A 57671-nucleotide genomic window follows, 5' to 3' on the forward strand; every position below is an offset into this window, starting at 1 on the left:
GAAACACAATAAAAGATACACCCGCAAGCCCCGATACAATACCTATGACACGAATAACTGTTAATACATTTCCTAAAAAAATGACAGCCAAAATGGCTGTTAACAGCGGGCCAAGTCCAAGAATCAATCCACCGTTTGTTACAGAAGTCTGTGTGAGACCAGTTGATAAAAAGTATTGGTGTGCGACGACATTAAATAACCCACCAAAAAACACATAAAGGAATTCCTTTTTTGTCAGCAATCGAACTTTCTTAATCGAAAAAAGAAAAAGGAATACTGTCATTCCTGAAACAAAAATACGGAGAGCAGTCATTGTCACAGGCATGAAGTTTTCGACTAACACTTTAGTCGCTGTGACATTGAATCCCCAAGCAACCATTACTAAAAACAAAATGAAATATACCTGTTGTTTTTTCAATCAAGTCCACTTCTTTCCTTTAATACCATCTGCTTACATCGCTTGTGTTTGTTTTTCTTTTACCAAACTTGTTCGGTTAAAATGGCGGTCCATTATTAATCCATAAATGGAAGCCAATACTTGCTGAAAGAGCATACCAATAACAACTGGAACTGCAACCTGTGGAGGAAAGTAGGAAACAGCGATAACAGCACCGGCGCTAATATTCCTCATCCCGCCTGTAAAAGTTAGAGCAATAATTGTTTCTTTATCACACTTACACCATTTCCCCATCAAGAAGGAAAATAAATAACCAGAAAAGGCAATACAAAAAACGGTAATAGTAATAATGAATAGTTTAAGATTCACATCTTGTAAATGTGGAGCAACGACTGCCCCATTTAACAAAACCACTAAACCCATGCCAATCTTGGAAAATGGAGCTAACCGCGGGCTCCATACTTCCTTTGCCTTCCCCTTTGTCCATTGATTTAGAAACATACCAAGAAGAGATGGCAGAACAATCATCCCAATTAAGCCTTTCATCATGCTGAATACATCCATTTCTATTTTTTCACCGACTAGGATAGATAAAGTAAATGGCACGATCAATGGAGAAAGAAAAGTATCAATTAATATGATTGCTAGAGTAAAAGGAATGTTCCCACGGTAAATCGATACCCATATAAAGCTTGATATCCCTGTAGGTATAGCCATTGCTAAAATAAAACCAGTAATCGTAAATAAATCCCCGCTAAAAACAATATGGCCAACACCCCAAGCCCACGCTGGCATCAATATATGTAAAATAAATAGAACTAAGAACAAAGAAAATGGATGATTCAATGTTTGTTTCAGTGAGGAAAAATTGGAACTAAGACTGCCCGTAAATGTCATAAAGGCAAAAATCCATGGAATTAAATAAGAATAGTCTTTTAAAATACCGGCTAATAATACACCTAGTATCACACTAGTTGGCGTGATTAACGGCATCATTTTTTCTAGTTGTTTGTTTATTTTTTGTAACAAGATCTATTCTCCTCATCCTATTATTAGAACAATTCGATCCTTCCTGTTCCTGGAAAAATTGTTTATTAGGAAACTACTGTAATACAGCTAATGCCTTCACATAATGCTCATACCACTTTTGCCATTTTGCTTTTCTCGAGCGGACTTCTTTTCCATCAAGCAGTCTCCCAATTACATCTAAACATACATGCCATCCAGCAAGATCTCTTGGAGTATGGTCGGTGAGTTTATTAATTTTTTCGATTAAGACTAATTTGCATCCTTCAGATTCTTCTGCCAATTCAAAACGGACGATGGCCTCACCCCATGTGTATTCTAAAACAGCTTCTTCTGTTAACTCAAGAATTTCCATCTTTTCAAACGTGCCATCACCCATATCAAACTTAATATATCCACCTTTACGGAGTTCATCTACCTTTAACTCTGAAAACCAGGTAGTCAATTTTTCATTTTCAGTCAGCATCGCCCAAACTTGATTAACTCCATAGTTGAGACGACGTTCAAATATGGCATGATAACCGCATTCGACACTTTCTATAACTGCCTGCATAATTAAATACCTCCCAACTATAATATAACAGCCCTACTTCATTCAAATAGTAGGGCTGACTTTTATATATTATACCATTACCTTGCAAATATCATTTGTAAATTCAACTGGATCCTGAATTGGCAGGCCTTCAATAAGGAGTGCTTGATTATAAAGAAGATTGGTATATAGGCTTAATTTTTCTTTATCCTGTACAAAAGCATCCTTCAACGACTTAAATACATCATGATTTAAATTAATTTCTAACACTTTATCTGCCTTGACATTTTGATTATCAGGCATCATATTTAACACTTTTTCCATTTCAATCGTTACTTCCCCATCTGCTGATAAGCAAACAGGATGCGATTTCAACCGTTTTGAAGCTCTTACTTCCTTGACTTTATCTGCCAAAATGTCTTTCATTGCTTCAAAGAGCTCCTTATTTTCCTCTTTCTGCTTATCATCATTTTTATCATTTTCATGCGCTTCAATGCCTAAATCACCGCTAGAAACAGATTTAAATTCCTTCTCTTTATACGTCATCAGCATTTTGATGGCAAACTCATCGATATCCTCAGTGAAATATAAGATTTCATATCCTTTATCAGCAACGATCTCCGTCTGTGGAAGCTTATCAATTCTATCAATAGAATCGCCTGAAGCATAGTAAATAAATTTTTGATCCTCAGGCATTCTAGAAACATATTCATCGAGCGTTACCATTTTCTTTTCTTTTGATGAATAAAACATGATTAAATCCTGCAGCATCTCTTTGTTACTGCCGAAATCACTGTATACGCCAAATTTCAATTGGCGGCCAAAGGATTTATAGAATTCATCATATTTTTCACGATCATTTTTCAAGAGACTTTGAAGCTCACTTTTGATTTTCTTGCTGATATTTTTAGCAATTAGCTTTAACTGGCGATCATGCTGAAGGATTTCCCTTGAGATATTGAGAGAAAGGTCCTCGGAATCAACCATCCCTTTGACAAAGCTGAAATAATCAGGGAGTAAATCTGCGCACTTGTTCATTATTAAAACGCCATTTGAATAGAGCTCTAATCCTTTTTCATATTCCTTAGAATAATAATCGAAAGGAATTTTCTCCGGGATAAATAGAATCGCATTATAGCGAATCGTTCCATCGACACTTACATGAATATGCTTTAATGGCTTATCAAATCCATAGCGTTTTTCCATGTAAAATTTCTCGTAATCCTCATCAGTCAGTTCATTTTTGTTTTTTCGCCATATTGGCACCATACTGTTGATCGTTTGTTCTTCCACATACTCTTCAAATTCATTCTCACTGCCTTCTTTTGGACGGCTGCTGCTCATATCCATCTTGATCGGGTAGCGAATGAAATCGGAGTATTTCTTGATGATAGATTTTAATGAATATTGTTCTAAATACTCATCATAATTGTCATCCTCCGTGTTTTCTTTAATTTTTAGAATAATTTCTGTTCCAACTGTATCTTTTTGAACAGGCTCGATTGAGTAGCCATCTGCTCCTTCTGATTCCCATTTGTAAGCCTCGTCGCTTCCTTGAGCCTTACTAATTACAGTTACAACATCTGCAACCATGAATGCTGCATAAAAGCCAACACCAAATTGACCAATAATATCGTGACCGTCTTTTATTTCATTCTCCGTCTTAAAAGCAAGAGAGCCGCTCTTCGCAATGACACCGAGATTGTTTTCCAGCTCCTCTTTTGTCATTCCTATACCAGTATCAATAATTTTCAATGTCCGTGATTCTTTATCAGGAACTACCTTTATGTAGTAGCTATCCTTTTCAAAGGTTAACTGGTCATCTGTTAATGCCTTATAATAAATTTTATCAATTGCATCACTTGCATTTGAAATCAGCTCACGTAAAAATACTTCTTTTTGAGAATAAATGGAGTTGATCATCATCTCTAATAATCTTTTAGATTCCGCTTGAAATTGCTTTTTTTCCATTAAAAGTGCTCCTTTCATGTCAATTCACGATTTTAGCACTCTGGTACTCAGAGTGCTAAAACCTATCATTTATTAAATACCATATCCTATTTTTCGAGTCAATATTTTCTTCCTTTACATGGGAGCTGTTTCTTATTCAACAAGGAAATGAGACTCTTCTTTATCTTCTTGATCGACTGTTAAGCTAAAATTATTATTTTGAGTCAAGCAGGACCCCGATAAAGCCCCTTCTTCAATAAATTCATTTCTATTAAATACGTATTCATTGCTTCTTCAATCGTCAAATCCCGAGCAAATTTATCGACAAAACTTCGGAATGTTACTGCCGCAATAATTTGCAAAACATAAAACAATTCATTCTCATCTGATATGTTTAATAAAGTCTTATCTATTAATGAACTAAATTTCTCAAAGCTTTCATTTTTCTCATTCGCACTAAAGCTCCTTGAAAAAGCTTTTTCGATTCGATGAGTCATATTTAAAAAGGTATTTTTTAAGAAATTAAAATTTTCTTCTTCAGAAATAATAATTCGAAAAAATTCAATCATTGTTTCGAATATATCTCCGTTATTTCTCGTTAATAAGTGGATAAAAATATATTTATGTTCTCTCGTTAATTCGTTTAATAAAAAGAAAAACGCGTCATCCTTGTCTTCGAAATATTGGTAAAAGCTGCCGCGCGGAATGCCAGCTTCTTTAATTATATTCGTAATCGAAGCATCGTATAAAGGCACCCTTGAGAATTCCTTCTTTGCTGCTTGGATTAACGTTTCCTTCTTATCTTCAGGTAAATTAAAAAACGTAATTTTTGGCATTTTTTGTTCGCTTCCTATCCTACAAATTATTCCATTAAATTAGCTCTTTTCATAATTGGTAATAAGAAGTCTGCAGGGAGACGAAATTTTTCATTATTGATTGATAATATATTCATGTCCTCTTCAAGACTCATAAGTTCCTTAATTTTATTCATCTCTTTATGGATACTCTCCATTTTTTTATCCAATTGAGTGGCAGTCATTGCAGCCTCAAGAAGATCATCTTTAATAGACTGAGGGACTTCTTTATTATACTTGTAATAAATTTTATGTTCTAAGCTTGCCCAGAAATCCATGGCAATTGTACGAATTTGAATTTCTACATTAATTTGATCCTCTCGATCGGACATGAAGATGGGAATTTGTAATATTAAATGTAAACTTTGATATCCATTAGGCTTAGGATTTGTTATATAATCCTTGCATTCAATAACCGTTATATCCTTTTGATTTTGGAGCATCCTGCTAATTTCATAAATATCAGATATAAAAGAACAGGTAATACGTATAGCTGCTATATCTCTAATATTTTCTCTAATCGATGGCAATGATAGTTCATACCCTTTTCTTTGAATCTTTTTTAAGATACTTTCAGGAGACTTAATCCTCGATTTCACATGTTCAATTGGATTATAGTCGTGAATATACTGGAATTCTTGTTTTAATATATCGATTTTCGTATTCATTTCATCTAATGCAAACTTGTATGACATCATGAAACGAATAAGTTCCGTCTTTAATGACTTTAATTGCTTTAAGTTACTAGATGCCTTATCTTCCATGTTTATCTCCTTTTCATTCAATTAACGACTTATAGCAGTAAGTGGTTTACCTATTGGTTTTTGAACAATTGCAGGTCTTTTACATAGTGAGACATTGACACCTTTTGATTTTAACTCACTGATAAGCTTTTTTAATTTTTCAATATCCATTGTTTAGTTCACTCCAATATGACATCTTGTCATCTTACTCTTTCATTCTAAATGACACCCTGTCATATGTCAACATTTTTTATGACACCTTGTCATCTTATGTCTTGCATTATTAATCCTTTATCTTATTTTGACACACCCTGTTGTTAGGGTAAACCTTACATATTACACTCTCTCGGGCAATGTCACAGCCTCTTGTTACCCCGTAGTCACACTTTCACTCTTCTCGGGCACATGTCGCTGCCTCTTGTTACCCCGTAGTCACTTTTTGCATCTCTTTCGGGCACATGTCATATTCTCTTTAACTGAGTCAAATATGTAAAAAAACCCTACTATACAAATAAATGCATAGTAAGGTTTCTAACTTAATCCTTCGTAAATTCAATCGTACTTCTAACCGTATCAATTGGTCGAACTAATTTTTCAATTTGCTCTCGTTTCGGTTCAAGAAATGGTGGCAATGACAGCTTCTCTCCTAATGTTTCATATGGTTCATCCCCCATAAATCCTGGACCATCAGTAGCAAATTCAAAAAGAATCTGTGGAGCTACTCTTGCATAAAGAGATGCGAAAAAGAAGCGATCAACAAAACCAGATGTTTGGAATCCGAAGTTCCCCATTCTTTTAATCCATTCGTCTAAAACAGTGCGGTCTTCCACACGGAATGCAGCATGATGCACGGTACCGAAGCCTTGTCTTGCTTGTGGGAGTATCGTATTGTATTCGACAATAACTTGTGCACCGTTGCCTCCTTCACCAACCTCAAACAAATGAACCGATCCATCTTGGTCAATTTCATTAAAGAGCAGCACCTTTTCCATCATTTCTTTGAAATAATCAAAGTTGGCTACTCGAATAAAGATGGGGCCTAAGCCTGTAATGGCATATTGGAGTGGAATCGGACCTTTTTGCCATGGAATCCCTGCGTCAACCCCTTTATTATTTTCATCGGATATGAGCTGATAGTGCTGGTCATCAAAATCAACAAAAGACAACGTCTGCTTGCCAAATTGTTCTTTTATTCCTGTATGCTTCACCTCTAGCCGTTCAAAGCGATTAACCCAGTAATCCAGTGCCGCATCACTTGGAACGCGGAAAGATGTTTTGTAAATTTCATTTGTTCCGTGAACACCCTTAGAGATCCCAGGGAAGTCAAAAAAAGTCATATCTGTACCAGCACTGCCTTTATCATCCGCAAAAAATAAATGATAGGTCTGTATATCATCTTGGTTAACAGTTTTCTTTACTAATCGCATTCCTAATACATAGGTAAAAAACTCATAATTTTTCTCTGCACTGCTTGTAATAGCTGTTACATGATGTATTCCCTTTAATCCATTCATTATCGATTCCTCCATATATAAAAAATGTACTTAATTTAGATATTTTGAATTCGAGATAAATATAACATGAAAAAACTTTTATGTAAAGTTACATTCTTATCATCCCCTATTCTTTCATTTCTAGCACATAAATAGATTTTCCTTTACAATCAATTTAGGTACTAAGAAAAAGTGTGGTGTATGCAATGTTTAAACTATTATTAATTGAAGACGATCGTACATTATTTAATGAAGTAAAAGAACGATTAACTGGGTGGTCATATGATGTATACGGTATTCATGATTTTAGTAAGGTGATTCAAGAATTTACATCTGTGGATCCGGATTTAGTGATTATTGATATTCAATTACCGAAATTCGATGGTTTTCATTGGTGCCGGATGATTCGGACACATTCAAACGTTCCTATTATATTTCTATCATCCCGTGATCATCCAACTGATATGGTCATGTCCATGCAGCTTGGGGCAGATGATTTTATTCAGAAGCCTTTTCATTTTGATGTGCTCGTTGCCAAGATACAGGCGATCCTCCGCCGTGTCTATAATTACAGTACGACAGCGAATAAATTAAAAACATGGTATGATGCGAAGATCGATTTTGAAAAAAATTCTGTAACAAATGACGCTGGGACAGTCGAATTGACAAAAAACGAATTTTTTATATTAAAAATGCTGATTGATAGGAAAAATCAAATTGTAAGCCGTGAGGAACTCATTACAAGCCTTTGGGATGATGAACGTTTTATTAGCGATAATACATTAACAGTTAATGTCAATCGCTTGCGAAAAAAGCTAGATGAAATTGGATTAGGCTGTTATATTGAAACGAAGGTCGGGCAAGGGTATATTGCGATAGAAGAGGACTATCAATATGATTAAAACCTATTTCAAAGAAAGGCAAAGCTGGATTCTCTTTTTTATAATAATCCAATTACTCGCACTCATCATTGGGTACATAGACTCGGAAGGCTCATTTCGATCCGTCCAGTATTATGTCTATTTATCAACAATTATTTTTGTTGTATTTATCTTTGTACGTTATCATAAGGAATCTCGCTTTTATAAAAGCTTAGAAGAACGAGATGATGATTTTGATATTTCAAGCATACCTGAGCCAGAAAGCCCTTTTGAATGGATCATTGAAAATAACATCACAAATCAAGTAAAGAGATTAAAAAATGAATCTGAACAAAATCTGTTGTTGCTTGAGCAAGAAAAGGATGACCTGCTGTCATGGATTCATGAGGTGAAAACACCGTTGACGGCAATGCATTTAATGATTGATCGTATGGAAGATAAAATGCTTAAATCTCAAATGACTTACGAATGGCTTCGGATTCATCTTTTACTGGATCAGCAGCTTCATCAGAAACGTATCCCCTTTATTAAAAATGATTTATTTATTGAACGTACAAATTTGGAGGACTTGATTTTCAAAGAAATCAAAACTTTACAATCGTGGTGTATGCAAAAAGGCATTGGATTTGACATTGATTTAGAAATAAAAGAAGTGATAAGCGATGCGAAATGGCTTAGTTTCATTATCCGTCAGCTGTTAACAAATGCAGTGAAATATAGTGGTTCATCTGATATTATCATCAAAAGCTATCTGCAGAATGAACAATCGATACTTGAAGTTAGAGACTTTGGTCGGGGAATCGACCAAAAGGACCTTTCTCGTATTTTTGATAAGGGATTTACTTCAACAACCAATCATCAAGATTCCTCCGCAACTGGTATGGGATTATATTTATCTAAAAAAGCAGCCGAATCACTGCATATACATATCGATGTCAAATCTAAGCTTGGTGCAGAAAGCACTTTCTCGCTATTTTTTCCGAAAAAAAATGATTTTGTAAACATAACAGGCATGTGACAAAATTGTCACATGCTATTATTTTTTGTTCGGACAATCGCAGGAAAAGCAAAAAGGAGAATTCTATAATAAAGATAGAATTTCACTATAAAAGGAGAAAAAAATGAATATACTTGATGCTAATAAGATTCATAAAAGCTATGGGAATAAATTTAACAAACAAGAGGTTTTAAAAGGGATAGATGTAAAAATCGACAAAGGAGAGTTTGTCAGTATTATGGGAGCATCCGGCTCAGGAAAAACTACCTTGCTGAATGTTCTTTCTTCTATTGATAAAGCAAGTTCAGGTTCAATAACCATCGAAGGAAAAGAAATGACCAGCATGAAGGAAAAACAGCTTGCTATATTTCGAAAGCACTATCTAGGATTTATCTTTCAAGATTATAATTTGCTTGATACGTTAACTGTAAAAGAAAATATCTTATTGCCGCTATCTATTCGAAAAATATCCAAAAAAGAAGCAGATAAAAAATTCAATGAGGTCGCTTCAGATTTAGGCATTCTAGAGTTAAAGGATAAGTATCCCAGTGAAATATCCGGTGGACAAAAGCAGCGTACTTCTGCCGCAAGAGCCTTTATCCATGAACCGAGCATTATTTTTGCTGATGAACCAACTGGTGCACTCGATTCTAAATCCGCGTCTGATTTATTAAACAAGCTAAGTGAATTGAATAGAAAGAGACAAGCAACCATTATTATGGTTACTCATGACCCAGTTGCAGCAAGCTATTGCAATCGTGTTATTTTTATCAAGGATGGGCAAATTTATACACAATTAAATAAAGGCGAAGAAACAAGGCAAACCTTCTTCAATGATATTATGAAAACGCAAGCAATACTTGGCGGGGTGCAAAATGAGCATTAATCACCTGATCATCCGCAATCTGAAGAAAAATCTAAAGAACTATTATCTCTATGTTTTCGCCCTAATTTTTAGTGTTGCCCTGTATTTCGCGTTTGTTACTTTACAATATGACCCAGCCATGGATGAAACAAAAAGTTCAATTAAGGGAGCTGCTGCCATCCGTGCTGCAACCGTATTGCTAATTGCGATTGTGTCAATTTTCCTTTTATATGCCAATAACATCTTTATTAAAAGACGCAGTAAAGAAGTCGGCTTATTTCAATTAATCGGGATGACAAAAGGAAAAATTTTCCGCATCCTTACTATAGAAAACCTTATTTTATATACTGGCTCATTAATTATCGGAATACTATTAGGTTTTTCTGTATCAAAATTTATTATCATGATTTTACTGAAAATCACAGGCATTGAAGGCATTGCATCCCTGCAATTTTCTCTAAAAGCGCTTGTCCAAACAATCATCGTATTTGTTGTGATCTATCTTCTCATCATGCTAATGAACTATCTTTTTATTAAAAGACAAACCATTCTCTCCTTGTTCAGAGTCACCTCAAAAACGGAAGGAAAGGTTAGAAAGCTATCCTTATTTGAAATGTTCATAGGCATCTTAGGGATTGCTTTAATTATCTTAGGTTACTATGTTTCTTCTAAGCTTTTTGGCGGAGATTTTACATCGATGGTCGAGCTGATGCTTGCCATGCTCTTTATTCTCGGATCTGTCATTATCGGGACATATCTGTTTTACAAAGGGTCTGTTAGTTTTATTTTCAATCTCATTCGAAAAAAGAAAGATGGCTATTTAAATATTAATGAAGTGCTATCCCTTTCAACTATTATGTTTAGAATGAGATCGAATGCTTTATTGCTTACTATCATTACAACAGTATCAGCACTTGCTATTGGTTTACTTTCATTAAGCTTTATATCCTATTACTCTGCTGAAAAAAGCGCTCAGAACAATGTTCCATCCCATTTTGCATTCACAAACGTGCAGGATTCGGAACAATTAAAAAAAGCTTTAGATGAAAATCATATCAAGTTCACGGAGAAAGCGATTGATGTCATCCAGATTGAAGCAAATATAAAGAATATAGCTGATTTTAATATGGAAGGGATGAATTTTAATCCTGATATCATGCAGATTCCCGTTGTAAGTGACAACGAAATTGAAGATTTAGATTTATCTTCAAATGAAACACTTTTTACTGGCTATAATGACTTGCTGAAAAAATTTATGACTTTAAAAGAATCTGGAGATATAACATTACTAGGGAAGTCTAAGAAAATCCCCCAAAAATTTATAGGCTTAAATAAAGAGTTTATTGTTCCCTATTATTTTACTGGCGGAGGCTTGCCTGTTGCTATTGTTGATGAATCTACTTTTGAACAATTGAAAACTGATACAAATCCTGAAATCCAAAAGGAATCCAATTTGTATATTGGCATAAATCTTACCAACGATGAAAACCTTAAAAAGGCAAATCACCTCTTCCAAGAAATGACTTTCATTGGTCAAGCTGAATCCCAATTAGATATGAGTACAAATCAAAAAATAACTATGGGACTCATCATGTTCATTGTTGGATTTTTAGGGTTAACATTCTTGATTACATCTGGCTGTATCCTTTATTTCAAGCAAATGGATGAAAGTGAAGATGAGAAACCAAATTATACAATCTTACGAAAGCTTGGATTTACCCGTGGAGATCTCTTAAAAGGAATTCAAGCAAAACAATTCTTTAATTTCGGCATTCCTCTTGTCATTGGATTAATGCACAGCTATTTTGCTGTTCAATCCGGGTGGTTTTTATTTGGCTCTGAAGTATGGGCACCAATGATCATTGTTATGGTTCTTTACACAGCTTTGTATTCCATATTTGGAGTCCTATCTGTTCTATATTCTAAAAAAGTAATCAAAGATGCTTTGTAATTAGATAAAAAGCGCTTGCTCCCTCTAACAATAGGGAGGCAAGCGCTTTTCAAGCTTAACTTATTTTTTCAATAAATCGCTTCATCCGTTTGACCGCTTCCTGCAGCTGCTCCATGGAGGTCGCATAGGAACAGCGAATATGTCCTTCCCCGCTAGCTCCAAAGACATTTCCTGGAACAACAGCCACACTCTCCTCTAGTAAAAGCCGTTCTGCAAACTCTTCAGAGCTTAGTCTTGTTGACTCAATTGATGGAAATGCATAAAATGCTCCGCCTGGTATATGGCACGTTAAACCCATATCATTGAAGGACTGGACAATATAATTGCGGCGTCTTCGGTAGCTTTTCACCATTTCATCTACATCTGAACGTCCATTTTGCAGTGCTTCAATTGCTGCAAATTGTGCCATTGTTGGTGCACACATAATGGCATATTGATGGATTTTTAGCATCGCCTGTGTGATCTCTTCAGGTGCACAAACAAATCCAAGTCGCCATCCTGTCATGGCAAAACCTTTTGAAAAACCAGAAATTAATATCGTTCTTTCTCTCATTCCATTTATTAATGCAAGACTTGTGTATTCCTCATCATAAACAAGCTCCGCATAGATTTCATCTGCAATGACAAGTAAGTCATATTTACCTGCTATCTCTGCAATATCCTCAAGTTCCTTTTTATTCAGCATCGATCCAGTTGGATTATTAGGCGAACAGAGCATAATGGCTTTCGTCTTCTCAGATATTACTTCTTCCAACTGTGAAGGCAATATTTTGAAGTCATTTTCCTTTAATGCCTGCACATGAACCGGAACACCGTCCGCCATTTCAACCATTGGTGAATATGAGACAAAGCATGGTTCAATAATAATAACTTCATCACCTGGATCTAGAATGGTCCGCATCGCGATATCAATCGCCTGACTGGCACCAACTGTAACAATTATTTCTGAACTAGGAGAATACGTCACATGGAAATACTTTTGCATATAACTAGCAATTTCATTCCTTAGCTCTAGCAAACCCGCATTTGCCGAGTAGGACGTATAGCCTTGTTCGATAGAGAGAATAGCTGCCTCTCTAACCGTCCAAGGGGTGACAAAATCAGGCTCACCTACTCCTAGTGAAACAACCCCTTTCATACCAGCAGCTAAATCAAAGAACCGGCGAATGCCCGAAGGTTTTAATGCTTGAGCTTTTTTAGATAAATAATTTCTCTTCATTATGGTGACACCACAATTCGTTTGTCATCATCATCTGATTCAAAAATGGTTCCATCATGCTTATATTTTTTCAATATAAAATGAGTAGTTGTTGAGATTACAGAATCAAGCGTTGATAGTTTCTGTGATACAAAATGGGCAACCTCATTCATGGTTTTCCCTTCAATTTCAACGGATAAATCATAGGCACCTGACATTAAATAAACAGACTTCACCTCTTTAAATCGGTAAATTCTTTCAGCAATTTCATCAAAGCCAACTCCACGTTTAGGTGTAACCTTAACATCAATCATTGCCGTTAAGCCTGAATGGTCTTCTACTTTCCCCCAATCGATCACTGACGTGTATTTTACTATTACCTTTTGTTCTTCCAGCTTTTTGATGATATCTTTTGTTTCCGGTAAGCTTAATTGGACCATTTTTGCTAGATCTTCCGTATGTATGCGCGCGTCTTTTTCTAGAATTTCAACAATTTCCAATTCTTTGTCTGTCAGCTTCATCGATGAACCTCCATATATCTAAAAAATACGTCTTATTATATCAAATACGAGTCGATTCGAATAGAAGCCTTTTCCATAGAATGACCGTTTCTTATTAATATTATTTTCATTTTTGAATGAGATATGATGAAAGCGGTTATTTATTGAGTGGCAAAGCAATATCAGCATTCGATGACTGTCATGTCTAATTTCCGCAATGCTTGTTTCCTCTGAATCAAAAATAGCGCTCATTCCCACCGAACAGGGGGACAAGCGCTTATAAGAATGATTTAATTTTCAAACAAACTTACATATTCACCATAGCCTTCTTCTTCGAGCTTTTCTTTTGGCACAAATCTAAGGGCAGCTGAGTTAATGCAATAACGATTATAAAAAGGACCTGGCCCATCATCAAATACATGGCCTAAGTGGGAGTCAGAAGTTTTTGAACGAACTTCAATACGGCGCATGCCATGTGACGTATCCAGCTTCTCTTCGATTTCTGAACTGCGCAGTGACTTAGTGAAGCTAGGCCATCCACAGCCAGCATCATATTTATCCTTTGAACTAAATAGTGGTTCTCCAGAGATGATATCTACATAAATTCCTTCTTCTGTATGATTCCAATATTCATTTCGAAAGGGAGGTTCTGTCGCATTATTTCTCGTCACTTCATATTGGATTTCAGTTAATTCTTTTCTTAGCCGATCATCGCTTTTCGTTTTTTTCCAGTTTTCACGAATGAAAGGTGCCCGTCCAGAACCTTCTTTGTAAAGATTATAGTGGAAAGCGTTCTTTTTATAATAATGCTGATGCTTTTCTTCCGCTCTGTAAAATGGGGAAGCAGGGAGAATTTCTGTAACAATCGGCTTCAAGAAACGTCCACTTGCCGCAAGCTCCTCTTTTGAAGCTCCAGCCATTTCTTTTTGTTCTTCATTATGGTAAAAAATCGCTGTTCGATAAGATAAACCACGATCATTAAACTGTCCGCCTGCATCTGTTGGATCAATTTGCTGCCAAAAAAGCTCCAGAAGCTTCTTATACGGAAAAATCGTTGGATCGAAGGTAATCTGAACTGCTTCATAATGCCCCGTTGTATCTGAACAAACTTCTTCATAGGTAGGATTTTCCGTATGCCCTCCTGTATAGCCAGAAATGACTTCCTTAATTCCTGGCTGCTCATCAAAGGGTGCAACCATACACCAAAAACAGCCGCCTGCAAAAGTTGCTTTTTCATATTGATTAGACACTTATATCCCGCTCCTTGATCAAAAAGTAATTTCTTAGTTAGTTATTTAAATGTATAATCTAAGATTACCACTATATTTAAAAGAAAAAAACTAAAGAAGCCGGTTTACTCCTCATAAATCATTTTTCGTGTCATCCCACCGTCTACAACAAGATTCACACCAGTTACAAAATCATTTTCTGCAGATGTTAAATAAAAGCAAGCTCTAGCAATATCCTCTGGCTTTCCAACACGCCCTGATGGATGCTGTTCATGATCAATTTTCCTTAAATCATTATAACTACCTGTTTCTATCCATCCTGGAGAAATTGCATTAACGGTGATTTTGTCATTCCCTAATGAAATAGCTAATGCATGTGTTAAAGCAATGATCCCCCCTTTTGAAGCCGCATAAGCCTCTGAATACGGTTCGGACATGAATGCACGAGTGGAAGCAAGATTTACGATCGATCCGCCATTTTTATTTTCTCTCATATACTTTGCCGCTTCTCTTGAACAAAGAAATACGCTGCGAAGATTTGTATTGAGGATCTCATCCCATTCATAAGCTGATAGTTCATACGGTGATTTCCATTTTGAAATGCCAGCATTATTTATCAGAATATCCACTTGTCCATACTTCTCCTTTGTTTTCATCATTAAACGTATGATTTCATCTTCTTTCCTAACATCCGTCTGAACAAAAAAGACGTTTCCATTATGGATTTTAATGTCTTCTACAATTTGCTTTCCCGCCCTCTCATCCACATCAGCAACCATTATTTTAGCCCCTTTTTTAGCGTAAGCGGCAGCCAGAACCTTTCCAATTCCATTTGCTGCTCCTGTAATGACAACCACTTTATCCTTGAAATCCATTTCAACTTCCCCTTTCCCACTAATATTCATTCATTATTGCATTTTTAGAAAAAAAAGAAAAAGCACCCATTTGATGAATGAGCACTTTCTTTTATTTCTATTACTCTATTAATTTAATATCTGAGATAGAAACCAATTCAACATTACAAAGATGGTTGACATCTTTAATTTCCACAAATCCCGATTCATATATATGAACAATAATATAAATATCTTCATTATATTTTACCTTATTGCCTAAGAACACAAAATCATCCCCACCTTTAAAAGGATGCCCCATAACTAGAACTTTTTTATTCCCCTAACTTTTTCGGCAGATAACTTTTTTGTTAAAAAAGTTAATATCCAAAGCAGCAGCTGCTTTGGATATTTTACTGAATAAATATTAATGTTCGAACGGTAAGCCTACCTCACCGGAAGCAGCGTTTGCTGTTGGAACGGATACACCAACCTGTGCAAACAAAATTCCTGCTAATAATAGAACTGCAACTACTTTTTTCATTTTTCATCACCCTATCCTTTTAATTTATAATTGTATTTTAAAAGATTTCATATTTTGTTGCGTTCTCGATTCTAAGCTGTTTAATGGGGTATGATATAATAATAGTTGGAAATAATAGTCTTTTCTAAAAAAATATAAAAATTTTTATATAATGGTGAGAAAATGATCGTTTTGAATGCTAAAGCATTAGGTGAAGAAATTAAAAGATTGAGAAAGACGAATAATCTTTCACAGGCACAGCTTGCAGAAGGGATTTGCACACAAGCAACCATTAGCGGCATTGAAGCTGGGAGAGGGTATCCAAGTGTAGATATATTATACATATTATCCATTCGATTAAAAGTAAGCTTAGACTATTTTTTTAAAATATTATTAAATGATGCGCAAGGCTACATTCAAGACACTGAACGAATGCTCGAAGATTTAATGAAAAAAAAGGACTACAAAGAGACATTTGAAATTACTACAAACGAATTAAAACAATCTACTAGAAATTTAGGCTACAAATTTGATCAACTAATTAAATGGGTAAACATCATATCTAGTTATTATTTAAAAAAAGTAGATTGGCAAAAGGCAGTATCCATGCTTGAAAATCTATTAGACAGCAGCCATCCCCTGTTTGGCCAAGATTTTATAGACTTCAAAATCCAAAATAGCCTAGCAATTATTTATGCAGAAAATAAGATGTTTCAAAAAAGCTTGCAGCAATATAATACCATACTATCCTATCATGATTTTCTAAAACAGCATCATCGTTTTCAAATAAAAATTCATTATAACTTGGCGAAGCTATATTATTTACAACAAGATTATATCCATTCCCTTAAACATACTGATTTGGGAATCACATTATCTAATCAAAATGAAGATATGTCAATGGTTGGTCAGCTTTATTTCCAACAAGGCATGTCCTTAGAAGAATTAAACGCTGATCCACAAAAAATTAGTGACGCATTTAAAACATCCCTATTTATATTTAAATTATTAGGTAGACAAGAATACGTCCGAATGGTTAATGAACAAAAAGGAGCATTTGTAAATGCAAATCAATAAGGGACAACGGTATTCATTGTCCCTCTCCTACAAAATAAATTAGCAATGTATGCTTATAATCCTTTAACATATGCAACTAAAATGGCCAATATGATCAGCCCTATGATAATAAAGGTACCTATGCCTGAACTATACACAACGTAAACAGATATGTTACGGAACGCACTCACAATTAGAAATATACAAAGGATTGCGCTTAAAATCATGATGATTCCTTTATTTTTATTTCTATACAAAGTGACCAGCTCCTTCCGAACGCAGAATAGCTAGTTTTTTCCGTATTAATACGCTTCAAAAATACTAACCGTTTTATAGAACAGTATGTAAATTATATCTTGTATTATTCTTAAAACGATAAATAAGTTCTGTTATTTCTTTATAAAAATTCTCCCCTTAATATGGAGTAAATGTACAAATCATCAAACTTTCCATTTGTATATTCATATTTTCTAAGCAGCCCTTCCTTCATAAACCCATTTTTCTCGGCAAGTTTTTGAGATGCATAATTTTCCGGTTCAATTAGAGCCTGTATCCTCATCAATTCCATTTCCTTAAATCCGTAAGATAAGATAGCTTGAAAAGCTTCAGAAACAATTCCGATTCCCCAAAACTCTCTCGCTAATTCAGCCCCTATTTCAGCACGCGCATGCTGTTTGGTGAAGTTAAGAAATCCACAGCTTCCTATTACCTTATCATTGCCTTTTAGAGTAATCCCCCAGCGAATACCAGTATTATCATCAAAAATCTTACGATACCAGTCAATCTCCTCCTCTGCATCTTTTAAAGATTTAAAAGGGGCTAACCCATAATACTTCATTACTTCTTCATCTGAAAGATAATGATAGATATCATTAGCATCCAAATAAGTGACCTCCCTTAAAACTAGGCGATCTGTATAAAGGATTGGAAACTCGTTCTTATTCTGATAGGACATGTCTTATAACTCCTTTCTAATTCTGGGATAAGGGAATTCATAATCCTACCTAATTATAAAATAATCATTTGTATAATTGGGATAATTTTATAATTTCTTAAAAAAGGACAAAAGAGATAAATAATTATCCCGTTTCCTTTTCTTTGATATAGGGAGACAGAATTCTAATCTTAGTTTGATTCCCAGGTACAAATTTAATCACTTTTCCTGCGTCGTATTAGTCTGGTGATATAGCACGACATAGAACAAGCATGATTTCACCCCCTTCAACTCGTTAAGATACTAGGTAACCAGTATATATCTTGCATCAAACAACAAAAAATCCTATTCTGCTGAATAGGATTTTTATGCTGGATAGTAAATAGTCATGCTTAATCTAGTAATTGTAACACCTGGGTTTTGATAAGAATGTGGCCTATCTGCCTTAAAGCGAATGGAATCGCCCTTTTTAATTGTATACTCCATATTTTTCACTTGAATCTTTAATTCCCCATCAAATACAGTAATAAATTCTTCCGCACCTTCCCCGTGAGAATCCGAACCTAGAAATCCTCCTGGCTCAATTTCTACTGTGTAAATCTCAAAACGCCTTTGATCATGAAATGGGAAAAAGGGGAACACTCGATACCTTCCATTATCTTCAGTCAATACTTGAACTTCCTTTTTGCGTATAACTTTTGTATCTGGCTGTGATTGATGGATAAGGGAAGTAAAGGATATCTTAAGTCCATTTGCGATTTTCCAAATCGTTGTAATTGTCGGACTTGACTCCCCTCTTTCTATTTGGCCAATCATCGTTTTACTTACCCCCGTTAATTCTGATACCTTTTCCAGACTTAGTTTTTTTCTCTCTCTATATGCTTTCAAATTTTTTGCGAGGATTAAATGAATGTCTTCCAAAATAATCACCTTTTTCTTATGTACAATATAGCGACTATTATATACAATAAAAAGCAAGTCGTTATATTGACTCATTTAGATCATTATAACATACATATATAAAGGAGGGTTTCAATATGCCAATATTATCTTTTTTGCTCTACGTTTTTATTGCCAGCTTTACCCCGGGTCCGAATAATATTATGGCGATGTTATTTGCTAACAAGTATGGATTAAAAAAGACCATTCGTTTTTGTATAGGTGTAAGTGCAGGTTTTTTTGTCATTATGTTAACTTCCAGTTATTTTAATCTCGTTCTGAAAAACATTATTCCTAAAATTGAATTTGCCATGATGATTATTGGCACACTCTATATGCTTTATCTTGCTTATAAAATACTTACCAGTAAAGCAAATGAGACGAATGATGAAGAAGACCGAAACAACCGCTTCTTAACAGGAATGCTATTACAATTTATCAATCCAAAAGGAATATTATACGGTCTTACCGTGGTATCTACCTTCATTCTTCCTTATTACACATCAAATTTAAGTCTGTTTCTTTTCTCCTTATTTCTTGGATTAGTTGGATTTTTAAGTACATTTACTTGGAGTCTATTTGGATCATTCTTTCAAAGATTCCTAGTAAAATATCGAACGCAATTCAATATTGTCATGGCCTTATTACTCGTGTATTGTGCATTTTCTATACTAGTTGTTTAACGGGACAAGGAACCTGTCCCCGTGTCCCGCATAAATTTTTATTTTTCTAGTATTTTGATTTGATAAATAGTGTGTTACAATCTTTAACAAGCTGACGTAGTACACTGATAAAACGAGAAAAGAAAATATAACCGTGTATTCATACAACTAGATTAGAGAGTGGGAGTAATTATGCAGGAAGAAAAACTAGCTAGAGGTCTTAAAAACAGGCATGTGCAGCTTATTGCCATTGGAGGAGCAATTGGTACTGGATTATTTCTAGGTGCAGGGAAATCAATTCATTTAGCTGGACCATCGATATTATTCGCATATATCATTACAGGGATGATCTGTTTTTTAATTATGCGTGCCTTAGGTGAACTGCTGTTAAGTAATCTGCAATATCATTCCTTTGTTGACTTTGTAAAAGACTATTTAGGCGATATGGCTGCATTTATTACAGGCTGGACATATTGGTTTTGCTGGATATCTATCGCAATGGCTGATTTAACTGCTGTTGGGCTTTATACTCAGTTTTGGTTCCCTGATGTTCCCCAGTGGATGCCAGGCTTAATCGCTCTTGTTATCTTGCTGTTTATGAATCTTGCAACCGTTAAGCTATTTGGCGAAATGGAATTCTGGTTTGCTTTAATAAAAATCATTGCTATTCTAGCTTTAATTGTTATTGGATTAATCATGATTGTAAAAGGCTTTTCTACTGATTCTGGTGCATCCAGCTTTACAAATTTATGGGGCCATGGCGGGATGTTCCCGAATGGAATAAATGGGTTTATTCTCTCCTTCCAGATGGTTGTCTTTGCGTTTGTTGGCATTGAGCTCGTGGGATTAACTGCTGGAGAAACAGAAAATCCAGAAAGAGTGATCCCTAAAGCCATCAATAATATCCCCATTCGGATTTTAATTTTTTATGTCGGCGCTTTAATTATTATTATGAGTATTTATCCATGGAATGCTATCAACCCGGCGGAAAGTCCATTCGTTCAAGTTTTCCTTGCCATCGGAATTGCGGCAGCAGCAGGTATTGTTAACTTTGTAGTGCTAACTTCCGCTGCATCTGCATGTAACAGTGCAATTTTTAGTACAAGCCGTATGCTATACTCGCTAGCGAAGGATAAAAATGCACCTATACCGCTTACAAAGCTTACTTATCGTAAAGTGCCTTCTAATGCGTTATTCTTTTCCACAATGGTTATTTTGATTGCTGTTATCTTAAACTATGTCATGCCTGAAGGCGTGTTTACATTGATTACAAGTATTTCTACTGTCTGTTTCCTATATATATGGGGAATAACAGTGATCTGTCATTTAAAATACCGCAAAGAGAGACCGGACTTGGCACAGGTAAGTAAGTTCAAATTACCGCTTTATCCTATCTCAAATTATTTAATCCTTGCTTTTCTCGCATTTGTTCTTGTAGTACTTGCGCTAGCAGAGGATACTCGTGTTGCCTTATTCGTCACTCCAGTTTGGTTTATCCTTCTTATTGCTATTTATCTCATCCGAATAACTAAGGTCGGATCCACAAATAGCATCAACAAATAATATCTTTTTAAAATAGAAAAAGGCAGATTCTCGTTAAAGCAATCTGCCTTTTCTATATAGACGTACTTGAATTTTATCAAATAATTAACTGCCTAAACACAATTTATAGTAAAAGAAATCATGTTTAGACAGTTAATTTGCACGATTTAATTTAAACCTCATTCCAAACCCTATTTATATTTAATGGAACATAAATTCTCTCCCCACTTATCTCTCTATGAATAATCGGATTTCTAAAATAATCTTCTAATGTGCGTTCCTCACTCTTAGTATGTCTGGCAGTTTTCACAGCACCTAATAATGTATCTAAGCTTTGATTAGAAATTTTCATATCCATTCACCTCATTTGTTTTTTTACCTTCATCCACAATCTAATTTACAGGCCAGCTAGGAAATAATAAGGAGGCTTTTTATTTCCTAGCATATTCTTCGATTATTTCTATCTTTGCATTATGCAGATCTAGTTGCCAAGACTACCACTTTACCTTGATCTAATTCTCTTTCATACTGCTCCGCATCTGATGAAGATACGCCGAGTGACTCTAATTTCGAACGGAGCTCGTCTCCCCTGGTTCGAAAAACATTTGCAATTGAATCAAAAAAACCTTGCTCTGCTACCCCGATATCGTTAATATTCAAAGCGCTTGTAAGATCATTCGAACGGTTATTGTCATGAGCTAATAAATATATTTCCTCCTTTGTAAATCCTTGATCGATTAATTGCTGAATTTGTTCCTTTGCCTCTACGCCATTTTCAACTATGATCACATTTGCCATTTGATTTTCCTCCTTAATTGTAAATCATATTTAGTGGCTGATTGATAATGCTTATCAGCAGATGGTTCTATTAGTTGTATATCCAGTTTAAGAGATTTCAAAACATTTATTTAAATGAATCTATTAAATAACATCAGATTATTAGATTTAAATGTCTTTTTACGCATGTCTATCAAAAATGTTTATCTTTTGAAAGGGCGGGTACACAATAGCTATAACTATTTAAAAGGAGTGGTAGTACATGGGATTTATTTGGGCATTAATTATCGGTGGAATTATTGGGTGGTTAGCAGGGCTCATTCTTGGACGTGATGTACCAGGTGGTGTAGTAGGCAATATTATTGCAGGCTTCATTGGCGCTTGGCTTGGATCATTCATTTTAGGAAATTGGGGACCTGTTATTGGTGGTTTCCATTTTATCCCAGCACTTATAGGTGCCATTGCTCTAGTTTTCATTGTTAGCATCATTTTAAGAAGCATGAGACGCTCCGCTTAAAAAACCTAAATAGGTTTTAGAACATTAAAATCACAGCGTATTAAATATACTTAATCACTCAAAAAAGAGCAGGTCCTACCTGCTCTTTTAATTATTTACTAAAGCATCTTTTAGTGTTTGTGTTCCTTCTTTATCTAAAGTTCCTAAAGCTTGCTTATCTCTGTCAATTATTGTCGCTGTTGTGGCTGCTTGATTAAACCATATATCATATTCAAATAATCTTTCTGGCATATTTTTATCATATGTAAAGAATAACGTAGCTTTCACATCTTCTTTTCGTATCATTTCTGCCTTTACGTTTTGTTCCCATTCAATTCTTGCAAATAAGTCTCTTAACGTTATCATCTTTTCTTTCTCTGCAATTATTTTTTCAGTAGCACTATTTTCACCTGAGAATATTTGAACGTCCACTCTAGTTAGTTGGTTCCATTCAAATTCCTTAGGTATTCCATTCGAACACCCCATAAGAGTTATAAGGAAGATAGTAACCATAGATAAATTGATAATAATATTTTTCATTCAAGAATCCTCATTTATTTTTATTCTTTATTAATTATATTCACCATTTATCAATTAAACCCTTTTTAATACAAGCAGTTTTTTCATGACTGCATCATTAACATCGATAAATAGATGGGACTATAACTGACAGTCAGAACGTTTAAGTGTCAACCACAAAGAAAGCCTCCCGAAAATCGAACGGGAGGCTACCTTTGTGCTATTAATGATGCGCTTATAAGGAAAATACTCGTATTTTTTACCATCATAAGCTAGTGTTCAATTAATTTAAGCTCTTTGCGTAACTTTTCAATTGCCTTTTTTTGAAGTCTTGAAACATGCATTTGCGATATTCCTAATCGCTTTCCTGTTTCTTTTTGGCTTTTATTCTCGATAAACGTGCAATGGATGATTTCTTTTTCCCTTTTAGATAATACATGAAGAGCACTTTCAAGCAATAGCTTTCGATCCACTTTTTCGAAGCCTGTCTCTTCCGAACCCACCACATCTAAGGTCGTAAGCATGTTGCCATCTCTCCCCGTTTCGATCGGCTGATCAACAGAAGCAGCTTGATAGCTTTTTCCCATTTCCATCGCTTCCAGCACCTCCTCTTCACTAATACCAAGATAATAGGCAATTTCGTTAATCTTTGGTGATCGTTGATTAAGATTTGTCAGCTCGTCCACAATGGCATTTATTTTCGGCCAGATTTCTTTAATGCGCCTTGGCACATGAACACTCCACGTTTTATCTCTTAAATAGCGTTTTATTTCGCCAATAACAGTTGGAAACAAAAATGATTCAAAGGAACTCCCCTTTTCTACGTCATATCTTCTAATTGCGGATAGTAGCCCTAACATCCCTACTTGTACCATATCTTCATGAAAATTTCTCCCTCTGGAATACTTTCTTGCGAGGCTTGTTACTAATGCAGTATAGTGTTCTACCAATATAGTTTGGGCAGATGTATTTCCATTTTGAGATTCTTTAATCAGTCTTTCAATCTCTTCTTTAGACCGTTTTTCCGATTGGGTTGATTGTGTCATAATTTTCACGCTCCCCATTTAGATACTTCATCATGAAGACCGTTACCCCTGAATGATTCATCACACGGACTTCATCCATGAGTGTTTCGATTAAGTACAATCCTAACCCTCCTTCAGCTAGCTGTTCCACAGGACTTGACTCAGTATATGGACCAATCTCTGCCCTTACTAGGTTAAAATTAAAGCTCCTTCCAGAATCGGCGACCATCATTTCTAGCTTGTCCTTATAGATCCCAAATCCAACAACCACTTCTCCACCATCATGCTTATCATACGCATGCTGAACGGTATTCGTACATGCTTCACTTACAGCAATCTTTAGATCTTCAACCTCTTCATATGTAAAACCCATGTTGCTTGCAATTCCTGACAACGTTAATCTAACGATGCCAATATGATCAGGCTTAGCCGGCAATTTCATTTCAATATAATCAATCACTTCCATCATCGACCCCCCTCTTCAGAATTCATACTAATATTCATAATGTTGATTAAACCTGTCATTTCAAAAAGTCGGTTTAATCGATTGGATAATTCAATTAGCTTTAACTGTCCATTATTCTTTTTTAATTGTTTGAATAACCCTACAAACACACCAAGACCAGTACTGTCTAGATAGGTCACATTCTTGAGATTAACAACCATTGTCATATTTTCCATTTCTGAAAATGGCCATAGTTCCTCTCTTAAGTTTGGAGCAGTATATGCATCGATTTCTCCCTCTACAGACACTAATACTTCCTTTCCTTTATGATGTTTATTGATGTTAATCTTCATATCATCACACCTTTGAAATATTTGTTTTTTTATACCCGTGCCTTTGAGAAATGAAACCATAAACGATAAAAATTCATAAACTACTTAGGTATTTAATCTCTTTGTTATATTAGTAATCTAGTATAATACCTTTGTTACTTAAAAAATGAGCCCTTCTTTTTCCCCTTTAATAGATCTCCAGTCCATCCCTTTACTCTCAAATAAGCATATAAAAGGAAAGTGGAGAAAACGATTAATATAATAGACAGAATATAGCCGTATTTCCACTCAAGCTCCGGCATCTGCTTAAAATTCATTCCCCATAATGCCCCAAAAGCCATTATTGGAGTAAAAATTGTCGTCATTACAGTTAATGTTTTCATAATTTCGTTCCCACGATGTGAAGAAATAACTTCCTCTAGTTTAATAATCGAATCGATTTCACGTTTGTACTCATCTAGCAGTACCATTGCCCGCTCAATCCGCTTACATGTACAGGAAAAGATTTCCCTTTTATGATTATCTTGGAAGTTTATTTCATCAATTGCCATTTTTAATTCATTAATTGGAATTAATAGACTCTTCCAAATCAATAGTTCATGTCTGCATTTAAACACCTGATCTAGAATCCCCGTGCCATTTCTTTTTCGAACACTCCAAATTAATTGTTTAAGTGCCTCTTCAAACTGATCAATTTCCATAAGCATCTCATTCATCAGCTCACCTATAATTAATAAAAATCCATCAATCGCATTTTCTGTACTTTCTATTCGTTTATGAAAAGCCTTAAGATTAATTTGTTTTAATTCCTGAAAATCAAAATTAATCGTAATCAAACGATACGTTGTCAGATAAAAATGAAAAATTTTAAAGTCTTTCTCCCCTGCAATACTTTGTTTATAAATAAGTGAGCCTTTCAGCACCTTTTCCCCATTCATTAAGTGTTCTACTCGAAGGCAATTCTTATTATTTTTATGAACCTGCTTTAACCATAAGTTTAATTCCTCCCCCTCTTCCATTAAGGATTCAGTTTCTTCCATTTCAACTAGTTTCAATCGCATCCATCCCCATTTATTCCCACTAATATTTTCTTTCAAACAACCCACTCCTTTCGAGACCTTTTAAATTATATTTCCCCCTTCTTTCGTTAAGCAAAACTTGATCTAGATGTTTTAGCACAAATGATTATGGGTATTTATAGGTTTACATTCCAATTGATTCACGTTTTCTTTTGATGAGGTGACCTATGAATATATTATTTTTATTTATCTATCTAATTATTATTTTGGTTGTTATTGAAATCTTTGTTATATTATTTCGCTTAACCGGGTTAAAAGTAGAAGTATCTAGATTCCAGGTCATTTCAATGATGACTGGTACAGGATTTACGACGGATGAGTCCGAGCTGATTTTGGGACATCCCATCCGCCGTAAATTAGCCACCTTCCTAATATTATTCGGCGCCTTTTCTCTAGCCGTAATTATTTCATCCATTAGCCAATTTCTGGCACAAGATCTACGAATGACAGAAATTTTAACGATAGCTGGAACAGTCATTTTTATTTTTTGCTTGTTGAAGCTCTCAGTTATTCAAAGGATATTAACCAAATCCTTTAATAGGGAATCGATTAAGCGAACAAAGAAAAAGTAGGGTGCCAAATATCAAAATAGAAAGGTTGGAATCACTAATAATCTTCAAAGAGTTAAGCCCCATGCGAGGCTTAACTCTTTTTTACATCCAAATAAGCGATATGATAGCCATCTACTTCCTTTATTGTAAACACATATCCGTCTGATTCTACTGCTGCCCCTTTACTAATTTTGGCAGTCGTATTTTGTGTGAGGAACCAGCCGCCTATCGTATCTACTTCTTCATCAGATAAATGGATTTGAAGCAATTGATTAACTGCACTAATTAAGAGCTTGCCATCCAAAATATAATGAGAATCGGAAATTTTACGAATTTGAGGAATCTCATCTGAATCAAATTCATCTCTTACTTCACCAACAATCTCTTCAATAATATCTTCAACCGTTACTAAACCAGAGGTACCGCCGTATTCATCTATCAAAATCGCCATATGGCATTCTTCCTTTTGCATTTTTATAAGCAAGTCATGAATGGGAATGGTTTCAATAACCTGAATGAGCGGCTGCATATAAGCTTTGATAGTCCAAACTTGATTAGAATCTTTTTTCATTAATTTATCTGTAATAAGCATTTTCATATTTATCATTCCAATGATATGATCTTTATCATTATCAACAACTGGATAGCGTGTATATCTTTCAGTCTTCAATTTATAGATAACCTCATGAATAGAATCATTAACAGAAATACAGCTCATTTCTGTACGCGGGACCATTATTTCTTTTGCAATCCGTTCATCAAACTCAAAAATATTGTTCACATATTTCCATTCATTGTGATTAATTTCTCCACTTTTATAGCTTTCGGCTAATAGAATTCTAAGTTCTTCCTCAGAATGTGCTAATTCATGTTCAGCTGCTGGCTTTACACCGAATAGTCCAACGAGTAATCGTGCTGAACTATTTAATAGCCATATAAACGGATACATTATCTTATAAAAAATGACGATTGTTTTTGCGAAAAGCATTGTAATTTCCTCCGCTTTTTGTATGGCAATTGATTTAGGAGCTAATTCTCCGATCACAACATGGATATAGGTGACCAATACAAATGAAAGCAGAAAGGAAATAATATGAGTAATGGATTCATTCAAATGGAATACCGCTAATAGAGGATGAAAAAGCTTTTCCACTGTTGGTTCACCCAACCAGCCTAATCCTAATGCAGTCACTGTGATGCCTAATTGACAAGCAGAAAGATATTCATCCAAGTGGGTGACTACCTTTCTAGCAAAAAAAGCACTCTTTTTCCCTTCAGCCATTAATTGTTCAATTCTAGACCTCCGTACTTTAACAATAGCGAATTCAACTGCAACGAAAAAGGCAGTTAATGCAATTAATAGTATAATTAGCCATACATTGATTAATAGCAATGAACATACCCCCTCTAGACGATTTTGGCTTTTAATAGATTCAGAGGCAGATCAGTAAATCTGTCTGAACGTTCTTCTATTTTCATGAACACCTCTCCCTTTTTCAAGATTGAAATGGTAGCTGAATTATGTAGTACCCCTGTCCATTTTTTTCAAAACATTTCGAAGTAACCATGTTTCATCTTGTTTTCCGTTGGGAATACAATCAACAGTTCAATTAATAGAAGGAGGAGTTTAGAAATGAATAGGAAAATATTCTTAACAGGCGGATTAGCAGCACTTCTTGTATTAGGAGGGCTAACAGGATGTGGAGATGGTATTGATCAGGATAATGGCATCAGCGATGGAGAGCAAAAAGATGCAGTAGATAACGATACAGAACAGGATGCAATGCAAGAAGCAAAGGAAAACATGGCAGAAGCGAAGAAAAATATTGAAGATACATTAAAGGAAAAGGGAATTGGAGATGGCGTTGATCAGGATAATGGCATCGATGATGGAAAAAAGAACGATCAATTAGATAACAACGAAGAATAGAATAATGATGTATACAACTTTATAAACCACAAAAAAAGTCGCCCCTATTTGCCAATAGGAGCGTTCTTTTTTTATGAACCTTATTGAACCTCGGGCTCTGGATAATTATATCCCTTCGTATCCACCTTTACCGTTTTCATCTTTTGTTCCTTTAACGGCAGATCTGCCCCATTCCTTTCCACAGAAACAATGGAGTCCACTACCTCCATACCTTCAATCACCTTGCCAAAAGCTGCATATTGCCCATCAAGATTAGAGGACTCGCTAACCATAATAAAAAATTGAGATCCTGCCGAATTTGGATCACGCGACCGTGCCATTGAAAGAACGCCTCGCTCATGCTTCAACTTATTCTCAAAACCATTAGCGGAAAACTCGCCAAAAATGGAATAATCCGGACCGCCTGTCCCATTGCCTGCCGGATCGCCGCCTTGGATCATGAAATTAGGGATGACTCGATGGAAAATGAGTCCATCATAAAAGCCTTTGTTAATTAAAGTAACGAAATTCGCTACTGTATTCGGTGCTATATCCGGATATAATTCAAGCTGAATCTCATCATTATTTTCCATAGTAATAGTAACAATAGGATTTTCAGTTACATCGGACGGATATCCTGATTTTCCATTATTACTATCTTTTGAAATCCCGTTTTCTGCCTGTGCTCCACATCCAGCCAAGCTGAATAGAACCAACAATGCTGAAAAGATGAAAATTAGAGATTTATGTTTTGAAAACATGTATACATAATCCTCCTTATGAATTGGATATTCTAGTTCGACGAATGGCTCTATTATAGCATTTATCGTTCAATTGGAAAATGCTGATACGGAATACCATGTTTTTATTTATGTATATATAGGATTGCAACTATTTGTTAAATCCCTCTTTATCCGTCTCGCACACCCTTTCACCAAAGCCCAAATATACGCATACCTTACTTTACAAGAAGTTATTACGTTATTCATTTTGAAGGGAGTGTGATTTGGGCATGGATTTATCAGCTGCTCATTGGATGTATTTGATTGGAACATGTATCATCATCATCACGATGTTATTTAGGCAAAATGTTGTTGTCCCTTCTATTATTGTCACCTTTTTAGTTGGCTGGATTTTCACTGGCTCATTTACGTCAGGTCTACAAACGATTTTTAATGGTAGCCTAGTAGCTGCTGGCGAATTGTTTAATATTTTTCTTATCATTGCCATTATGACCGCCTTGCTGCATGCTTTGAAATCAATTGGGGCTGATCAGCAAATGATTACACCTTTTCAGAAGGTCATGAAAAATGGGCATATTTCATTTTGGGTGCTTATCGTTGTTACGTATGCAATTTCTCTTTTCTTTTGGCCAACACCTGCTGTACCGCTTGTCGGTGCTTTGCTTATTCCTGTAGCTGTTCGATCTGGTCTTCCGCCTATTGGTGCAGCCATTGCTATATCACTGGCCGGGCAAGGAATGGCCTTATCGTCTGATTATGTCATTCAAATTGCACCGACATTGACAGCGACAGCTGCGGGAATTGATGTTACTCCTGTTGCTGACCGTGCTTTTATTTTGTCAATTATTACTGGGGCAGCAGCAATTGTTATCTCTTATTTCATGATAAAAAAACAAATGTTAAAGCCTTCTGGCAAACTCCTTACTGCTTGGGAAAATCGCGGCCAAAACAATGATGAGCTACGGGAAAAAAACGGTAATGAGAAAGAAAAGAAAAGTAAATACAGCCTCTTCTTTGCTATTCTTGTCCCTATAACATTTTTGGTCATCGTCATTTATATGGCTCTTGCTAAATTTTCTGATGTGATCCCTTCCATCGAAGGGGGGACTGGTGCAGCTTTAATAGGCGGTGCTTCAGCCGTACTCCTAATTGTGACTTCAGCCTTCCGAAGTGTTCGTTCTTTATTAAATAATGTTAGTGACCATCTCGTAAAAGGGTTTGTATTTGCGTTTAAAGCAATGGGCCCTGTTATCCCCATTGCAGGGTTCTTTTTTATCGGAAGCGGGGATTTATCGGCAAAAATATTTCATACAGGTGCGGAAGAAGCGCCATCTTTCCTCTTCGATTTAGTCGTGGCCGGCCAGCAATATATTCCAGAAAGCGCATTTATTGCAGGGTTTGGGATATTAATAATTGGAGCCATTACTGGTCTAGATGGTTCAGGATTTTCAGGGCTGCCACTAGTTGGCTCATTATCAGGAGCTTTAGGCGATAGTGTTGGAGTAGATGCTGCTACTTTATCAGCTATTGGACAAATGGGATCCGTTTGGGTCGGAGGCGGTACTCTTATCGCTTGGAGTTCTCTTGTTGCTGTAGCAGGCTTTGCAAAAGTACCGGTAATGGAACTTGTTCGGAAGAGCTTCTTACCAGTAATGATTGGGTTGATTCTGTCGACGGTTATTGGGCTGATGGTATTTTAGCGTATAAAAAAAGATAAAAGAAAAAGGAATGCACAATCCTTGTTTTAAAGATTGGGCATTCCTTCAATAATTAATTCTTATTAAAGACAATGAGCTTCAGCTCTGTCATTTCTTCAATTGCATACTTTATTCCTTCCCTGCCGACTCCACTTTTCTTTACCCCGCCATACGGCATTTGATCCACTCGGAAGGTAGGGATATCATTTATTAAAACTCCGCCTACATGAAGCTGCTCAGCAGCAGCTAAAGCTGTATGAATATTATCCGTATAAATACCAGCCTGAAGTCCATAATTTGAATCATTCACTCTTTCAATAGCCTCTTCAACCGTTTTCACTTTATTAATCACGACGATCGGTGCAAAAACCTCCTGACAGGAAACCCTCATATCCGGTTTCGCATCAACAATTACCGTAGGCAGTAAAATATTTCCCTCTGCTTCTCCTCCAGTGATAACCTTTGCTCCTTGCGCTCTTGCTTCATCTATCCATTCAAGTGTGCGGCTTACATCTTTTGAAGTGATTAAAGCAGAAACATCTGTCTTCGGATCAAGCGGGTCACCGATCTTTAGCTCCTTCACAGCAGGTACAAATTTATCTACAAAAGCATCAAATTGCTGTTCATGTACATAGATACGCTGCAAGGAAATACATACTTGACCTTGAAAGCCAAATGCCCCAGCTACACAGCGCGAAATGATTTTATCCAAATTCGTATCTTTATCAATAATAACTGCAGCATTCGATCCTAGCTCTAAAGTTACACGCTTTAAACCGGCTTTGTTTCGGATACCAATCCCTACTGCAGGGCTTCCAGTAAATGAAATCTTTTTTACCCGGTGATCTGTTACAAGCTTATCTCCAATAAGAGAGCCACTTCCTGTAATAACATTTAAAGCTCCAGCAGGCAGGCCAGCCTCTTGAAAAATTTCCGCGATAAATAAAGCAGATAATGGCGTTTGCCCTGCAGGCTTTAGGATGACAGAATTACCAGAAGCAATAGCTGGCCCTACCTTATGAGCAACTAAATTCATTGGAAAATTAAAGGGGGTAATCGCCCCAATCACACCGATTGGCTCACGTACTGTATAGGCAATTCTTCCTTCTCCTCCTGGTGCTGCATCTAGTGGAATGGTTTCCCCATGAATCCGTTTCGCTTCTTCTGCAGCAAATTTATATGTTTGAATGGTTCGAGCAACCTCCGCACGTGCTGCCGTAATTGGCTTTGCAGCCTCCATAGCTATGATTTTAGCAGCTTCTTCTGCTCTCTTTTCTAAAAGACCAACAACTTTTTCTAAAATGGATGCGCGCTGATGACTTGGCATCAGCGCCATTTCTTTTCTTGCATGAAAAGCAGCTTCCAATCCCTTTTCAACTTCTTCAATTGTTGCTGCTGGTATTTCTGCTATTTCCTCTTCACTATAAGGAGAGCGGAGCGGCACGTATTGACTTGCCTCGAGCCATTCTCCATTTATAAATAACTTCCTTTTCATACGTGGTCCTCTCCTTTATTAATAATATCGCAATGACAAAACTTCATTTATTATAAAACCACTGCTTCAACTGCAGCAATCGCATCATGAAGAATAGCAATCAATTTGGTCATTTCATCCTGAGAAATAATTAGAGGAGGCGCAACTACAATCGTATCCTGACCATCAAAAACAACAGATCGGCAAATTAGTCCTCGTTTTGCTGCTTCAGTTACAACTAAAGGAGCAGCAGGATTTAGGAACTTTTCATTTGTCTTTTGATCTTTAACTAGCTCCAAGCCGCCCATAAGCCCTAAACCTTTTACTTTGCCAACAATTTTCCGTTCTCCTTCTATCCATTGAAAGCCTTTAAGCATCTCTGCTCCCATTTTTTCTGCGTTGGCAATTAACCCTTCCTTCTCAATTAATTCTATATTCTTTAAAGCAACAGCACAAGCCATAGGGTGTCCGCTATACGTATAACCATGCAAAAGTGTGCCTGTAGAAAGCTTCATCAACTCTTGATGAATAGTCTCCGAAAGCATTACACCGCCTAGTTGTGCATATCCACTTGTTACTCCCTTTGCAAAGCACATCATATCAGGAGAAATGTCATAATGTTCAATCCCAAAGTACTTTCCTGTCCGTCCAAAACCTGTTATCACCTCATCTGTAATAAATAAAAGGCCATACTCATCACATATGCTTCTTACTTCTTTAAAATAGGTATCCGGTGCCACATGAAGACCGCCAGCTCCTTGTACAGGCTCGGCAATAAAGGCAGCAATTGTTTCTGGTCCCTCCCCCTCTATAACTCTCCGTAAATCATCCGCAGAAAAATGATCGGTATAGCAGAAATCCGGATCAAAAGAGTTTGTAAACTCTCGAAATGGCTTCAGTCCCGTTGCACTTGTGGAACCCATGGCAACGCCATGATAAGACTTCGTTCGAGAAATAATTTTCCTTCGATTCGGCTGCCCTTTTAATATCCAATAATGCCGCGCTAATTTATATGCCGTATCGTTAGCCTCTGAACCGCCAGAAGTAAAAAACGTAGCAGATAATTTTCCCGGAGCAATTTCTGCAAGCTTAGCAGCTAATCGAATCGCAGGCTCATTGCTAAACGTCGCAAAACACGACGAGAATGCAAGCTTTGCCATTTGTTCCATCGCGACTTTCCCTAATTCCTCTCTCCCGTGACCAACATTCACATTCCATAAAGAGGACATCCCATCAATAACCGTTTTTCCAGTGATATCTGTGAGCAATACCCCTTTACCTTCTGTAAAAATAAAGGAAGGGCCTTGATCCTGCTGTTGTTTAATGGGAGAGGTGGGATGAAGAAAATATTTCTTATCTAACTCCATTAATTCCTTCACACTATTTTCAACTTTTGTCATGATTGATTCCTCCTGAAATAATAGTTTTATACTTATATAGGTTTTAGACGTGATTTTTATGCCATTTTTTCATAATTCTTCTAATCACCTAGTGAAGTTCTATTAGGAAATGTAGACAAGTCTATAAAAATAGGTTTTTGAAGTTCCACATAAATGAAAAAAGACCAAACATGCTGTTTACATGTTGGTCACAAACTTTTCTATTCAAATAATGGACTTACTGCTTTTTGGTTATGAATCCGATCAATCGCTTCTACAAGTAATGGTGCGACAGATAAAACAGTAATTTTATCAATCCGTTTTTCTTCAGGCACTCTAATGGTATTCGTAATAACTAGCTCTTCAATGGATGAAGACTTTATACGATCGATGGCTGGCCCTGATAGAACGGCGTGTGTGCAGCAAGCAAAGACCGACTTCGCTCCATTTTTGATCAATGCGTTTGCACCAGTTGTAATGGTGCCTGCAGTATCAATTAAATCATCGACAATAATAGCGTTTTTCCCTTCAATATTTCCGATAATGTGCATAATTTCAGTTTCATCATGTTCTGGACGCCGACGATCAATTAAGGCAAGTGGCACATTCAATAGATTAGCCAGCTTTCTCGCCCGAACCACTCCCCCATTATGCGGAGCCACAATAACTAGATCCTCTATAGACTTTTTCTTAAAATAATCTGCAAGAATTGGAATCCCTGTTAAATGATCTACGGGTATGTCGAAAAATCCTTGAGCTTGTGGAGAATGGAAATCTATCGTTAATATTCTAGAAGCTCCAGCTCTCTCCAAAAGGTTGGCAATTAACCTCGCTGTAATCGGCTCCCGAGATCGGGCTTTTCGATCCTGACGGGCATAGCTGAAGTATGGCATGACAACATTGATCATCTTAGCAGAGGCCCTTTTTAAGGCATCAATCATAATAAGGAGCTCCATAATATATTCATTCGTTGGCTCTGAAGCAGATTGAACTAAAAACACTTCATTTCCGCGGACACTTTCTTCAATATGAATTTGAAGTTCTCCATCACTAAATTGCGTACTTGAACTTTTCCCAAGTTCACAGCCTAAATGCTGCGCCATTTCTTCAGCAAGTTCTCGATTCGAATTAAGTGCAAACATTTTGAAATTCGATTTAAGTATGTATGACACCATTTTTCCTCCAAGCTTAAATACAATAATTTTTGTTCCTTCTTCTATTTTACACGAAACGGACTGCTCAAGATACTAGATTAGGCGCTTCGATCTATCTATCGCAAATGTTCATCATATATTCTTATGAAATTTTTACTTAATTCATCATCATTAACAAGTAACCTATGTTTTAAATCTTGGGTACGCAATACAAATTCTTTTACTCCGATAAATTCAGATTCAGCCACAACATAAAATTTTGTCCCTTTCTCGTAGCTTTTAAAATCATGCTTCAAACAATATCTCTTCATCATGGATCCCCTGTTGTTCTTAAATCTATTACGTATTTCTTCTGACTGTATTTTGGAAACAAGCCAAGCTCTTATTCTTAAAACTTTAACTAAATGTATAAAATGATCCCATGCAAAAGGGAACATTTTATCATTATAGCATGAATTTCTCATCGGAATATTCATTGCAAGAAGTTTCTAAATTCATTAATTCTTTTGTTTAAAATATCTTTAAATCATTACTCAGCTAGTTCAGCCTTGAATATATACTACTTAAAACATAAGCAGAAATACACAGCATAATCCAGAGAAAATAATTACACTGCTTACAAAACTTTATTGGTTGTATTTTCTTTAATCTGCCCAATTATAAAACAAGGAGATTTGAATTTATATTATAAAAAAGGATCCATTTTGATTCTGCTTTATCAAAATGGACCCTACTTTGACCTTATTCGAATTTTCTCCTCGAATGTTTATATACATTCAAGATAACCAGCCAACTTATAGCAATGATTCCTGCCAAAAGTAATAGCATATTACTGTACAAATGAGTGGATTGATCAACATCAATAGGTAGAAGCCTTCGATCTAGTAAGTGTAAAGACAATAAACCACCTACAATCGCAATACCTGTACCCTCAGATAAAAAGCTGGTAAAATTCAGCAAACTCATTCCAGCACCAGCTTCCTTTTGTTGTAAACTACTTGACACAATGGTTGATATAACTGTTTTTGTGAATGAAAGCCCCCCAAAAACAAAAACTACTATCATTGTCATAAGCCATGGTGTAGCTTCTAAAAAAAAAGCAGCAATTATAAAGCTAATAGAAATAAATACAACCCCGATGGTTAGTACATACACAGAACCTTTCTTATCAACAAGTACTCCTCCAATATAACCGAAGATGATGACACTCATTGTTCCCGGAAAAAAAATCCCACTTCCAATCGCAATAGTACTTAATTGATGAACATCTTTCATCATATAAGGAACCATAGAGACAAACCCTGCTACAGTTCCAAATATAAGCCCGCCACAAAGGACTCCAATCATAAATAAAACATTTTTCCCCAGTCCAGGTTCAACAAATGGATCGGGTGCTTTCCTAATATGTTTTGCAAATACCAGGAAAGATAGAATACTAATAATCAGAAAGGAAATTCTATAGGTTGTTGTAAACATTATAAATAATACAATACCTGCAGTCATCAATAGAATTCCTGCAATATCAATATGACTCCTTACTCTATCGTCCTTTTTTAATAGTTTTATAAGAAATGGAATTGTGATAATCGTCATTGTAGGAATAAGCAACAAGTAAGACCAATGGATATAATGGGCAATTATTCCACCAATAGCTGGTCCAGCACCTTCCCCCATAGCTACTATGGAACCGATAAGCCCAAATGCTTTCCCCCTGTTTTCTTTTGGAATATAGCGTGCAACTACAACCATCACGAGAGCGGGAAATGCAGATGCACCAGTCCCTTGAATAAAACGGGCTAGAATTAGTATAGGAAAGAAAGAATGTCCCACAAACCCAATTACCGATCCAAAGCAATTGACTATTATCCCAAATAGAAGTAGCTTTCTGATCCCTAGTTGATCCGATAATTTTCCATATACAGCTGTTCCAACGGAAAAGGTTAACATGAAAGCTGTGTTCACCCAGTTTGTACTCGCTGGTAGTTTATTAAAGTCATTGGCAATATCAGGTAGAGAGACGTTCAAAACCATTTCATTTAATACACTAAAAAAAGACAGAACACAAAGCCAAATTAAAACTTGGTTGTATCGCAAAGTGGACTGTGAATAAGACGTATTCACATTTTACCCTCCAATATTAATGAGGGTTCACGCAGTTTATAGGGCCATTGATACGCTTCCCTCTTTAAATTGTACCCTGTTATATACATTGCACTTCATAAATAATTCCTCCTACATTTAATTGATATATTTTATCATATATAGACTAGGGTTTACATTTTTTTATTTTTTTACATTATGGTCGATGTATCTTACCAATAGAAATCTCTCCTTAATGAGCATTGACTAGCTTCATGCTGCAATTGGGGAGCATAGTGGCTCAATTTTTTAATAAAATAACAGGTTTCCGGAAAATGATGTATTAGAAAGCGTAACGTTTCCTTGTTTAAGAGCTTGTTTTCTCTATATTTCATTGTCATTGTATAGATAAACTGGCTCATTTCAAGTGTAGTTTTTCCAACTTCCAAAGCGAATTCAGTTTGTCTTGCAAAACCTGGCTCTTTAAACCGTAAATATCCTTTAAAATGATGATTTTGTACAATGAATGCCTGATATTTGCCGATATATAAATCTGCTTGTTTAGAAACCATAATTTCGATAGGATCAAGTAAATTTTTAAATAAGACTGCATGTCCCAGCTGGTCCTCCAGCCACAAGTCCATTAAATCAATTAGACTTAAAGGAACTGGCTCTGACCCTTTTATCAAGTAAGATAAAATTCTTAAATATTCCTGGTTTTCACTTAGTGTTCCATTAAGATAAGTTGGGGACAAGTTTAAATTCACTGCATTCTCAATTCGAAGGGCTTGAAGTGCCCCCTCAAAATCAAAATATCCTTTCACAACCGGCCAGGCCTTTCTTGAAAACTCTATTAATGCAGGATTGCTACGCAAAATTGCAGGTGATAAATGGTTCAATTGTTTCAACAAATCATCATACAAATGAATATATTGCTCAGCGGTTTGGACATATTCAACTTCACTCACTGATAAATGATCCCGGACAAAATAAGCATGGTCCTGAAGTATTTCTAACCAAAATAAATGCTCTTCCCATAATGAAATCATTTCTCCCTCCCCTTTCCTCTTGCTCCTCTCTCTAAATGTTATTGATGAGTCTAGAAAAACTGAACTATTGGGTTAGAAATGTACAATTTTTTATTCAATCAAAGGGAGACTATTATTTGAAAAAAGCAGATGAATTATTAATGTTCCTAAAAATCAGCTAACATGTTCAGGTATACTGTCGATCCTGCAAATTCGAACAAAATACTCATAGAAACACTTCTTTAGGTAAATCCTTTTTTATAAAGTTTAATAGATTGATTATTTACAAATATACTAATACATAATGATTCTCTAGTTAATTAAATAACAGTTTATAAAGAAAGTAAGAATTCCTCTCCCGAAATTGGCCATTATTTGTAATACTAAGGTCCAAAAAAGCTGCACAACCTCTCCTTGTTGAAGATTGTACCGTAATATGAATCACTTTAACTCTAAACGGAGTTTGTCTAACCTATAATCTTCAAGTAATTCGATACTTCTTTTGTGGTTCACATAGTTTTTGATTTGCTGGTTAATATTTGGTATCAATAAAATGGAGTCTAGTTCTTCTAGAGGAATCCACTTCACCGCTGATTGGTGTCGGTCAGGAAATTTGGGTAATCGTGGCTCTGAATGGTTCTTTATTTTACATTCAAAAATGAGATGTAAAGAGTGTTGCTCATTGAGGTTATAATCACCTGATTGTTTATAAGGGGTTAACTCATAAATTAATGCTAACGGTCCAACATCTACTTGAGCTGTAGTTTCTTCTAACACCTCTCTCGCAACCCCCTCCATTATCGTTTCACCAGGTTCCAGTCCTCCACCAGGTAAATTATAATGAATTCCGTTATCATCATATTCAACTAATAGTACAGAATTGTGTTCGATAATTAAACCGGTACACCGAATTCTCACATGCAACAAGATTTCACCTCATTTAATAAAGGATTACAGTTTGAACAATTTATGATTGTTATGAGATAAGATACTCCCAATAAAATAATTCATTCGTATATGAAAATCCCTTCCGATTTCAACTGATAACAATTAAACGAATTTAACGGCATTTAATTAAGATGATAAATTTATGTCTTGTTAAAATAATTCTTCAAACAGTTTAAGTACATATGTTCTCATGAACCTAACCTTATTTAATAATATATGTTTTATAATCACCAGTATCGGAGGAGAATTTTAAAATATTCCTATCTTGGGGCATTCCTTCAAAAAAAGCACCAATACAACCTGTTGTACATCTGTGACCAGATATAAGAATATTTATTTCTTTCTATTTAGATTTTCAAGTTCTTTCATAAAGCTAAATACTCTTTTAATAAATCTATTTGGGTCTTCAACACCATTATAGACAGAGGAATCAGGTAACGGACCTGCCATTTTTACTTCGCTAATATGTAATCTATCAGCTTCACCTAAATCAAAAACATCCAATCTATTATCTAAAACAGTTTGACCCCGGTAACAATTTTCGCTGTTTGTACCGCTCTCTCTTGAGGGGATGAAAAAACAAAATCAAAATTAATGCTCTGTAATTTATCTCTTAAAGCCTCTGCTTGTTTTATCCAGTACTCGTTTACTTATTATCTAATGCTGTCACCATATCCCACGATGTTCCATTTATACCGACTTTCTCAAATCCCTGCCTTTCATACAAACGACGAGCAGAATTGTTTGGGTCAACACTTAATGATAATGAGATAAAACCAGAATTCTTAGCTTTTCTAATCATTTCATTAAGAAGTAAAGTTCCTATCCCTTGATCTCTATATTCTGGTAGAACAGCCATGCTAAGTACTGGAGTGTTTTTGTCAATAAATCCATACGTTTTATTTGTTTCATCAAATAAACGTGTCCATATTGCTCCAACTGGTTTTTCACTTGAGTCGATCGCGACTAATGCTATATCCCCTTGTCTTCCCCAATTACATAAATACTTCAATATCTCGGGCTGATTTAAAATCTCTCATGAAGGCTGTACTTCTCCTTCTGCAATAAAAATGGCTTGATAAAGCATTTCCCATAAAAAATCAATATCCTGTTCCGTTTCTGTTCTTATCTTGTAATCTGTCAAGTTCATTCCTCCTTCTTATATTTAAAAAGCTAAATAAAGAAAACTTTTTATTGAAAAATGGCAGTTATAATGGAATATAGTTACTTTTAACTGGTTAATTTGAGGTGAATTTTTTTCGAACACTATACTGTCATTACCATAAGTATTCTATATATTCGATATTCTTTCTCCATTAAACTCTTTATACAATGAAAAACGAAATATTTTATCCAAAACCGCGTTATTTTCTAATTTTTTTACAAATAATGGTGTACTTTTATATCGTTCGATAGTAAAATATAATTGACTAATAAATATAATTTTATCAAATAGAGGTGTATTCTTATGAATTATTTAGACTTATATCTGCAAAGACATAATTGCAAAAGATATGATGTCTATAAAAAAACCGGTGTGAGTCAACAGTTACTTTCTACTCATCTTAATAAAAGTATTGAAAAATACTCAAGTAAAGTCATCATTGCGATTGCAGAAACATTAAATAAAACTCCGGGTGATGTACTAAATGAACTCTTAATTTTAGAGAAAGAAAAACCGATTTATGAAGCTTATAATCCAAATGATTTATTAGTGGGGTTAAAGTCAAAGTATGACAAGATCATAATAAAAGGAGCATACTACAAAGAGGTAAAAAAAATAATGAACACTCACCTTTCAGATAAAGAACTTTTAGGAGTGAATTTAGGGAGTGCTGGTGTGTTCTCTATTCTAATCTATGCGATTGAATCCGTCATGGGCTTGTTTAGTAATGCAGAAAAAATGGATAAGGAAATAGAAAAAAGGCTAAAACTGTATAAAATTATAGAAATGTCTGAACATGGCTTAGTTTTAGGTTTAAAACAATTAGATTATTAATTTAGTATTATTTTATATGAAATAAAAGAATGTTAGTAACAGAAAACCTTTTGAAAATAGGAGCGAACGTTATGAATAAAAGGAAGCTACCACTGGTTATTGCCATTGCTGGAGTCTCTGGTGGAGGGAAAACAACTATTGTAAAACATCTAAACGAAAGATTACATAATTCTAAAATACTATTTTTTGATGACTATGATTTTGATGGTCCTAGTGACATTATTGATTGGGTTGATAAGGGTGCTAATTATGATGAATGGAACTTAACTCCGTTAATTAGAGATTTAAAAGAATTGCAGTCTGAACCTTTAGAATACATTATAATTGATTACCCGTTTGCTTATAAACACTCTAAAACAAGTAAATTTATTGATTTAACTGTGTTTATTGATACTCCTTTGGATATTGCAATGGCCCGTCGAGTAATAAGAGATTTTAGAAATAATTCTACTGAAACGATTTTGACTGAAATGAAAAACTACATTTCACATGGTAGGCGGGGCTATCTTGAAATGCTTAAGACAATTAAACCGAATTCAGATATCATTGTGGATGGCACACTTTCGGTAACTAAAATTGGAAATAAAATATACGAGAGGATATTTAAGCAATAAGACCGATTATATAGAGTGCAACGTTATTATACTACCGAAATGGCAAAATCCCTGCTTTTTGATTCAGGGATTTTTTCTAGTTTAATAACTATGGTTTATTTGGGGAAATCTAGTGAATAAAGGCATTGCAGCTTGAAAGAGGAAAGCTCTTAATGCTTTGTATCGATTTCGACTTCGTCTGACCAATGAATGTATCAATGGTTTGTGGTTCCAGAATAACCGTTGCATCGAGTCAATAAATTAAGAAGTGTTCATTGCTTTTTATCAGAAATAGTTAAAGAGAGACTTTTTATATCAATGTGTAATTTAAAACTAAGAATAAAACCCTACTGAATAGACCAGAATAGTTTAGCTTTTTCTATACACTATGAGGGATGTTCTCTTGATTTTTAGGTCAAGCTATTCATTCATTTTTAAATTTCTATTAACTAGACTACTTTTCTGCTGAAAATTGCTATTTACAAGATAGATACCAATAATAATAAACATGCCGCCAACTATGTTTGATGGGTATAACGACTCCCCTAATAGGAACCAGCCAGATAATACACCAAAGAAAGGGGCCAAAAATAAAAAGGCACTTGTTTTTCCTGGTTCACCTTTTTGTAAAAGATAATACCAGACGGCAAATTGAACAATAGAAGACATCATACTTAACCATAATAAAATGAGCAATGAACTACTGTTTAAAATAAAAAATGGTGTTTCGAGAATAAAGCTACTAAGTAAAAGCAGGAATCCACCAAATAGCATCTGATAGGCGGATAAAACCCACGTATCGAAATGTAAACCCCATTTATTAGCTAATAATGTGGCAATTGCCCAAAAAACAGCAGAAAGAAGCCCAAAAAGAATACCAATCTTAAATTCAATTTGTGCCCCCATTGTTATACTTACCCCTACTAATCCAAAAAAAACACCAATCCATTGATAAAGTTTATAGTGTGTTTTTAAAAAGATGGTACCGAATACAACAACTAATAACGGGTTCATGAATGTAAGAATGGAGGATTCACTTGCTGTGATGGTTCGTAAACTCAAGAAAATACATCCCATAACACCTGCTGTTTGAAAAGCACCAATAATAAATACCTTTATCCAACTACTAATGGATGTCGGGTGCGGTCTTTTTAAAATGATTACTATTACTGCCATAATTATTCCAGCAAGTGTAAAGCGTAGTGCTGCTAATAACAGTGGGGATGAGTAAGGTAAGCCAATCTTAACTACAGCAAAAGAAGAACCCATCAAAAATGTAGTTAAGATTATTAGCAATGTAAATTTGAATGTATTCATTTTATATCTCCCAACGAATGTATTGTTCAATCTGCGATTATTATAACTGCTGCATATTCCAGCTATAATCGAAATATGGAATACAAATGGAGATAAATTAATAGTTTTGGAAACTATAACATTTAAAACAAACATTCATCAATCAATTCTTTATTTGCCAATTTTTCTACCCAATCAGAAGGAATCTGTTCATATCCGTATATGATGCCAGCAAGTCCGCCAGCTATTGCGGCAATTGTGTCAGTATCTTCGCCAAGATTTACCGCTTTCAGCACACAATCCCTATAGTTCTTTGTAGTACATACACACCAAAGGGCTGCTTCCAATGTATCTACGACATAGCCAGATGACTTGATATCCGGTTCGGAAAGCTGTGCCATCTTTCCCATTCTTTCAAACGGTTCTTTCCATGTCCAGCTTGAAAGAATGGATTGAATCGATTCGCCATGTATTAATAGCTTTGCGATTTTTACATATATGACACATGCCTCTTTCGATAAGAAGTGAGCATGGGTAAGGCTGGATACATCTCTAATTTCATCCTCTTCACATAGAATAAAAGCGAGGAGTAAAATTCGCATGAGCGAGCCATTTCCATTTGAAAAGATGTCGGTTTGTCCACATTTCAAAGGGGACGTGCCTAGACGATATTGTTCAATGGCAACTGCGGTTGTATTCCCAATATCGAATCGTTCACGATGAGCAGTGTAGTCTGCTCTTAAATACCACTGTACGAATTTACCCATCATATCATCAACATGTATAATTCCATTGTGTTCCTTTAGGGAATCGCAAGTTGCCAAAAGCATCGAGGTATCATCTGACCACGTCCCAGCTTTCTGGTTCCATGTCCCATACCCAACCATATCCGTACAGTGAAATGACCCTCTTTTTTTAAATTCAAAAGGCACTCCTAGTGCATCGCCTACTGCAAATCCATAAACGGCGTCTTTTAACCGTCTCATCTCATCACCTACACTTTAATTCCCAACGTTCTGTCAATCAGCTCTATCGATTTTTCCAAACGTTCTTGATATGTTCCGCCAATGCTTACAAAATCCATCCCATTTTCCTTTAATAGTTCCTTTAATCGGAGATTATTTTCCTCCCTTACCTTTTGTTGTCCATGCACTCTTAATCCATCATCCACCCACTTGACATCAGGCTCTAAATATAGGCATAGATCGTACTTTTGATTCCGAGCAATCTCATTTAGCACTGTTTGATGTTTTTGATTGTACAGCTCAGAGTAAAATTGAGTAACTACTGCTTCGGTGTCGATAAAAACAATTTTATTGGCATGTTTAATTGCTTCATATTCTTTCAGTTTATGGCCATACGCAATCATCGGGTAATCCTCTTCTAAAATGATTCCATCACAGCCTCCTAAGTCCTCACAATAATCTCTTCCATACTCTTTGACATATGTTGTGTTATAAATATGTGCTAGATTCTTAGTAAGGGTGGATTTCCCGCAGCTTTCCGTCCCTAAAATGACAACCTTCTTTATAAAATAAGGTTTGGATACATCGGGAATGTAATCCCAATAGGCAAATACCCCTTTTTCCCGAATCTCGGTTCCTGAAATGGGAACCTGCTCTCTTTTTTCATCGATTAAAATATGTTGCGCTTCAGGGTACAGCTCCTTAAAAATGGGGCCATATTCAGTTTCAGAGCTAAAAACAACATCAATTTCTCTCCCAATTGCTTTCCGAATTTTCAAGGATCCCTCTTTCCAATCGTAGTCCTCATTCCCATCCTGATCTTCTACATCAACGACCTTTATATTATTCATTTCCTTTGTTAATTGAGAAAGCCACCGCAGCCTCATCTTGCCTGGGATGTAGGATAAATTGCTTTCAGCACATAATTCCCGGTCCCTTTTTTCACTATGTGAAAGCACAACATATAATTCATCCACCATCGTAGACGCTTTAATAATCGAATACACATGACCTAGATGGAAGGGCAGAAGCTTCCCGCCAAAAAATCCCACTCGTTTCATTTACATCCCTTCTCTCTTCTGTTTTTTATAAACTTTAGACCAGTTATAATATCCATAAATGCTATTGATTAAAAAGGCTGACCACATTACAAGCATCGATACGTCGTTGCCACCTTGTAAAATCAGAGCTTTCAGCCACAGTACAATCGATAACACGTTCACCGCGATCCAAAATAACCATTGTTGTGTAAACCGTTTTAACATGAGGATTTGAGCGATAACAGATAAGGTCGTTGTGGCAGAATCAATCCATACTACATTTCCTCCTAGCTTTTTTAAGAGGAGCGCATATAGAATAAAGATTGCTAGAAACGATATAATCGTTCCGATCCATCCTTTTTTCGTTAAAACATTAATTTGGATATCTTCCCCTTTTATCTTGCGATCAGTTGAATGCTGCTTCCATAAATAGATACCGACAAATTGGAGCGGAAAATAAAACAGGGCATTGAGCATCACTTCACCATAAAGACCATAGCTGTACGCAATGTAGGCGTAGGTTCCTGTTTGAATGATGCCAAAATAATAGTTACTCACTTTTCCTTTTGCAACTAACACCACACATAACATTCCAGAAATGGAGGTGATCAGCCCAAGAATGGTATCGTCCCAGGCAAAAAATAGATAGATATTAGTTAATGTAAAAATTATAAGCCATAGCTTTTCAAAAGTAGTCCAATCTTTCATAATCTTCATTTTCATCGCTCCTCGAATTTTTTAATTAACAATTTGTTAATTATAACACTTAAAAAAATTAATATTTGGCATTATAAATTGATACATATGGCTCAAAATCATTAAATCGATACAGCTGTGCTTTATTTTTCGACCAGCGATTAGTCTTTTGCGGCTCTCCATCCTTCACGACTTTTTCGATAAAAGGAAGAGATGGTGCTTTCCGGAAAAATTGAGCATCAAGTTTAAGCCAAGGCTCATCCATAACAGTTAACAGGACCCCTTGCAGTTCCGATAGAACAAATTGCTTGGGTAAGAAATTTTTCGCGACAGTTGTTAAGGACATATCTTTTTTTATGAACCATAACGCTTCCTCAATAATTTGCTTATGATCAAAAGCTAAGTCCAGCTGAAACACTTCGTCCATAGAAAAAAGCTCTACCTCGGCTGCATCATCTGCAGCTCTCCTTTTGACCAGCTTATTTTCTGGCACAATGGCATAATGAGCATTTGAAATAATCCATCCCCGCTTATCACGTCCAAATTGGTCGTATACACCAAAATGCTTGATTCGTAATCCCATGATTCCTGTTTCTTCGCTAAGTTCCCTAACTGCTGCTTCATATGCGGTTTCTTCCGGTTTGATAAAACCGCCGGGCAATGCCCATTTTCCCCCTTCTATGTTGGGGTGGCCTTCTTTGGTTATTTCGGTTCGTTTAATGAGCATAATTTTTAATGTTTTTTCAGGAGGCTTATACGGGCCTACTTCGGTTGAAATAATCGTGAAAACGGCAATATCACTCGTATAGCCATCAGGCGTTCGGTAGTTACTTACATCATAATTAAAAGAATGATTGCTCATCTGCTTCACACCTTTTGTATTTAAATTAACAATTCGTTAATTGTTATCGATATAGTAACACAGCATTTATTAACTGTCATTAGCTCAAATTTCCTAATTTTAATCATTTTCTACTATAATCTAAAATGAACGCCTATTGATTCATCTAATGTATCTTTAAATATAGGCTTACGCATGCTATAATAAAAAACTTAGGATAATTACGATTTTACTCATTATTGAACGGATGCCCGAATAAGCCTCCGACTAGTGAAAAAATATGGAGGGGGAAGAAAATGAATAAGCGATGGACAATCGATAAAATTAAAGATTTTGTTGAGAAGAATTCGGATAGTAAGTTGCTAACAACGGAATATCACGGTTTTTCTCAAAAGTTACTATTTAAATGTGCATGTGGCAGTCATTTTGAAAAAACATTTACGAAATTTAAAAATAATCATCAACGGGAATGTGATGTGTGCCAACCGCCAAAAGCATCACGATAAACAAAGTGCCAATTTCTAATTAATAGAAGTTGGCACTTTGTTTATTGTGATGAGTGAATAAAATCAATGTAAAGAAAAAGTTTTCAATAATTAGCGATACCAGTCTGCCTGTTCCATATTAACGAAAGGAATATCCGTTTCAACCGTCCCTTGTATTTGCCTAATAGCGAGGTCTTCTCCATTCAACCAGTTAGAAAAGTCAATTTGTGTTGGTTCTTGGTCCCCACCTAGTGCAATCCAAGCTTTCAGTTCGTGCGGATAATAAGCGGACGTATGAATCGTTCCTGCCCAGCTCCCGTAAAGTTTTGAGAAAATCCCCCTATCTGTGTCGTTTAATAGCCTGAATGCCTCATGTCCACTTAACCCATCTCCTTGATGTTCTTCAATAACTTGCATTCTTTTTATTGAATCATCTAGAACGTGGCGATTCTCTTCCGTCATGATTTTAAAATGATTGGTGCATGCAATTCCGTTTCGCACCTCTATTCTTCTAGGCGAAGTCTCCACAATAAACGGCAACTCTCCTCTTGAATCGTATAAAACGTAGCTAAATGAACCGCGGTGTGGGATTTCTTTCAATAAGTCAACCGCTTCTTCTTTATTGACGCACAGTTCAAGAATTAGCCTGCCGATCATGTGACATATAAAGCCATCACCGGGACGTTTCCTATTCATAAAGGTATATCCCATTGCTAGACCTTTTTCGTTCATTCCATCAGATCTGCCAGTGATTTTCTGGCTCAAGCCAATTGTCGCATACCCCTTATCAATCGGTTGGAAAACAACACATCTGCCATCGTACGTTTTTGGATGATAATCATAATTGCGAATCATGTAATGGTCGCCAACAAAAATGGAGCACCCAGATGGATTAATATTCACTCTGTACCCGCCAAACTCCTGTAATACCCTTACCATTGGCCATTCCAAAGCATCCCGTAATCCTAGTAACTCTTCCCAAATCATTGGTGCGAGCCTCTGGAAAACTTGTTGAGTTTCATCGAGGTCAATCTTAAAGAGGGGCTTTCGTACCTTCCATTGCCGCTCCCTGTTTTTGATCAATATCGAATCTCTAAGAACTTCTCCTTGATAATAACCAAAATCATAATGTGTGCCACGAAATTGAATGACATCTGCAAAAACTTTTTTCATGATCATATCCTCCATTTATTACATTATATCTAGGGTACACGAATGAATAGAAAACTAAAGGTGAGGGAATTGGATAATCCATCCTGCTCATTAACCGATTATTCCCCCATCAAGTTCATACCCATTAATAAAATACTCAATGGTTTCAAGCTCATCTTCATTTAATTCTCGCTCAACTTGAGCTTTATATGCTTTGACAATAGCCTCATATCTCCCAGTAAATTGTTCAGTTAGCCTGGCGATATCCCGTAACAAAGCAGCCTCTTGCTGATATTCTAGCTTTGATACTGGCCTCCAATGCGAAAGAATATAGGTTTCAGCATCATATAAGTCGATCATATCTAAAAGCTCAAGTGTCCGTTTAACTGTGTGATTCCTTTTACTTGAATAAATATTTGCGTAAATGGAGTCACCTAAAAACAATATTTTTTCTTCCTTCACATAAACAATTACAGAATCTTGAGCATGATCCCCACCAACGTGCTGAAGTTGACAAGTGACTCCGCCAAGGTCAATCTGCATCATTGCTTCGAAAGTAATTTCTGGAAGTGTAATTCTAATATTCCTTTCTCTTCCATACTCTTCTTTGATAACATTTGCGCAAAATTCTATCTCCACACCAGACTGAACTCGCTCATCCAAGGCTACATCCGTCCATTCAAACGGAACCTGCTTTTCAATCTCAGTTTTAGTTTGTTTAGAAGCAACAGAAATCATGTCTAATGCAGATAATCCAAAACTATGATCCCAATGCCAATGTGTAAGCACTACTAAACTTGGCTGTGGAATTTTATTTATTTCTAACTCGTTTAGAAAATATTTGGCATGGTTTTCTGAATTGCCAGCATCGATCATTAAAGAACGTTTATCACCTATAACCACGCCCAAAATTGGCCGATCCGTCTCAGACACAGGTGTTAAATACCAAAACCGGTCACTGATCTTCTCTAAAGTTTGCATATACATTTCTCCTACTCACTTATTTATTTGGGTAGTTATAAAAACTTTTTTCCATACTAGAATACTAAACTATCAGCCAGCATGAAAGCAGGAATACAGTAAACCTATTTCCATAATAAAAAACAGCCAAGATTTCCTTAGCTGCATACTTTTGGTTCACTCAGAGTTTTTTTCTATCACTTAATTTAAATGTCTTAAAAATGGATATATTTTCTTATAGATATTGAATCAATAGTCAACTTTTACCTATGACTTTTTTCTTCTCCTTCAGCTTCCCATCTAGTTATCTCTTTTCGAACTAGAGGAGCCACTTCTTTCCCTAGCAATTCAATTGCTCTCATAACTTCCGCATGTGGCATCGTTCCAACTGGTACGTGCAGCATAAAACGAGTAATCCCTACGTTCTTTCGGAGGGAAATGATTTTTTCTGCTACAGTTTGTGGATCGCCAACATATAAGGCACCTTCAGGGCTGCGGGCATCATCAAAACTAGAACGAGTATACAGTCCCCATCCACGCTCTCTCCCTAATTTATTCATTACATACTGAGTGGATGGGAAAAATTTATCTGCTGCTGTTTCCGTGTCTTCAGCAATGAACCCATGTGAATGAGAAGCAATCGTCAGCTTCGATAAATCATGTCCAGCATGTGCCGCTGCTCTTTTATATAGCTTTACAAGTGCGGCAAACTGAAGAGGACGACCGCCAATTATAGCTAGTACAAGCGGAAGACCTAAAATTCCGGCACGAACAACAGATTCTGAATTCCCCCCGCTTCCAATCCATACGGGAAGGGGGTCTTGAACCGGACGCGGATACACGCCAAGATTTTCAATGACTGGTCGATGTTTGCCTTTCCATGTCACCTTCTCAGACGCCACAATTTTAAGCAACAAGTCCAGCTTCTCCTCAAATAACTCATCATAGTCGTTTAAATCGTAACCGAATAAGGGAAAAGATTCGATAAAAGAGCCCCTTCCTGCCATGATTTCTGCACGACCATTTGAAATGGCATCAACAGTTGCAAAATCCTGAAATACTCGCACTGGATCAGCTGAAGATAGAACAGTGACTGCACTTGTCAGTCGGATCCTTTCTGTTCGTGATGCAGCAGCTGCTAGTATGACTGCCGGTGATGAAGCTGCATAATCGATGCGATGATGTTCTCCTACCCCAAACACATCCAGTCCAACTTTATCCGCAAGAACAATCTCCTCTACTACCTCTCGAATGCGCTGTGCGTGACTCATGACTTCACCTGTTTTAACATCAGGTGTTGTTTCTACAAATGTACTTACACCAATTTCCATTTAAATTCCCTCCTATTTAAGTTACCCACCTTATTCATCTATTTTATGCTTAATCTTATCACCCTTTTTAGAAGTGAAGCGTGGGTTCCAACCTGCCGCTCTTAAATTAATAGTGCTATTTTCACGTTTTTTTAGCAAGAAAAAAGGATTTTCATCCATTTAATCTGATGATTTTTAACCGCCTGAGTGTTTGAAAATTCGCCAATATTGTACCTGCTATAATTGTCATTGTTCCAACCGCAGTTAACCAGGTAATATGTTCGTTATAGAAAATAGCACCTACTACAACTGCAATAATAGGCGAGATATATTGCCATGTAGAGGGGAAAATAGGATTTGTTCTTGCAACTAGCCAATAATAAATACTGTGTGCGATCATTGAGCCAAAGACAATTAAATAGACGAGCGACCCAATTGAAGAAGGTCTCATATCGTAATCAAACTGTCCCCTTTCAGTAAGGAAAGATAGAATGAATAGCAATAGTCCTCCATACATCATTTGAATAGCATTGAGTGCAATTGGAGATGTTTCTAGAAATCTACTCATTACGTGTTTTGAATAAATTGTACCGGCTGAATAAAAGGCTGTCCCCAGAACGACTGCCAAACAGCCATAAACCCAATATACATTTGTTTTGATTATAAAAGTAGGGAGCAGTAAGAGGAATACACCTATCATCCCCACCATACAGCCAAGGCTCGATAATAGATTTCCTTTTTGTTTCAGAAAAATAGTTTGTATGAACAGGATCATCATTGGACCTGCAGCAGATAAAACTGCAGCAACACCTGAGGTTACATATTGCTCAGCCCAATATAATGTAGAAAATGTGCCAAACGTTAAGCATACTCCAATCAAAACCATCTCTTTTCGAAATACCATTTTAATAGTTGCTTTCCTTCTCCAAATCATAATGACAAATAAGATGAAACCTGCAGTAAAAAAGCGAAACCCTGCTGATAAAAATGGTGGTAATCCTGAATCCACTCCTAATTTTATTGCTAAAAATGTTGTCCCGAATATGAGACACATTAATAGATAACTAATAATAACCATGTTAATTCCTCCTTTTTACATATCATAAAAGGAAGTGAGTAGAACAGTTGAAATGAAATAGACCAGTTACTCATGTACTGTGATAAAATGAAACCAAATAAGGGGGAATCGATGTGGGTAAAGTTACCGCCAGGGAAGATTTTCTTTTTAACCAAGTATACGATTTCGTGTTAAACCGAATCGAATGCCAAGAATGGAATGAACATGAAAAGCTCCCTTCCATAAGACAGTTAGCAGTTGAATTAAATATCCATCGATTAACTGTATTAAAGGCATATAAACTGCTAAAGAAACATAACAAGATATATGTTAAGGATAAAGTTGGCTACTATGTCCAAGCAAAAGAGACGGGAATAGATAAATACATAAATCACCCAATTGTTTCAGCCTACGCTCAAAAAAGTTCATTATCTGAAATCCACCAATCACAAGTCGAGAATAACTTTTCTCAAGCTTTAATTGATCCAAATTTATTGCCGAATCACTATTTATCCGACTACGTAAAAAAAGTATTTGACCTATACCCGAAGCTTTTAGCAACTTACTCGAACGTAAAAGGGGATGATGAACTTCGTGAATCACTCGCCAACTATTTTATCTTGCAATATAAAACAGTCATTTCTGCAGAAAATCTATTAATCCTTTCTGGCGCACAACAGGGCATTCACCTTATTGCACAAACGTTCATTAAGCCTAGGGACAAAGTTCTATTCGAACGGCCGAGTTATAGTGCGGCAATTGATATTTTCAGAGTAAGAGGAGCACAAATTTTGACTGTAGATATTACTCCGGATGGATATGATTTAGGGCAAGTAGAACAATTAATGAGGCAGCATAAACCAAGATTGTTTTATCTTAATCCTACCTTCCACAATCCAACTGGTTATACCGTACCAGCAGCTCAGCGAAAAGAGTTAGTCCAGCTAGCGGAGCGATACCACTGTCTTTTAATCGAGGATGATGCATATCATGATATTTATTTTGATCAAAAGCCTCCACTTCCAATTTATACCTATGATACGTCTGGTATAGTCATCTATATCCGTAGTTTTAGCAAATACATTTCCCCTGGATTGCGGATAGCGACGATCATATGTCAGCCTGCAGTAATGAATTCACTTATTTCCGTTAAAGCATTAACAGATAACGGCTCACCTCTGCTTAATCAAAAGATTTTTCTTCATTATTTTACTTCGGCTAGATTACAACAGCATTTAGATAAACTTCGAATTGCGCTTCAAATTAGAAAAGAAATAATGGAGGAAGAATTAGCCAGCACTACTTGGCAATGGAACAGCCCTGGCGGCGGACTGAATTTATGGGTTCACCTTCCTGACAATCAGTCTACTGAAAGACTGTTAAATAAAGCGATTGGGAATTCCATTTCTTTCATACCTGGTCACATCTGTGATCCGATTAAAGCTCCTTCATCATGGATGCGACTGAGTTATTCATATATAAATGAAAAACAAATTCGAGAAGGAATAAAAAAATTGACTCAACTAACTGACTATTGAAAGGAGTCTAGTCATGAATTTTAATTTGGAGGAAGCAATCGAGGTATTGGAAAGAACACCACAAGCATTAACATTTTTTTTAAGTGGTTTATCAGATGAATGGCTGCAATGCAACGAAGGAGACGGAACGTGGACTGCCCTTGAAGTTGTTGATCATCTGATTGAAGGAGAAAAAAACAATTGGATTCAAAGAGTCGAATTAATTCTTCATGAGGTGAAAATAAAACCTTCCCTCCATATGACCGGTTTGCACATTTAAATAAAGAGTCGAATGAACCGTTGCCAGAAAAACTGCAGGAATTTAATTCTTTAAGAACACAAAATATTTCAAAACTAAAAAGTCTAGTAGATCCTGAAAAGCATCTCGAATGGTCTGGTATACACCCGGTATTTGGCCAAGTAAAGTTAAGAGAAGTGATTTCCACTTGGGTAACTCATGATTTAACCCATATTGCTCAAATTGTACGAGTAATGGCCAAAAGATACGGAACAGATGTTGGTCCTTGGATAGAATATTTAAGTATATTGAAAAAATAGAATTGAAATAAGAAAAGCGCAAGCGCCTTGGCCGAACAAACTGGAAGGCCCGGTTCTTTCGTAAAGCAGACACAATGAGTGGAGCGAGTTGATGTCGACTTATCGTTGGGAGGAACCTCAAGTTTGATAGGCGATGGCTGCTTGCGCTAAACAATTCTCTACTCCAAAGTCCAATAATTAAGTACCGCAAAATGTTCGGTATGGACGATCAGATGGTGCAGGCAAAGTACAATATTCTGCTTGCTTTTCTGTATGTTCATATGGATTTGACAAGACTTCAAGAAGCCGTTCCATGACACTATAATCGCCCTCGTTCACTGCGGCATCGAGTGCTTCCTCTACCCTATGGTTACGAGGAATCACTGCTGGATTTGATTCCCGCATCAACTGATAGGAGGCTTCCTTTGATTCTTGCTGCCTTTGCAGTCTTCCCTGCCATAACTCTACCCATTGACTAAATTCATCCTTGCCAAATAAATCTAAAGCCTTATGTCGATCAAATGTCAACGCACGAAAGGTATTCGTAAAATCTGCTTCATATTTGTCCATCATAGTAAAGAGGTCTTTAACAAGCGATTCATCCTCATCTTCCTTATTAAATATCCCAAGTTTTGCTCTCATTCCTGTTAGCCAGTTTGTTTGATAAAGCACAGTAAATTGAGCAATCGCATCCTGAGCCATTTCAATTGCCTGTTCCTCTTTTTCATGGAGCAACGGTAATAAGGTTTCAGCAAATCGCGCAAGATTCCATGAAGCGATATACGGCTGATTTCCATACGCATAGCGTCCTCTTGTATCGATCGAACTGAATACCGTTGCTGGATTATACGTATCCATAAAAGCACACGGACCGTAATCAATCGTTTCTCCGCTTATACTCATATTATCAGTGTTCATCACCCCATGAATAAAACCTACTGACTGCCACTTGGCAATGAGCTTTGCCTGGCGCTTGATCACTTCTACTAGAAGAGAAAGATAACGATTTTTACTTGAAGCAATTTCCGGATAATGGCGATTAATTGTATAATCTGTGAGGATTTTGAGATTTTCCTCGGTACTCAATTTAGCCGCATATTGAAAAGTTCCAACTCGAATATGGCTAGATGCCACTCTTGTTAAAATTGCACCCGGTAAATCCGTTTCACGGATGATTGACTCACCTGTTGTGACTACTGCTAAACTGCGTGTCGTAGGAATTCCAAGTCCGTTCATAGCCTCACTTATGATATATTCCCGCAGCATTGGTCCTAGTGCTGCCCTTCCATCCCCGCCACGGGAATATGGCGTTCTGCCTGAACCCTTCAACTGAATATCGAATCGATCACCTTTATGCGTAATCTGCTCCCCTATCAGTAAAGCACGCCCATCCCCTAACATTGTAAAATGCCCAAATTGATGTCCTGCATATGCTTGAGCAAGGGGTGATGCATTTTCAGGAAACTGGTTTCCAGCAAACATCGATATGTTGTCTTCTGATTGTAATTTCTTTATATCTAGTCCTAATGACTCTGCCAAAGAACGGTTAAGAATCACAAGCTTTGGATCACGTACAGCGTTTGGGCTCATACTGGAGTAAAATGAATGAGGCAGTCTGGAATAACTGTTGTCAAAATTCCAGCCCATTTCATTTTTTTCGAATTGTTCTTCCATCGTATTGATTTCCCTTCCACATTCGATTTTTATATTTCTTTATTATACCCTTCTCTAATAGTTATGACCCGCCCTTATTATTAATAATAATTAAAGGACTTCAAGTAACTGAAGCCCTTTGCCCCTTTCCTTTTCATATATGTTTATTTTGAGTCTTCTTCCAATAGGTTCGTTAGTAATTTTTCAAATTTGTTCGGACTGATTATTTCGTGTGTGATAAATACCCCATTATAGAACAGACCAAACGTTGTCCATATTGTTGGTGAATTTTGGGCTTCTTCTTTAGTTGTAATCCTGTACGTTTTAAACGATACATTTTTTCTCTCTGCTATATTTCTTAAATCATCTATGATACCAACAGCAAATGGACATTGTGCTGTGTAGTATACGGATATTCCAACATGATCTGATAAAGTATTTACCTTTTTAATAAAAGAAGGAATCACAGCTTGTTCATTCCACTTCAGTGCCACTAATTGAAAATAAGGATCTGCACAGTCTACTGCCTCAAATCCCATATGTTCAAAAAATTGTTTATCACTTAAATACGGGTATTTTTTCTGGCCAACGATATGTACGATCCCATCCATCCCGCGATTCATTGCATCTTTTTTGCAATCACTTAACAATTGCTTTGCATACCCATTATTCTTATATCTGCCAGAAACCCATAAACAGTTAATATACATATAATTTGGAGCATGAATAGGAACCCATGCCATTTCTGCAGGTAAATATTCTATAAATACTTTTGCACGTTCATCTAATCGAGTAAAGACCAATCCCTCATTCATTCGGTCTCTTAGCCATTGCTTCTTTTCATTAACTGCCTTTTCATATTGTTTTGCCCCTAAGGCACAGCAAATATGTTCGTTTTCGATCATGCTTTTTGTCATTTCAACCATCCTCATATTTATCCTCCTCCTTGGAAGTTAAGGTTTTATTAAAATGATATGTATTACAATTATAACGCGAACATATTATTTCTCATATATAGATAGAAGAACGAATGTGCAAAATAATTAAAATGAAAAGAGATCTTCCTGATCGTAAAGAACATGAAGATCTCTGCTTATTAAAATTCAATTGAACGATAATCATACGGGTCAATTTTCTTCAGTATTGCAAGCTCTTGATTCGTCGGTACAGGCGTATATTTGATCTCATCATATATCAGCTCAAAGCCAGTATTGTCCCTTACTTCTTCTATGCTTGATGTCGGATGAACGCTCTCAAGATGCAGTTTTCCATTACGGTATTCAAAAATACACAGAGGCGTAACAATTCTCCATAAATTCCCTCTAGTAGTTGTAAAGTCAACCTTTTCTACGAACGTCCTTTTGTCATGCTTGACTCTCCAAATGATTGCTTTTTTTGCCGTGGGGATAAGGACTGCACTGCCTGCCCCACCAGGGAGTCTGACTTTAGGTTTATGATAGTCACCAATAACCGATGCATTCACATTCCCATTTAGATCAAATTGAATCCCACCAAGAAATGCAACATCTAGCTTTCCCCGCATAGAGAGGTCAAATACTTCTTCTAATGGAAAATATGCTTCAGCCGTTCCTAATAAATCAGCACCTGCAGATGAATAAGATGCCTGTTTGATTGAACCTGGATTTACACCTCCAGGAATGTTTAAATGTACTAAGTCCGGTGCATGCATCGATTTAGCTAACTTCATAGCAACCATTGGCAAATGAGAAGAGACACCGTGGAAGACCGTTTCATTGTCTTGAAGCATATTGGAAATGCAGCATGTCATGATGTCACTAACCCTATATCCTTCAGTCCTCATAGTCGTCTTCCCATCCTTTCTCCTAAGTAATCCTTTGTTTCATAGGCTTGCAAGTAACCATTAATCTCTTTCTTGCTACTCATTTTTAAAAACGAAGCTACCGATTTATCGTCGACTTCATACCTTTTATAACACGAGGCAGGGGCTGCTCCATTTGGGACGTGAACAATGGAATCAACTAAAAATCCTGGAATATCTATTCGATCTGCGTTTAGTTTGATCCTACTCCCAGGAACGATTTGTTCAGTTGTTAGTATTACTTTTCTAGCTGCTCTGCTTAAAAGGATGTCTTCAAACTTAGGGCCATAAATGATGGCATTCCCTTTTTCATCGCATTCATGTACATGAATAATAGCGACATCAGGTACGATCGATTTTACTAGAGTAATTGGTTCGCCACTAAACGGATCTTCTACAACCACAAAATAATCATTTTTTACTAGTAAATCACCAGCATTAAGCCCTTTTACAGGCATAAATGGCACATTCATCGAAGCTCCCCGGAGCGCACAAATAACCGTATAGCAAGCATGTTCATTTCCTTTAATTTTCCCTGATTGTACACCTTGTCGATAATGGTTAGCTAATCCGTATTTCGTCTCATAGCTGACAAATCCTGCATCCACTGATTCTACGCAATCCATAGCACATAATAAATCGATATCCTGAGCTCCAGCCGTTTTCACTAGCTTTAAAGACTTTTTATTTTGCCGGGCTATCTCTCGAACAGCTGCCATTGGAGCTCGGTGAAGAACATTTCCTCCAAAAGAAATGGTATCCCCGTCATTAATAAGGCTCACTGCTTCCTTTAAACTTTTAACCTTTTTCATATTGGCCACCTCCATTGTTAAGGTGTCATTTTAGTCTAGTTTTATTTTACTGCATTACAAGCGATATGAACTGCATCCCATACACCCGCAAATGGAGGTGCATAGACTAAATCAGTCATGCCTAATTCATCAGCAGTCATTTGATTATGGATTGCAACAGCAAAAATATCGATTCTTA

Annotated in this window: 61 protein-coding genes and 1 pseudogene (1 of these 62 running past the window's edge); 16 read left to right on the forward strand and 46 right to left on the reverse strand. The window is 36.2% G+C overall.

Translation table 11 applies throughout. From position 1 onward, the window contains the following. From RUH74_RS09635 to RUH74_RS09670, 8 genes are all read right to left on the reverse strand, one after another. On the reverse strand, window positions 1-418 hold a 418-nt coding region (locus RUH74_RS09635; RefSeq protein WP_313800088.1), incomplete at its 3' end, for an EamA family transporter. A 33-nt stretch (window positions 419-451) separates the two neighbouring features. After that, window positions 452-1426, reverse strand: a complete 975-nt coding sequence (locus RUH74_RS09640) for a bile acid:sodium symporter family protein (RefSeq protein WP_313800089.1) — start codon at window positions 1424-1426, stop codon at window positions 452-454. Window positions 1427-1499: 73 nt separating this feature from the next. Further along, window positions 1500-1976, reverse strand: a complete 477-nt coding sequence (locus RUH74_RS09645; RefSeq protein ID WP_313800090.1) for an SRPBCC family protein — start codon at window positions 1974-1976, stop codon at window positions 1500-1502. A gap of 69 nt (window positions 1977-2045) precedes the next feature. Continuing rightward, complete coding sequence (gene htpG / locus RUH74_RS09650) at window positions 2046-3926, reverse strand: molecular chaperone HtpG (protein ID WP_313800091.1); 1881 nt, start codon at window positions 3924-3926, stop codon at window positions 2046-2048. Window positions 3927-4129: 203 nt separating this feature from the next. Beyond that, window positions 4130-4741 carry a TetR/AcrR family transcriptional regulator gene (locus RUH74_RS09655; protein WP_313800092.1) on the reverse strand — a complete coding sequence of 204 codons (612 nt, stop codon included), beginning with the start codon at window positions 4739-4741 and terminating at the stop codon, window positions 4130-4132. A gap of 26 nt (window positions 4742-4767) precedes the next feature. Beyond that, the gene (locus RUH74_RS09660; protein WP_313800093.1) at window positions 4768-5523 is read right to left on the reverse strand and encodes a GTP pyrophosphokinase; all 756 of its coding nucleotides are present in this window, start codon (window positions 5521-5523) and stop codon (window positions 4768-4770) included. 21 nt (window positions 5524-5544) lie between these two features. After that, window positions 5545-5673, reverse strand: coding sequence for a hypothetical protein (locus RUH74_RS09665; protein ID WP_313800094.1), 129 nt, complete (start codon window positions 5671-5673; stop codon window positions 5545-5547). Window positions 5674-6038: 365 nt separating this feature from the next. Further along, window positions 6039-7016: a ring-cleaving dioxygenase gene (locus RUH74_RS09670; protein ID WP_313800095.1), complete on the reverse strand. Its 978-nt coding sequence runs from the start codon at window positions 7014-7016 to the stop codon at window positions 6039-6041. A gap of 185 nt (window positions 7017-7201) precedes the next feature. Here RUH74_RS09670 and RUH74_RS09675 point away from each other — a divergent pair, with 185 nt between their 5' ends. From RUH74_RS09675 to RUH74_RS09690, 4 genes are all read left to right on the forward strand, one after another. After that, complete coding sequence (locus RUH74_RS09675) at window positions 7202-7897, forward strand: response regulator transcription factor (RefSeq protein ID WP_313800096.1); 696 nt, start codon at window positions 7202-7204, stop codon at window positions 7895-7897. Beyond that, window positions 7890-8894 (forward strand): sensor histidine kinase, encoded by a 1005-nt coding sequence (locus tag RUH74_RS09680; protein ID WP_313800097.1) that lies wholly within the window; start codon window positions 7890-7892, stop codon window positions 8892-8894. Before RUH74_RS09675 ends, RUH74_RS09680 begins: the two co-directional genes overlap by 8 nt. 103 nt (window positions 8895-8997) lie before the next feature. Beyond that, window positions 8998-9759, forward strand: a complete 762-nt coding sequence (locus tag RUH74_RS09685; protein WP_313800098.1) for an ABC transporter ATP-binding protein — start codon at window positions 8998-9000, stop codon at window positions 9757-9759. Further along, the gene (locus RUH74_RS09690; protein ID WP_313800099.1) at window positions 9749-11689 is read left to right on the forward strand and encodes an FtsX-like permease family protein; all 1941 of its coding nucleotides are present in this window, start codon (window positions 9749-9751) and stop codon (window positions 11687-11689) included. Before RUH74_RS09685 ends, RUH74_RS09690 begins: the two co-directional genes overlap by 11 nt. A gap of 55 nt (window positions 11690-11744) precedes the next feature. On the opposite strand, the gene RUH74_RS09695 is transcribed toward RUH74_RS09690, so the two are convergent. The 4 genes from RUH74_RS09695 to RUH74_RS09710 form a co-directional block, all read right to left on the reverse strand. Beyond that, window positions 11745-12908 (reverse strand): aminotransferase, encoded by a 1164-nt coding sequence (locus tag RUH74_RS09695; RefSeq protein WP_313800100.1) that lies wholly within the window; start codon window positions 12906-12908, stop codon window positions 11745-11747. Further along, entirely contained in the window at window positions 12908-13408 is a 501-nt protein-coding gene (locus RUH74_RS09700) for an Lrp/AsnC family transcriptional regulator (protein WP_313800101.1), read from the reverse strand. The genes RUH74_RS09695 and RUH74_RS09700 overlap by 1 nt, the downstream gene beginning before the upstream one ends. A gap of 269 nt (window positions 13409-13677) precedes the next feature. Further along, window positions 13678-14637, reverse strand: coding sequence for a peptide-methionine (S)-S-oxide reductase MsrA (msrA, locus tag RUH74_RS09705; protein ID WP_313800102.1), 960 nt, complete (start codon window positions 14635-14637; stop codon window positions 13678-13680). A 104-nt stretch (window positions 14638-14741) separates the two neighbouring features. Further along, window positions 14742-15491, reverse strand: coding sequence for a glucose 1-dehydrogenase (locus tag RUH74_RS09710; protein WP_313800103.1), 750 nt, complete (start codon window positions 15489-15491; stop codon window positions 14742-14744). A gap of 664 nt (window positions 15492-16155) precedes the next feature. Between RUH74_RS09710 and RUH74_RS09715 the strand changes: the two genes are divergently transcribed. Continuing rightward, entirely contained in the window at window positions 16156-17049 is an 894-nt protein-coding gene (locus RUH74_RS09715) for a helix-turn-helix domain-containing protein (RefSeq protein WP_313800104.1), read from the forward strand. A 376-nt stretch (window positions 17050-17425) separates the two neighbouring features. Here RUH74_RS09715 and RUH74_RS09720 read toward each other — a convergent pair whose 3' ends face one another. Then, window positions 17426-17983 carry a GNAT family N-acetyltransferase gene (locus tag RUH74_RS09720; RefSeq protein WP_313800105.1) on the reverse strand — a complete coding sequence of 186 codons (558 nt, stop codon included), beginning with the start codon at window positions 17981-17983 and terminating at the stop codon, window positions 17426-17428. 345 nt (window positions 17984-18328) lie between these two features. Next, entirely contained in the window at window positions 18329-18940 is a 612-nt protein-coding gene (locus RUH74_RS09725; RefSeq protein ID WP_313800216.1) for a helix-turn-helix domain-containing protein, read from the reverse strand. Window positions 18941-18999: 59 nt separating this feature from the next. Here RUH74_RS09725 and RUH74_RS09730 point away from each other — a divergent pair, with 59 nt between their 5' ends. Both RUH74_RS09730 and RUH74_RS09735 read left to right on the forward strand, forming a co-directional pair. Next, the gene (locus tag RUH74_RS09730) at window positions 19000-19584 is read left to right on the forward strand and encodes a LysE family transporter (protein ID WP_313800106.1); all 585 of its coding nucleotides are present in this window, start codon (window positions 19000-19002) and stop codon (window positions 19582-19584) included. A 171-nt stretch (window positions 19585-19755) separates the two neighbouring features. Beyond that, on the forward strand, window positions 19756-21126 hold the full coding sequence (locus RUH74_RS09735) for an amino acid permease (protein WP_313800107.1): 1371 nt from the start codon (window positions 19756-19758) through the stop codon (window positions 21124-21126). A gap of 151 nt (window positions 21127-21277) precedes the next feature. Here RUH74_RS09735 and RUH74_RS09740 read toward each other — a convergent pair whose 3' ends face one another. After that, window positions 21278-21457 carry a hypothetical protein gene (locus RUH74_RS09740; RefSeq protein ID WP_313800108.1) on the reverse strand — a complete coding sequence of 60 codons (180 nt, stop codon included), beginning with the start codon at window positions 21455-21457 and terminating at the stop codon, window positions 21278-21280. A 119-nt stretch (window positions 21458-21576) separates the two neighbouring features. After that, window positions 21577-21903 carry a YflT domain-containing protein gene (locus tag RUH74_RS09745; RefSeq protein ID WP_313800109.1) on the reverse strand — a complete coding sequence of 109 codons (327 nt, stop codon included), beginning with the start codon at window positions 21901-21903 and terminating at the stop codon, window positions 21577-21579. A 241-nt stretch (window positions 21904-22144) separates the two neighbouring features. On the opposite strand from RUH74_RS09745, the gene RUH74_RS09750 reads away from it, so the two are divergent. Then, entirely contained in the window at window positions 22145-22399 is a 255-nt protein-coding gene (locus tag RUH74_RS09750; RefSeq protein WP_313800110.1) for a GlsB/YeaQ/YmgE family stress response membrane protein, read from the forward strand. An 87-nt stretch (window positions 22400-22486) separates the two neighbouring features. Here the strand turns inward: RUH74_RS09750 and RUH74_RS09755 are convergent, their stop codons facing one another. The 5 genes from RUH74_RS09755 to RUH74_RS09775 all read right to left on the reverse strand — a co-directional run bounded on the left by RUH74_RS09755 (window position 22487) and on the right by RUH74_RS09775 (window position 25796). After that, the gene (locus RUH74_RS09755; protein ID WP_313800111.1) at window positions 22487-22918 is read right to left on the reverse strand and encodes a hypothetical protein; all 432 of its coding nucleotides are present in this window, start codon (window positions 22916-22918) and stop codon (window positions 22487-22489) included. Between the two features lie 251 nt (window positions 22919-23169). Next, window positions 23170-23943 carry an RNA polymerase sigma factor SigB gene (gene sigB / locus RUH74_RS09760; protein WP_313800112.1) on the reverse strand — a complete coding sequence of 258 codons (774 nt, stop codon included), beginning with the start codon at window positions 23941-23943 and terminating at the stop codon, window positions 23170-23172. Further along, window positions 23909-24391: an anti-sigma B factor RsbW gene (gene rsbW / locus RUH74_RS09765; RefSeq protein ID WP_313800113.1), complete on the reverse strand. Its 483-nt coding sequence runs from the start codon at window positions 24389-24391 to the stop codon at window positions 23909-23911. The genes sigB and rsbW overlap by 35 nt, the downstream gene beginning before the upstream one ends. After that, entirely contained in the window at window positions 24388-24720 is a 333-nt protein-coding gene (locus tag RUH74_RS09770; protein WP_313800114.1) for an anti-sigma factor antagonist, read from the reverse strand. Before RUH74_RS09770 ends, rsbW begins: the two co-directional genes overlap by 4 nt. A 134-nt stretch (window positions 24721-24854) precedes the next feature. Further along, window positions 24855-25796, reverse strand: coding sequence for a magnesium transporter CorA family protein (locus tag RUH74_RS09775; protein ID WP_313800115.1), 942 nt, complete (start codon window positions 25794-25796; stop codon window positions 24855-24857). A 149-nt stretch (window positions 25797-25945) separates the two neighbouring features. Between RUH74_RS09775 and RUH74_RS09780 the strand changes: the two genes are divergently transcribed. Then, window positions 25946-26350: a hypothetical protein gene (locus RUH74_RS09780; RefSeq protein ID WP_313800116.1), complete on the forward strand. Its 405-nt coding sequence runs from the start codon at window positions 25946-25948 to the stop codon at window positions 26348-26350. 70 nt (window positions 26351-26420) lie between these two features. Here the strand turns inward: RUH74_RS09780 and RUH74_RS09785 are convergent, their stop codons facing one another. Beyond that, window positions 26421-27722 (reverse strand): hemolysin family protein, encoded by a 1302-nt coding sequence (locus RUH74_RS09785; RefSeq protein ID WP_313800117.1) that lies wholly within the window; start codon window positions 27720-27722, stop codon window positions 26421-26423. A 240-nt stretch (window positions 27723-27962) separates the two neighbouring features. Between RUH74_RS09785 and RUH74_RS09790 the strand changes: the two genes are divergently transcribed. Next, entirely contained in the window at window positions 27963-28259 is a 297-nt protein-coding gene (locus tag RUH74_RS09790) for a hypothetical protein (RefSeq protein WP_313800118.1), read from the forward strand. 80 nt (window positions 28260-28339) lie between these two features. On the opposite strand, the gene RUH74_RS09795 is transcribed toward RUH74_RS09790, so the two are convergent. Then, window positions 28340-28999, reverse strand: a complete 660-nt coding sequence (locus RUH74_RS09795) for a peptidylprolyl isomerase (RefSeq protein ID WP_313800119.1) — start codon at window positions 28997-28999, stop codon at window positions 28340-28342. Window positions 29000-29250: 251 nt separating this feature from the next. Here RUH74_RS09795 and RUH74_RS09800 point away from each other — a divergent pair, with 251 nt between their 5' ends. After that, window positions 29251-30681 (forward strand): hypothetical protein, encoded by a 1431-nt coding sequence (locus RUH74_RS09800; protein WP_313800217.1) that lies wholly within the window; start codon window positions 29251-29253, stop codon window positions 30679-30681. A 70-nt stretch (window positions 30682-30751) separates the two neighbouring features. On the opposite strand, the gene RUH74_RS09805 is transcribed toward RUH74_RS09800, so the two are convergent. The 9 genes from RUH74_RS09805 to RUH74_RS09840 form a co-directional block, all read right to left on the reverse strand. After that, window positions 30752-32173, reverse strand: coding sequence for an aldehyde dehydrogenase family protein (locus RUH74_RS09805; protein WP_313800120.1), 1422 nt, complete (start codon window positions 32171-32173; stop codon window positions 30752-30754). Between the two features lie 50 nt (window positions 32174-32223). Beyond that, window positions 32224-33552 carry an aminotransferase family protein gene (locus RUH74_RS09810; protein WP_313800121.1) on the reverse strand — a complete coding sequence of 443 codons (1329 nt, stop codon included), beginning with the start codon at window positions 33550-33552 and terminating at the stop codon, window positions 32224-32226. 200 nt (window positions 33553-33752) lie between these two features. Further along, the gene (locus RUH74_RS09815) at window positions 33753-34706 is read right to left on the reverse strand and encodes a ribose-phosphate diphosphokinase (protein ID WP_313800122.1); all 954 of its coding nucleotides are present in this window, start codon (window positions 34704-34706) and stop codon (window positions 33753-33755) included. A gap of 720 nt (window positions 34707-35426) precedes the next feature. After that, on the reverse strand, window positions 35427-36806 hold the full coding sequence (gene tet, locus RUH74_RS09820; protein ID WP_313800123.1) for a Tet(L)/Tet(K)/Tet(45) family tetracycline efflux MFS transporter: 1380 nt from the start codon (window positions 36804-36806) through the stop codon (window positions 35427-35429). 36 nt (window positions 36807-36842) lie between these two features. Beyond that, complete coding sequence (locus RUH74_RS24155) at window positions 36843-36905, reverse strand: tetracycline resistance efflux system leader peptide (protein WP_396229978.1); 63 nt, start codon at window positions 36903-36905, stop codon at window positions 36843-36845. Between the two features lie 92 nt (window positions 36906-36997). Beyond that, complete coding sequence (locus tag RUH74_RS09825) at window positions 36998-37813, reverse strand: DUF2935 domain-containing protein (RefSeq protein WP_313800124.1); 816 nt, start codon at window positions 37811-37813, stop codon at window positions 36998-37000. Window positions 37814-38233: 420 nt separating this feature from the next. Continuing rightward, window positions 38234-38710: an NUDIX domain-containing protein gene (locus RUH74_RS09830; protein ID WP_313800125.1), complete on the reverse strand. Its 477-nt coding sequence runs from the start codon at window positions 38708-38710 to the stop codon at window positions 38234-38236. Window positions 38711-39252: 542 nt separating this feature from the next. Continuing rightward, window positions 39253-39375 (reverse strand): histidine phosphatase family protein, encoded by a 123-nt coding sequence (locus tag RUH74_RS09835; RefSeq protein WP_313800218.1) that lies wholly within the window; start codon window positions 39373-39375, stop codon window positions 39253-39255. An 11-nt stretch (window positions 39376-39386) separates the two neighbouring features. Further along, on the reverse strand, window positions 39387-39752 hold the full coding sequence (locus tag RUH74_RS09840; protein WP_313800126.1) for a GNAT family N-acetyltransferase: 366 nt from the start codon (window positions 39750-39752) through the stop codon (window positions 39387-39389). A gap of 456 nt (window positions 39753-40208) precedes the next feature. Between RUH74_RS09840 and RUH74_RS09845 the strand changes: the two genes are divergently transcribed. Together RUH74_RS09845 and RUH74_RS09850 are read left to right on the forward strand one after the other, a co-directional pair. Further along, complete coding sequence (locus RUH74_RS09845; protein ID WP_313800127.1) at window positions 40209-40739, forward strand: helix-turn-helix domain-containing protein; 531 nt, start codon at window positions 40209-40211, stop codon at window positions 40737-40739. Between the two features lie 71 nt (window positions 40740-40810). After that, entirely contained in the window at window positions 40811-41353 is a 543-nt protein-coding gene (locus tag RUH74_RS09850) for an AAA family ATPase (RefSeq protein WP_313800128.1), read from the forward strand. Window positions 41354-41752: 399 nt separating this feature from the next. Here the strand turns inward: RUH74_RS09850 and RUH74_RS09855 are convergent, their stop codons facing one another. The 5 genes from RUH74_RS09855 to RUH74_RS09875 all read right to left on the reverse strand — a co-directional run bounded on the left by RUH74_RS09855 (window position 41753) and on the right by RUH74_RS09875 (window position 46191). Beyond that, window positions 41753-42649: a DMT family transporter gene (locus RUH74_RS09855; RefSeq protein WP_313800129.1), complete on the reverse strand. Its 897-nt coding sequence runs from the start codon at window positions 42647-42649 to the stop codon at window positions 41753-41755. Window positions 42650-42771: 122 nt separating this feature from the next. Further along, window positions 42772-43614, reverse strand: coding sequence for an ADP-ribosylglycohydrolase family protein (locus RUH74_RS09860; RefSeq protein ID WP_313800130.1), 843 nt, complete (start codon window positions 43612-43614; stop codon window positions 42772-42774). 8 nt (window positions 43615-43622) lie between these two features. Beyond that, entirely contained in the window at window positions 43623-44654 is a 1032-nt protein-coding gene (nadR, locus tag RUH74_RS09865) for a multifunctional transcriptional regulator/nicotinamide-nucleotide adenylyltransferase/ribosylnicotinamide kinase NadR (protein WP_313800131.1), read from the reverse strand. After that, window positions 44655-45350 carry a nicotinamide riboside transporter PnuC gene (gene pnuC, locus RUH74_RS09870; protein ID WP_313800132.1) on the reverse strand — a complete coding sequence of 232 codons (696 nt, stop codon included), beginning with the start codon at window positions 45348-45350 and terminating at the stop codon, window positions 44655-44657. It abuts the gene before it with no gap. Window positions 45351-45408: 58 nt separating this feature from the next. Further along, window positions 45409-46191, reverse strand: a complete 783-nt coding sequence (locus tag RUH74_RS09875) for an NUDIX hydrolase (RefSeq protein ID WP_313800133.1) — start codon at window positions 46189-46191, stop codon at window positions 45409-45411. 275 nt (window positions 46192-46466) lie between these two features. On the opposite strand from RUH74_RS09875, the gene RUH74_RS09880 reads away from it, so the two are divergent. Further along, window positions 46467-46676, forward strand: a complete 210-nt coding sequence (locus RUH74_RS09880; protein ID WP_313800134.1) for a hypothetical protein — start codon at window positions 46467-46469, stop codon at window positions 46674-46676. Between the two features lie 90 nt (window positions 46677-46766). Here RUH74_RS09880 and RUH74_RS09885 read toward each other — a convergent pair whose 3' ends face one another. The 4 genes from RUH74_RS09885 to RUH74_RS09900 all read right to left on the reverse strand — a co-directional run bounded on the left by RUH74_RS09885 (window position 46767) and on the right by RUH74_RS09900 (window position 51155). Then, on the reverse strand, window positions 46767-47828 hold the full coding sequence (locus tag RUH74_RS09885; RefSeq protein ID WP_313800135.1) for a C45 family peptidase: 1062 nt from the start codon (window positions 47826-47828) through the stop codon (window positions 46767-46769). A gap of 90 nt (window positions 47829-47918) precedes the next feature. Then, the gene (locus tag RUH74_RS09890; RefSeq protein ID WP_313800136.1) at window positions 47919-48788 is read right to left on the reverse strand and encodes an MBL fold metallo-hydrolase; all 870 of its coding nucleotides are present in this window, start codon (window positions 48786-48788) and stop codon (window positions 47919-47921) included. Window positions 48789-49030: 242 nt separating this feature from the next. Continuing rightward, window positions 49031-50098: an LLM class flavin-dependent oxidoreductase gene (locus tag RUH74_RS09895; RefSeq protein ID WP_313800137.1), complete on the reverse strand. Its 1068-nt coding sequence runs from the start codon at window positions 50096-50098 to the stop codon at window positions 49031-49033. A 151-nt stretch (window positions 50099-50249) separates the two neighbouring features. Beyond that, complete coding sequence (locus RUH74_RS09900; protein ID WP_313800138.1) at window positions 50250-51155, reverse strand: DMT family transporter; 906 nt, start codon at window positions 51153-51155, stop codon at window positions 50250-50252. A gap of 113 nt (window positions 51156-51268) precedes the next feature. Here RUH74_RS09900 and RUH74_RS09905 point away from each other — a divergent pair, with 113 nt between their 5' ends. Continuing rightward, a complete protein-coding gene (locus RUH74_RS09905) occupies window positions 51269-52672 on the forward strand; it encodes an aminotransferase-like domain-containing protein (protein WP_313800139.1) in 1404 nt (467 codons plus the stop codon). A 13-nt stretch (window positions 52673-52685) separates the two neighbouring features. Further along, window positions 52686-53209, forward strand: a pseudogene (locus tag RUH74_RS09910) (DinB family protein). Between the two features lie 177 nt (window positions 53210-53386). Here RUH74_RS09910 and RUH74_RS09915 read toward each other — a convergent pair. The 5 genes from RUH74_RS09915 to RUH74_RS09935 all read right to left on the reverse strand — a co-directional run. After that, on the reverse strand, window positions 53387-54862 hold the full coding sequence (locus RUH74_RS09915; protein ID WP_313800140.1) for a protein adenylyltransferase SelO: 1476 nt from the start codon (window positions 54860-54862) through the stop codon (window positions 53387-53389). A 143-nt stretch (window positions 54863-55005) separates the two neighbouring features. Further along, window positions 55006-55773: an N-acetyltransferase gene (locus tag RUH74_RS09920; protein WP_313800141.1), complete on the reverse strand. Its 768-nt coding sequence runs from the start codon at window positions 55771-55773 to the stop codon at window positions 55006-55008. Window positions 55774-55937: 164 nt separating this feature from the next. Continuing rightward, window positions 55938-56663, reverse strand: a complete 726-nt coding sequence (locus RUH74_RS09925; RefSeq protein WP_313800142.1) for a CoA-transferase subunit beta — start codon at window positions 56661-56663, stop codon at window positions 55938-55940. Then, window positions 56660-57493 (reverse strand): CoA transferase subunit A, encoded by an 834-nt coding sequence (locus tag RUH74_RS09930; protein ID WP_313800143.1) that lies wholly within the window; start codon window positions 57491-57493, stop codon window positions 56660-56662. Before RUH74_RS09930 ends, RUH74_RS09925 begins: the two co-directional genes overlap by 4 nt. A gap of 41 nt (window positions 57494-57534) precedes the next feature. Further along, window positions 57535-57671 carry the end of a CoA-disulfide reductase gene (locus RUH74_RS09935; protein ID WP_313800144.1) on the reverse strand. It continues 1195 nt past the right edge of the window, so the window shows 137 of its 1332 coding nt (coding positions 1196-1332); the start codon falls outside the window, past its right edge; it ends in the stop codon at window positions 57535-57537.

Source organism: Cytobacillus sp. (assembly GCF_032154635.1).
GTDB lineage: Bacteria > Bacillota > Bacilli > Bacillales > Cytobacillaceae > Cytobacillus.

What these genes read in the sequence shown, in the direction of transcription:
- RUH74_RS09645 (WP_313800090.1), bottom strand. Translation starts at nt 1,976, where the DNA reads ATGCAGGCAGTTATAGAAAGTGTCGAATGCGGTTATCATGCCATATTT.
- htpG (WP_313800091.1), bottom strand. Translation starts at nt 3,926, where the DNA reads ATGGAAAAAAAGCAATTTCAAGCGGAATCTAAAAGATTATTAGAGATG.
- RUH74_RS09655 (WP_313800092.1), bottom strand. Translation starts at nt 4,741, where the DNA reads ATGCCAAAAATTACGTTTTTTAATTTACCTGAAGATAAGAAGGAAACG.
- RUH74_RS09660 (WP_313800093.1), bottom strand. Translation starts at nt 5,523, where the DNA reads ATGGAAGATAAGGCATCTAGTAACTTAAAGCAATTAAAGTCATTAAAG.
- RUH74_RS09665 (WP_313800094.1), bottom strand. Translation starts at nt 5,673, where the DNA reads ATGGATATTGAAAAATTAAAAAAGCTTATCAGTGAGTTAAAATCAAAA.
- RUH74_RS09670 (WP_313800095.1), bottom strand. Translation starts at nt 7,016, where the DNA reads ATGAATGGATTAAAGGGAATACATCATGTAACAGCTATTACAAGCAGT.
- RUH74_RS09675 (WP_313800096.1), top strand. Translation starts at nt 7,202, where the DNA reads ATGTTTAAACTATTATTAATTGAAGACGATCGTACATTATTTAATGAA.
- RUH74_RS09680 (WP_313800097.1), top strand. Translation starts at nt 7,890, where the DNA reads ATGATTAAAACCTATTTCAAAGAAAGGCAAAGCTGGATTCTCTTTTTT.
- RUH74_RS09685 (WP_313800098.1), top strand. Translation starts at nt 8,998, where the DNA reads ATGAATATACTTGATGCTAATAAGATTCATAAAAGCTATGGGAATAAA.
- RUH74_RS09690 (WP_313800099.1), top strand. Translation starts at nt 9,749, where the DNA reads ATGAGCATTAATCACCTGATCATCCGCAATCTGAAGAAAAATCTAAAG.
- RUH74_RS09695 (WP_313800100.1), bottom strand. Translation starts at nt 12,908, where the DNA reads ATGAAGAGAAATTATTTATCTAAAAAAGCTCAAGCATTAAAACCTTCG.
- RUH74_RS09700 (WP_313800101.1), bottom strand. Translation starts at nt 13,408, where the DNA reads ATGAAGCTGACAGACAAAGAATTGGAAATTGTTGAAATTCTAGAAAAA.
- RUH74_RS09710 (WP_313800103.1), bottom strand. Translation starts at nt 15,491, where the DNA reads ATGGATTTCAAGGATAAAGTGGTTGTCATTACAGGAGCAGCAAATGGA.
- RUH74_RS09715 (WP_313800104.1), top strand. Translation starts at nt 16,156, where the DNA reads ATGATCGTTTTGAATGCTAAAGCATTAGGTGAAGAAATTAAAAGATTG.
- RUH74_RS09720 (WP_313800105.1), bottom strand. Translation starts at nt 17,983, where the DNA reads ATGTCCTATCAGAATAAGAACGAGTTTCCAATCCTTTATACAGATCGC.
- RUH74_RS09730 (WP_313800106.1), top strand. Translation starts at nt 19,000, where the DNA reads ATGCCAATATTATCTTTTTTGCTCTACGTTTTTATTGCCAGCTTTACC.
- RUH74_RS09735 (WP_313800107.1), top strand. Translation starts at nt 19,756, where the DNA reads ATGCAGGAAGAAAAACTAGCTAGAGGTCTTAAAAACAGGCATGTGCAG.
- RUH74_RS09740 (WP_313800108.1), bottom strand. Translation starts at nt 21,457, where the DNA reads ATGAAAATTTCTAATCAAAGCTTAGATACATTATTAGGTGCTGTGAAA.
- RUH74_RS09745 (WP_313800109.1), bottom strand. Translation starts at nt 21,903, where the DNA reads ATGGCAAATGTGATCATAGTTGAAAATGGCGTAGAGGCAAAGGAACAA.
- RUH74_RS09750 (WP_313800110.1), top strand. Translation starts at nt 22,145, where the DNA reads ATGGGATTTATTTGGGCATTAATTATCGGTGGAATTATTGGGTGGTTA.
- RUH74_RS09755 (WP_313800111.1), bottom strand. Translation starts at nt 22,918, where the DNA reads ATGAAAAATATTATTATCAATTTATCTATGGTTACTATCTTCCTTATA.
- sigB (WP_313800112.1), bottom strand. Translation starts at nt 23,943, where the DNA reads ATGACACAATCAACCCAATCGGAAAAACGGTCTAAAGAAGAGATTGAA.
- rsbW (WP_313800113.1), bottom strand. Translation starts at nt 24,391, where the DNA reads ATGATGGAAGTGATTGATTATATTGAAATGAAATTGCCGGCTAAGCCT.
- RUH74_RS09770 (WP_313800114.1), bottom strand. Translation starts at nt 24,720, where the DNA reads ATGAAGATTAACATCAATAAACATCATAAAGGAAAGGAAGTATTAGTG.
- RUH74_RS09780 (WP_313800116.1), top strand. Translation starts at nt 25,946, where the DNA reads ATGAATATATTATTTTTATTTATCTATCTAATTATTATTTTGGTTGTT.
- RUH74_RS09790 (WP_313800118.1), top strand. Translation starts at nt 27,963, where the DNA reads ATGAATAGGAAAATATTCTTAACAGGCGGATTAGCAGCACTTCTTGTA.
- RUH74_RS09795 (WP_313800119.1), bottom strand. Translation starts at nt 28,999, where the DNA reads ATGTTTTCAAAACATAAATCTCTAATTTTCATCTTTTCAGCATTGTTG.
- RUH74_RS09800 (WP_313800217.1), top strand. Translation starts at nt 29,251, where the DNA reads ATGGATTTATCAGCTGCTCATTGGATGTATTTGATTGGAACATGTATC.
- RUH74_RS09805 (WP_313800120.1), bottom strand. Translation starts at nt 32,173, where the DNA reads ATGAAAAGGAAGTTATTTATAAATGGAGAATGGCTCGAGGCAAGTCAA.
- RUH74_RS09810 (WP_313800121.1), bottom strand. Translation starts at nt 33,552, where the DNA reads ATGACAAAAGTTGAAAATAGTGTGAAGGAATTAATGGAGTTAGATAAG.
- RUH74_RS09815 (WP_313800122.1), bottom strand. Translation starts at nt 34,706, where the DNA reads ATGGTGTCATACATACTTAAATCGAATTTCAAAATGTTTGCACTTAAT.
- RUH74_RS09825 (WP_313800124.1), bottom strand. Translation starts at nt 37,813, where the DNA reads ATGATTTCATTATGGGAAGAGCATTTATTTTGGTTAGAAATACTTCAG.
- RUH74_RS09845 (WP_313800127.1), top strand. Translation starts at nt 40,209, where the DNA reads ATGAATTATTTAGACTTATATCTGCAAAGACATAATTGCAAAAGATAT.
- RUH74_RS09850 (WP_313800128.1), top strand. Translation starts at nt 40,811, where the DNA reads ATGAATAAAAGGAAGCTACCACTGGTTATTGCCATTGCTGGAGTCTCT.
- RUH74_RS09855 (WP_313800129.1), bottom strand. Translation starts at nt 42,649, where the DNA reads ATGAATACATTCAAATTTACATTGCTAATAATCTTAACTACATTTTTG.
- RUH74_RS09860 (WP_313800130.1), bottom strand. Translation starts at nt 43,614, where the DNA reads ATGAGACGGTTAAAAGACGCCGTTTATGGATTTGCAGTAGGCGATGCA.
- nadR (WP_313800131.1), bottom strand. Translation starts at nt 44,654, where the DNA reads ATGAAACGAGTGGGATTTTTTGGCGGGAAGCTTCTGCCCTTCCATCTA.
- pnuC (WP_313800132.1), bottom strand. Translation starts at nt 45,350, where the DNA reads ATGAAGATTATGAAAGATTGGACTACTTTTGAAAAGCTATGGCTTATA.
- RUH74_RS09875 (WP_313800133.1), bottom strand. Translation starts at nt 46,191, where the DNA reads ATGAGCAATCATTCTTTTAATTATGATGTAAGTAACTACCGAACGCCT.
- RUH74_RS09880 (WP_313800134.1), top strand. Translation starts at nt 46,467, where the DNA reads ATGAATAAGCGATGGACAATCGATAAAATTAAAGATTTTGTTGAGAAG.
- RUH74_RS09885 (WP_313800135.1), bottom strand. Translation starts at nt 47,828, where the DNA reads ATGAAAAAAGTTTTTGCAGATGTCATTCAATTTCGTGGCACACATTAT.
- RUH74_RS09890 (WP_313800136.1), bottom strand. Translation starts at nt 48,788, where the DNA reads ATGCAAACTTTAGAGAAGATCAGTGACCGGTTTTGGTATTTAACACCT.
- RUH74_RS09895 (WP_313800137.1), bottom strand. Translation starts at nt 50,098, where the DNA reads ATGGAAATTGGTGTAAGTACATTTGTAGAAACAACACCTGATGTTAAA.
- RUH74_RS09900 (WP_313800138.1), bottom strand. Translation starts at nt 51,155, where the DNA reads ATGGTTATTATTAGTTATCTATTAATGTGTCTCATATTCGGGACAACA.
- RUH74_RS09915 (WP_313800140.1), bottom strand. Translation starts at nt 54,862, where the DNA reads ATGGAAGAACAATTCGAAAAAAATGAAATGGGCTGGAATTTTGACAAC.
- RUH74_RS09920 (WP_313800141.1), bottom strand. Translation starts at nt 55,773, where the DNA reads ATGAGGATGGTTGAAATGACAAAAAGCATGATCGAAAACGAACATATT.
- RUH74_RS09925 (WP_313800142.1), bottom strand. Translation starts at nt 56,663, where the DNA reads ATGAGGACTGAAGGATATAGGGTTAGTGACATCATGACATGCTGCATT.
- RUH74_RS09930 (WP_313800143.1), bottom strand. Translation starts at nt 57,493, where the DNA reads ATGAAAAAGGTTAAAAGTTTAAAGGAAGCAGTGAGCCTTATTAATGAC.